A 57,671-nucleotide genomic window follows, 5' to 3' on the forward strand; every position below is an offset into this window, starting at 1 on the left:
CGTCGTGGTCAGTTCTGGGGACAGAAGACGGCTTCGATGAACTCCTCCACCGGTTCGTCCAGCTGGTTGGTGTCGGCGAGGTTCAGCGACATGCTCACCTGGGTGGTGGCCTGGCGCGAGGACCACGCCTGCGTCCGGTAGCCGGGGAACGAGCCGGTGTGCCCGTACCTCAGCCCCGCGCGGGAGGTCTTCCTGCCGGTGACGCCCAGCCCGTAGGGCCGGTCGTCGGTGATCTTCAGCATCTGCGTCAGCTGCTCGGCGGGCAGCAGGCGGCCGGACAGCAGTGCGGCGTACAGGGTGTTGACGTCGGCCGCGGTGGAGATCATCTCTCCGGCCGGTCCGGCCTCGGCCGGGTTCAGCTCTGTGACGTCCTGCGGCTCCCGGTGGCCGGGGAAGGTCGCGTAGTGGTGAGCGTGCGGGCCGGGGATGGCGATGTCCTGTCCCGGCAGGATGGTCTGTTCCAGCCCGGCGGGGACGATCACTTGATGGGTCAGATAGGTGCGCCACGGCCGGCCGGTGACCTTCTCGATGATCAGGCCGAGGATGGCGTAGTTGGTGTTGGAGTAGGCGTGCTCGCTGCCCGGCGCGAACGCCGGCCCCCGGGGTGCGACGCTCGCCACCAGGTCGCGCGGTTCGGGGGCCGTCGCGCGCAGCCGCTGCGGTGTGAAGGGCAGGCCGTCCGCGTAGTCGGCTATGCCGCTGGTGTGATTCAGCAGGTTCCGTACCTTGACCTTGCCGCCGTCCGGCAGGAGTCCAGGCAGGTGGGTCTCCACCGTGTCCTCCAGCGAGAGGCGCCCGTCGGCGGCCAGCTTGAGTATCCCGGTCGCGGTTACGGTCTTCGTGATCGACCAGGCGCGGAACCGCCCGTCCACGGCCGGAGGAGCCGCCCCGCCGCGTTCGGCCTTTCCGCTGGACAGCCGGTAGGTCCGGCCCTCATGGCGGACTTCGGCGAGCACGCCGACCGCTCCGGCTTCGACGATCGCGTCAAGGCGTTCCCGCAGGAGGGACCGGTAGACCTGGGGGGACGCAGGGGACACAGGGGACACAGGGGGCGCGGCGGAGCAGCCCGTGGCCGGCGTGGGCGTGAGTACGGGTGACGGGCGGGTCTTCCTGTAGGCGTCCTTGAGGCAGATCTTCCCGTCGCGGAAGCGCCACAGGTCGATGCCGTACTCGCGGTATGGCGAGCCGTCATCGGCGACAAGGTGGTATGTCCAGGTGCGTACGGCCCATTCGCCGTTCGTGAGCGGCTCGCCCTGGTCGATGACCGCACCGGCATCGTGCTCGAACATGGCGCGGAAGCCATCGGCCAGCTCGGCGTGACCGCGGAAGGTGCGGCCCGGCTCGGGGCCGACGGACGCGGAGTAGACCGCGTCCTCGGTCATCAGCTCCAGCAGTCCGCCGATGTCGCGCCTGGTCCAGGCGTCCGCGAAGCGTTCCAGGCACTCACGGCGGCTCGTCTCAGACATGGTCGTTGTACTCCTGTGCGAGGTAGGTGTCCAGGTCCGGGCCGCCGGGGTTGGCGAGGATGTGCGTGATCCAGGCGCGCCGCTCGAAGTCGGTGACGCTCAGCTCCCACACGCACCCGGCCGCCTCGCCCGGGTGCGGCGCGAAGTGCTCCGGCCGGTCGGCCGGTGCGGACAGGATCCGCTGGTGGACCTCGTTCTTCTCGGCCCACCAGCAGGCCAGCGCGTAGCAGAGCCGGGGCGCGTCATGGGCGATGACGAACCCGACACCGTACCGGCCGGGTGTCACGGCAGGCGCGGGGAGCACCTCACGGGCGGCACGCAGGGCGGCCTCGGCGACTTCCGCGCGGACAGGCCGCCCGTCCGGTGCGATCGTGTACAGCTTGACCACCCAGTCACCCACCTCGGCCCGGCGAAGGAAACGCACGGTGCGCGGCTGGTACGGAAGATCACGCAAGGGCGGTTGCACGCAGCTCCTCCTTAGTTAATAAGGTATTCTCTTCTGTTTCCCTTATATATAGAGCCTATCGGAGGATTTCATGCCTGTGCAGCCCCTGGACGCCGTCAACCGCGTCCTGCTGGCGGAGCTCTCCCGCGACGGACGCAAGACGGTCCGCGCGCTCGCCGCGCTCGTGGAGCTGTCCGAGCCCTCTGTACGCGACCGGCTGGACAAGCTCTCCCGGGACGGAGTGGTCACCGGCTACCGCGCGATCGTCGAGCCGGCGGAGGTCGGCGCGGGCACGGCCGCGTTCGTCGCCCTGCGCTTCAGCTCCGAGCCGGGGGCCAAGGCGGAGGTCAACGCGGCCCTGGAGCGAGAGTCGTGCGTGCTGGAGGTGCACGAGGTGGCAGGCGAGGACTGCTACCTGATCAAGATGAGGGTGGGCACCACCGTCGAGCTGGCCGACGCGCTCGACCGTATCCGCGCGATTCCGACGATCTCACACACCAATTCCACGGTCGTCCTGCGCACCGTCTTCGAACGGCCCGTCGTCATCGAGGCCGGACAGCGGAACTGAACGGGACCCACGCCCTGGTGGTCACAGGGCCGCGGAGGCGGTCAAGGCTCTCCTCGGCCGTCGGTTGCACGGCAAGGCGGTCCTCGACATCGGCCGAGCCCGCCGTTCCGGCCTGCCGGGCCGGGACGGCGGGCTCGGTCCATCCGTTCCGGCGTGCTGGGCCGGGACGGCGGGCTCGGGCCATCGGGCCGGCGTGCTGACGGAACCGGCCGGGGCTCAGCCGGTGGCCGGTGCCCGGCCGATGCCCGCCTCGACGCGCTCGACGGCGACCATCGCGCCGAAGGCGAGCAGGTGCAGCAGGCAGTGGTCGGTGTACCGGTCGGTACGCCAGCGGGCGACGTCGTCCTCGGTGATCTGGTCCGGTGCCAGCGCCGCGAGGATCGCGAGGGTCGCCCCGGCCCGGTCGCCGGGTGTCAGCGTGTCGAGCGCGGTGGCGGGCCACCCGTCGTCGGCGGGGAGATACCCGCCGAGGTGACGGCCGACGGTGTCGCGTACCACCGCGCGAGCCTCCTCGGACAGCAGGAACCCGCCCTTCGCCGCCGAGTCCCGCAGTGCCGCGTACGCGGGGCCGACGGAGCTTTCCCCCGCCCAGGCGGGTGCGGGTCCCGCGTCGCCGTCCTTCAGCAGGAGAAGGCCGTCGCCGGAGGCGCGCGGCTCGACGGCGCGGGCGATCGGCGCGCCCTCGAAGGGGCGCGCGGTGTCCGACTCCCGCATGCCGCCGGGAAGCAGGTGCTCCGCGAGCAGGATCAGGACCATGCGGTTGACGAAGTGCAGCGCCAGCGCGGTCCCGATGTACTCCGGGGCGAGCGCCTCGGGGACGGGCGGCGCCCCCGGGGCCGCGGAGCCCGGCGTGCCGGTGCCCCTCGCCCACCGGACGACGGCCGCGACCTCCTCGTCCGCCGGGTCGTCACCGTGGCGGAGCGCCTGCGCGACGTCGCCGCCTCCGGACAGCTCCAGGAAGATTAGGTGTCCGGCTATGTCGTACTCGGCACGGTTGACCTGGGAGACGGAGACCGCGACGGCCTCCTTGTTCCGGCGGGGAACGGACCCGGCCAGCAGCGACTCGCGCAGCAGGGCCCAGCCGGGGGCGAGCAGTTCTGGTGCGGGGGACATCATCATGACCGCCGGGCCGATGCTGCTGAACTCGGCGTTGACCTGTTCGTAGACGGCGGCCACCTGTCCGGTGGCGGTCTCGGGCGGCACCGGGGTGATGTGGCGGAAGAGCGAGGGCATTGAGCGTCCTTTCGCTGACGGTCGCGCTGCCGGAGGTACGTGCCCGCGCACACCGGCCCAGGACAGGCAGGGGCAGGCAGTGACAGATCGGGATGGTGCCTCGACGGGTCCTCCCGAATGAGCGCGGGCTGTCGATCGTCGCCCCTGTGGCGGCCCGCGGTCATGGTGCCCGGGAAGGCTCTTTCGGTTACGCCACGGAGAGCAGGGGAGGCGGCGGGACTACCGCCCCGGGATTAGCGGGACCGCCGCATTGGGACGCCGCACGGTGACGCCGCACCGGGACGCCGCGTCGAGACCACCGCCCTCGGACCACCGCCCCGGGACCGGTGCCCCGGGACAGGTGCCCCGGGACAGGTGCCCCGGGACCGGCGCCCTGGGGTCGGCGCGACCACCGCGCCGGGACGCCGTCGGGACGCATCGGGACGCGTCGGGACACCGTTGGGACGCCGCCGGGACACCGTGCCGGGATGCGAGGTCGGTCCGGCCCTTCGGGGGTCCTCGCTCCTTTTCTGTCATGGGCCGTCGGTAGCGTGTGGGGACGTCAACCGAAGGGACACGGAGATGGACGGCAGGCATCCCGCACTCGCACGGCTCGACACGCTCGTCGGGCGGTGGGCCGTGCAGCCGAAGGTCGAAGGCGTCGGCTCGGCGTGGGCCGAGTTCGCCTGGCAGGAGGGCGGCGCGTTCCTGCGCCAGTACTCCGACACCGATCCGATCCCGCCCACCACACCGGACCCGTGGCGGGACCACGCGCCGTTCCCGACCACCGCCCTGATCGGCCTCGACGACACGGCCGGGGAGTTCACCATGCTGTACGCCGACGCCCGGGGCGTGTACCGGGTCTACCGGATGACGTTCGCCGACGGCAGGTGGACGATGTGGCGGGACGCGCCCGGGTTCAACCAGCGCTTCACCGGCACGCTGAGCGCCGACGGCGACACCGTGGACGGGCGGTGGGAGATGTCGGAGGACGGCGTGACCTGGAACCTCGACTTCGAGCTGACCTACACCCGCGCGCGCTGAGGGGCCGGACCGCGCCCGCGCGCGCTGAGGGGCGGGACCACGCCCGCTGGAGGGCCGGACCCTGCCCGCGCGTCCGAGGACATCCGGGAGGTATATGCCCGCGTGCGGTGGAGGCCGGTGTCGGCGGTACGGAACATGGCCGAGGCGTGGGACGACCTCGACTGGCAGGGGCCGCGTGGTCGGGCTGCTCGCACCGGACGGCGTGCCGCGCAGCGTGACGCGGGAAACCCTGCGCGGACGCGAGGCCATCGGCGAGCGCCTCGCCGTCCTGGCCGTCCCTGCTGTCCTCGTCGTCCCCGCCGACGGCTTGGAGCGGCTCACCCCGCACGTGCGGGCGCCGGGGTGATCGACGGCCGGGGCGTTCCTGGAGCGCCTCGACGTCTTCGACGTCCGGGGGGCATCACGGCGAGGTCCCGGTCGTCGGCGTGCTGAGCGTGGCGGCCGGGCCGGTCACCGAGTGGCTGGAATACTACGACCGGGCCACTCCGCCGCGCGGGATGGGTCTCGGTACGGCCTTCGCGGCATGACGACCCCCGCCCCGCACGGCTCGGGGCCCCGGCTCCGCGACGCCGGGTGCCGGGGCGCCGGGCTCCGAGGTGTCCGAGGTGTCCGGGCCGGGCGCGTCCGGCCACCGTCCGTCCGGCCACCGTCCGTCCGGGTCCGGCTCGTGGGGGGCCGGACCCGGCGGGCCGCGCCGCCCGTACCTCCGGCGACCTCCTCCCTTCGGCGACCTCCTCGCGTTCGCCGCCCCGGTCGCGCGACATGGGCCCGGTATGGCCCCGGTCGCGCGGCGTGGGCCCGGCGCCCGGAACGGCCCGGCCGCGGGCGGGCGCCCCGGACCGTGGTTGGGAAATCGCACACCGTATCCGCGGTGTGCTTCCCCGCGTAATGTGCGAGGTATTGGACACTTCGTGTCATCGCATACTTACCGAGCGCAGAAATCGCCGATCGCGCGAAATCCAGAGTGCACGTGCGGAAATCAATGACCGTGACCTTTTCGTGGCCAACCGTATCCGTGAACCGTCATCCCCTTCCTGGGAAGTGGATCGTTCCCATTCCGGGGAAAACCCGTATGGAATACGGTGAGAGCCAGGTCGGAGCCGGGAGGAGCAGGGCTGCGGATCTCCCGTACGGCGGATTCCCAGCGTGTCCGGGTGATCGCAGCCTGCTCCCGAAACGTTCCGTGGGTGCGGGAATCCAGAGGGTGTCCGGACGATGTGAAATTAGTTCGGATCTGTTTCGTGAAGAATATTCAGATGAAATCCGTGCCGATAGGTTGATTCCTGACCCATAATCGCCGTCAAGAACATTAAAGATCGTGAAAGGGAGCGCTGCGTTGCACGGCAGAACCTCTCCGTTGTTCATCGGCCGGAAGCGGGAGCTCGACTTCCTCGGCGAGGCGTGGGGGGAGGCCAGACGCCGTGACGCGCGGATCGTGGGTGTCCGGGGGGCGTCGGGAATCGGCAAGACCGAGCTGGTCGAGCGCTTCCTGCGTACCGTGCCCGGCGTGCGGACCGTCCGCGCCTTCGGCGACGAGGACGCGCTCGCCCACCCCTGGGGAGTGCTGGAACAGATCGCCGAGCAGCTGCCGACCCCGGCGCTCGCCAGGACGCTGTCGGGCCAGGCCGAGGCCGCCTTCATCGGGCAGGCCCTCGCGGCGGAGTTCGCCGCCGCCGACGCGCTGATCGTGGTCGTCGACGACGCGCACTGCGGCGACCGGCAGTCGATGGCCGCGCTCCGCCTGGCGGCCCGGCGCCTGCGCAACGCCCAGGTCATGCTCCTGATCGTCCACCAGGCCCCCGGGTACGCGACGGGAGCGGTACCGGACGCCCCCCGCCTGGAGCTCCACGAGGGCTGGGAGCGGATCTTCGACTCGGCGCAGGGCCGCCTGCTCCAGGTCGACGGGCTCCCCGCCGACGATCTCGTGAGACTCGCCGTCGCGACCGGCCACGACGGGCTCACCCCCTCCGGCGCCAGGAGGCTGCACGAGCACACCGACGGCAACGCGCTGCACTCGGTCCTCCTGCTGGACCAGGTGGAGATGCACTCGATCAACTTCGGCAACGGCCCGCTGCCCGCCCCCCGGGGCATGACGCAGGCCGTCGTGGCGCGGCTGGCGTCGTGCGACCGCCGCACCCGCGAGGTCGTCGGCGCGGCAGCGGTGCTCGGCCGCCGCTTCGGCCTGGCCGACCTGCGCGCGCTCTCCGGCGTCGCCGACGTCACGACGCCCCTCGAAGAGGCCGCCGGCGCCGGGCTGGTCAAGGAGATCCCCGGTACGGGAGCGCAGGAGTTCGCGTTCACCACCCTGCTCGTCTGGGACCGCATCTACTACGACTCCGGCGTCGAGCGCCGCCGCGCGCTGCACCGCAGCGCCGCCCTGCTCGGCGGGCCCGGCGCGCTGTGGCACGGGATCGCGGCGTCCGGCGGTGGCACGGACGGCGAGCTCGCCGCGCTCGCCCAGGAGGAGGCCCAGTTCCTGCTGTCGCGCGGCAGGCTCCCCCTGGCGGCGGTGTACGCCCGCCACGCCGCGGACCTGACCCCGCCGGGACCCGACCGGCTGCCCCGGCTGCTGACGGCCGCCGAGACCCTGCTGGTCTCCGGGGACGCCACCGTCGCCCGGCGCTACGAGAGCGAGATCCTCGCGGCGCCGCGCGGCCCCTGGCGCGACTACGTCGCCGGCTACCAGGCCCTGATCTCCGGGCGCGTCGCGGAGGCGAAGCTGCTGCTGGTCCAGGCCCTCGGCGCCGTCGGGCACGACAGGCCGGAGAGCCCGCACGCGCCCGCGGACCTGCGGGCGCGCATCGCGGCCCAGCTCGCGATCATCGGGGTGGTCGAGATCTCCTACCCCGAGATGGTCGAGTACGGCACGGCGGCCGTCGCGGCGGGCAGCCACGAGCCGTGGGTGCGCGCGTTCGCCTGGTTCGCCCAGTCCCTGGGCTGGACGCTCGCCGGACGGGCCGAGGAGGCGCTGGCCTCCCTGGTGGACGCCGACCTGCCGGGTTCGGTGGCCGGGCTGGACGGGCTGGTGGCCCGGGGGATGATCCGGCTGTGGACCGACGACCTCGAGGGCGCGTCCGCCGACCTGCGCGAGAGCGTCGCGCGGGCCACGCGCGGCGAGGCGCTGCGGGTCGGCCAGGCGCTCGGCTTCCTGGGCGAGGTCGAGTACCGGCGGGGCAAACTCGACGACGCCGTCCAGTTCACCCGGCTCGCCGTCGGCGACGCCGAGGAGAACGAGCGGGTCTGGGACTACGCGATCCTGCACTCCCTGGCCTGTTACCCCCGCGCGGCCCGGGGCGAGTGGGACCAGGCGCAGGAGCACGCCCGCCAGGCCGCGGACTGGGCGCCGATCGTCGAGAGCAGGGCGAGTCTCGCCTACGCGGCGGGCGCGCGCGCGGCGATCGCCCAGGCCCAGGGCGACGTCCATCGGCTGCTCAGCGCGGCCGAGGCCATCGAGCTGCACTACGACTCCCTGGAGCCGGGCACCCACCTGTTCGGCCCGATCGGCGCCGACGCGCTCTCCCTGCTCGGCAGGGCCGACGAGGCGGACGTCGCGCTGGGCGTCTTCACCGACAGGGCCGCGTCGAGCGGGCGCCTCTCGACCCTGATGTCCATCGCCAGGGTGCGGGGCCAGATCGCCGCCGCCCGGGGCGACCACGCGGGTGCCGTACGGGAGTGCGAGGAGGCTCTCTCCCTGGCCCGCGAGGTGGGGCTGCCGATCGAGGCCGGCAGGATCGACCTGGTGACGACGCGCTCCCAGCACGCCCGGGGCCGTCACGCCGAGGCGGAGCGGCTGCTGAGGCGGGCGCTCGTCGCCTTCAACCGCACCGGCGCCGCCGCCTACGCCGACCTCGCCCTGAGGACGGCCGCGGAGCTCAGGCTCTCCGTGGACGGCCCCAACGCCGCCTTCAGCAGCCTCACCGGGGCCGAGCGCGAGGTCGTGGCGATGGTGTGCGAGGGCCTGACCACCCCGCAGATCGCGCAGCGGCGCTCGGTGACGACCAGCACCGTGGAGACGCAGCTGAACCGCATCTACGCGAAGCTGAACGTCGGCAACCGGCGCGAGCTCCGCGCCGTCCTGTCCGACCCCGACGAGTGACCGGCGAGTAACCGGCGAGTAACCGGCACCGCGGCATCCGGCTCGCGGGAAACGGCTGCGCGACCGCGCCCTCCTACGGGCCCTCGTACGGGCCCTCGTACGGGAAACACGCATGTCGGGGTACAGGAGTCGGGCATGTCAAGGTTTGTCGTGTCATCCGTAGGGGTGGTACCTGGACGCCTTCCCGGTTCCCGGCGATTACCGTGAGCGCTTGCCAGAGCGCCGGGAGAGCGGCGCCGCCGACAGGAGGCCGGAATGCGGTTGACCATCGACGTCCAGAGGACCGCCACCGGTCACATCGCCGGGACGGTCGAAGCCGATGACTCCGCGCCTCCCGTCCCCTTCCACGGCGTCATCGAGCTGGTCACCCTCCTGGAAACCCACCTGGACGGATGATCGCGCGAGAGGGCGCCGTGTGCCCGCCGGCGCCGGAGGCAGCCGTCCACGGAGTGTCACGCAGGGGGGAGAACATCAGATGGGCACCACGTCCCACCTAGGGAGGGAACACCGCCGCCGACCGGCGACGGGCCGCGCGCGCCGCCGGTCACCGATCATGACGGCCCCGCGTGCCCCACGGGCCGCGCGGGGCACGCGGGGAAAGCAGGACGCGCCGGTCGGGCGGGCCGGAGGGAACGGCCGCGCGGGGTGTGCCGGGGCCGCCGCGTGAACGCCACCATGACGGTCTTCGTACCGCCGACCGAGAGCGGCCACGACCTGCTGGACAACTGGATACGGCCGATGTGCGCGAGGCTGGGGGTCCGCCTGGCGGTCGCCCTTCCCGGCGCGGGCCAGGACACCGCGCTCGCGGCGCAGCGGGCGTCGACCTTCGTCGTGTGGGACTGCTCGGTCGAGGGGCCCGAGGACGTCTACGCGGCCTTCAACATGCGCGCCAAACTCGACCCCGGCAGCATCGTCCTCAGCCGCACCCCGCTGCCCCGCAACGTGCTGACCCGCGCCTGCCACGCCCCCGCCCACGGCGGGACCCTGGGCAACCCGGATCTGGGCGAGTGGCTGGAACGGCGCCTGCGCCGCGTGCTGGGCACGGTCCGGACGCCCGCGCCGCGCCTGCCCGAACCCCGGGAGCACTACTGGATGTTCGACAACCCGGCCGACTACTTCCTCAGCTTCCACGGTGACCACCGGCGGGAGGCGGAGGAGTGGCGCGCGGGCTTCGAGCGGGCGCACTCGGTCACCGTGCGGATGGTGCCGCCCCGCGAGTACTCCTACCCGGCCGAGGTGGTCACCCGGCAGCAGATGTGGGAGGGCGTGGCGCGGCTGATGTACGAGATCATCGCGACGGGGAGGTCCATCGTTCATCCCGCGCCGGACTACTTCTCGTCGTTCTGGACGGTGAGCGAGCTGCTGGCCACGCTGTGGCTGCTGCCGCGCGGCCCCAAACCGCCCATGATCACCTCCGCGTACGCCGCCCGGCCCTCGGGCGGCATCCGGCGGCTGGAGCACCTCACCGCCCGTACCGTCCTGGGCGTCCCCGTGCTGGGCGACGCCCACGCCGACCGCTTCGCCAGGCTCATCAACCACGCCGACCCGATCACCACCGCCCCGGAGATCCGCAGGCCTCCGGCGGGCGGGGGAGAGGCCGTCACCGGGACGGTGAAGCGGGTCGGCCGGCACGACCCCGAGCTGGCGATCTCACGCTTCTGGGACGAGATGCGGGTGCCCTGCCCGGTCTGTACTCCCCGGGGCAGGGCCGCCGCGAAGGTCGACTGGGACCGGCACATGGACCTGTCGTGGGACGAGCGGGGCGTGGACCACTACGGCTACTTCACCGCGCGACGCGAGGAGCTCGGCACGGGAGGGATCCGCTGCCCCGGGTGCCGTACGCACCTGAGGCTCGTCAACGAGCACGGCGTCCGCACGCTCTGGACACCGCTCCCCGAGGGGGAGCGCGACCGGGACCTGCCGGTCATCCAGCGCGACCCCGTCTGGCAGGTGCTGCCGGACGGCCCGCCGGGCGCCGGGCGGCTTTCCGGGAGGAAGGACACCGACGCCCTTCTCGACCTGCGGCGGGACAGGGGGTCAACCGCCGAGACGAGATGGGTCCCGGCGCGCAGCCCCGCCTAGCCGGGTGAGGGGTCCCTCCGGGGGCTCGTCACCTCGCGAATGGGAGCGTTCCAAAACAATGGACTCGGCCTGGCCTGGCCCGGTCCGGCTCGGTCTGGTCCGGCTCGGCCGGGAGGGGCGGGACGGATCCCGTTCACACCGCCCAAGGAAAGTCCCCACCTCAAGGAGAACGGTTGACTTCCTCTCCACGGCCGAAGCCGGGGGATTCCACCCCTCACGGGCCGGGCCTCCCGCCTCGCAGGGCCGCGCCACACGTTCCGCCGCGCGACCGGCCGAGATCGATGGTTGTCCCGCCGGTCCGCCACACCGTCCGCGACTCCTCCCCACGGCCAAAGCCGGAGGTCTCCACGCTGGAGGTATTCGATGAACGCCATCCCTTTCCGGTTCGCGGGCCGGGGCGCCGGGGTGAGGTCCCGGTGAAGGCGGACCGCGAGCGCGACCTGGCCCTGTCGCTGAACCGTCGTTCCAGCGGGCTCGCCGCCGCCGGACGCCACGAGGAGGCGCTCGCCGCGAGCGCGGAGGCGCTGGAGATCACCCGGCGGCTGGCCGGGGACGATCGTGACACCTATCTTCCCGACCTTGCCCTGTGCCTGGCCGGAACGGCGATGCGATACGTCCGGCTGGGCCGCAGGCACGACGCGGTCCGCGCGGGACGCGAGGCGGTGGCCGTCAGGCGCGAGCTGGCGGAGACCCGTCCCGACGAGTACCTGCCCCACCTCGCGGGTTCGCTGAACGGCCTCGCCTGCGACCTGGGCCGGATCGGCCTGCTCGAGGCCGCCCTGGACGCCGCCCGCGAGGCGGTCGGCATCTACGAGGAACTCGCCGCCCGGAACCCGGCGGCCCACGAGCCGAGCCTCGCGATGGCGCTGCACACGCTGGCCCAGCGGACGGCGTCACTGGGGCGGCTGGAGGACGCCGTAGCCCACAGCGGGAGAGCCGTCTCGATCCGGCGGCGGCTCGCCACGGAGAACCCGCCCGCCTACTCGGTCGCCTTCGCCACCGCGCTGCACGGTCTCGGCTGGCAGCTGGCCGCGCTGGGACGCCGCGAGGAGGCCATCGCCGCCTACGCCGAGTCGGTGACGATCCGCCACCGGCTGGCCCGCTCGGCGAACGCCCAGGCCGCCGACCACGACTACCTGGCCGCCGTGGCCGGGGAGTGGGCGGACCTCCTCATGGACGCGGGACGCATCCCGGCCGCGATGGAACCGCTGGAGATCGCCAGAACCGCCTCCCTGCACGCCGGTGACACCGAACGGGCGAACCGCCTGGCCGCCCTGATGGAACGTGCCGGAAGTAGCCGCGTCTGAGCCTCCGCTTCCCGTACAGGACAGGTCGGCTCCAGGCGCGGGCCCCGTACGGAAGGGTGAGGACGAGATCCGCGTCCCGCGCGGGGAGGAGGGGACTCGCGCGGGCTCGGGCCCGCGTGCGGGAGGGGAGACCCGCACGCGGGCCATGAACACGCGTGCCGGGCTCGCGGCCCGGGTTGGTGAGTGGGCCCGTTCCCTGGGTCGGGTGGCCGGGGCGCGCGAGCCCGGTTCGGAGAGTGAGGATCGCGCCTGGTCCGGCGAGTGAGGTTCGTGACCCCGGCCCGGATGACCCCTCCATCACCCCGGCCGGGGTCCTACCCGGCGATGGACCGGGTGCTCTGACGGCCGTGAGCGCCGTGGTGAGCGAGGGCGTTCTCGTGCTCGTGTTCGTGAGTACGGTCGTGGCCGTGAGTACGGCCGTGAGCAGGGGTGTGGTCGCGCTCGCGGGCAGGATCGTGAGCGCGGTCGCGTGCCGGGATCGCCCGTGTCACGCGAAGCATCCGCCCACGCCCTGGCGCGCGCCCCGGTTGAAGGCGCCCAGGCGTTGCGCGGCGGTGCCGTGGTCGCTCACGTCGGTCCAGGGGGTGTCGTCGGCGTGCGCGCGCAGGGCCGCCGCGATCTCCTGGGTGTCGCCGGTCTCGAAGTACAGGGTGCCGTCCTCGCCGGCTCCGAAGAGCGTCGCCCCGGCGAGGCAGTCGGCCTGGAGTTCGAGCTGCCGGGACAGCAGCCTCTCGGGGATGCGGGCCTGGACGGCGTGGGCCCATTCGTGCGCGATGATCAGATAGACCCAGGCGTCCCCCTGCCGATACCCCATTCGCATGAGGTCGACGTCCCAGGCCATGAAGTCGTAGGGCGGCCAGCAGTACAGGGCGTTGTCATCGGGGAGGGGATATCCCTGACATGTCGGCACGTTGCCCCACGCGCCGTCGTACGCGCCGAGAACGCGCGGTGGTGAATAACGGCCGGGAAAGAACTCCGACCAGTGTGTCGCCCAGAACTGGTTGATGATGTATCGGGCGCTGCGAATGTCCTCGTTGATGTCGTCGAGGCTCCTCGCGTCCGAGGCGCTCACCGGGGCGTTTCCGCTCGTCGTGGCGGCGGCGGTGCCCAGGGAGGCCGGGGACCCCGCGATCAGGATGCCGGTGAGCAGAACGACGAGTGCGAGACGAGTGCTTCTCCATCGTGAAGATGCCATGGGCTTCTCCCCTGTCACAGGCGGCCACATACCGGATGCAATGGGTTTGTCGCGGGGTTCCTCGGCAAAGCAGGACAACTATATGGGGAAAGGTAATGCTCGAGAAGTGATATCACGAGATGATATGGAATATCGTGTTAATTCATCTATGGATTCACGGAATTATAGGCGTGTCGTAATTCGGTGTGAAGTGGGAGCGGCCACGGGCCCTCCGGTGCCGGTCGCGCACGACGACCCCAGGAGGGGCGGTCGCCTCCCGATGGGGACGAAGGCCTGGACCCGGGACCGACATGATCCAGATCGGCGAGATCGGCGTGGCCGGCCGTTGGGGAAGCCTGGCAGATCCCAACACCCTTGCATTACGTCGTCTTTCGAATGTCCTGGACTCGCCGAATCGGTCTGGCGTCCATGCCGTCAGCCAGGGGCCGCGTTTTTCACCGCGGCGTGGATGGTGTCCAGTTCGGCCCTGATCCGCTGCAGGCGGGGAGAAAAGCCCTGATGATTGGCGGCGGCCAGAGCCGTGCACAACCTGGCGGCCTCGGTCAGGCATTCGATGGCCTCGGTCGCGTTCCCCGGAGCGAGCTCTCGTCCCTTCCACAGGAGTCGGCCGAGCCCGTGCAGCACGTTTGCCAGCTCCGCGTCGTAGTCTCCCGGCACCTCCTTCGACTGACCGCGCCGGATCTCCACCGCCTCCCTCACGGAATCGATCGCTCCCGCGAGATCTCCCGTATCTTCTCTGGCCCTCGCCAGATTGTGCAGTGCTCCGGCCAGCTCAAGGTTGCCGTTGATCAGGAGGCCTTCCGACCACTCGCGATTCACCTCGACCGCGATTTTGGCCCAGGCCAGACGCTGTGAGGGCATCAATATCCGTCGCGCCGCCAGATTCGCCAGCATCCGGCCCAGGCTCAGTTCCAGCTGCCCCTTGTCGAACACCTCGTCCAACGCCGACCCAGGAATTTTTCTCATCGATGCCGACTCAAGGACCATGCCGAGCCTTTCGGACAGGGTCTCGAGATACGCCGCTATCGAATTCACGACGTCCAGGTCACGGGCACGCATCAGAAGGCAGTGCACGTGTATCCCCTCGATTGTGGATGCGAGGGCCTTGCCATGCCTGCCGGTCAGGTCCAAAGCAATACCAAAACCGACATGGGCCCACGCCAGGTCTTCCGCGTGTCTTGCCTGGGCGCGAAAGTCACCCGATTCGAACGCGTCGCGCAGCAGCCTCTCGTACAGGGCGACGGCCACCTGCTCGAAGCCGAGTGCGTCCTCGTGAAGTGCGGCGGCGTGCAACCACCTTGCGACCCAGCTCAAGTTTTCCGCCCGTTGGGCGTCACCCATTTCGTGGGTTTCCTTCAACGTCATGTAGCGCCGGACGATAGCGGCAATACCTACGGCGCGGTAGACGAGGGCGCCTTCCTGGTGGGTCAGAACCGGGATGATCGCCTTCAGTGTCGCGATATCCAGGGCCGGGATCTGGGTGAGTCGAATCAATGCCGCATTGTCTATGTGAAGTGCGATCCGGGGATCTGCTTGAAGGATCGGGCACAGATGGCGGGCCGCGAGATGCTCCCAGCGGTTGGCGGCCTCGATCAGGACCGTCATCGCCCGGCTCACCAGCACGGGTTTCGCCTGCGCCTCGTCCCCCGTGCTCAGCAATCGCGTCAGGGCGTGCGTCGTCCAGGGGTCGGGGGCATGATCGAACTTGTGGCCGACGGTCGTCAGCGCGACGAAGTCCTCGGCCAGCAGGTCAGGGTAGATCGGCTCCAGCGTGAGATCCCCCTCGGAGGGATAGCAGCGCTGATGGGCGGAGAGCACGTGCTCCACGGATGTGACGTCGGCCCCGTTCAACGCCGCGTGGGCGACCTTGTGGGGCAGAGGACCCGCCAGGATGGCCGTGTAGACCGCACGGCCCAGGATCGTCGGCGTGACGTTCGACGACCAGGCGGGGTTGGCGGCCAGCACGTCCTGCCAGTGTCTGCGCTCGCGCGAGATCAGATACTCGGAGATCCGAACGCGGTCGGCGGGAGCGGCGACTCCCCTTTTCCTCGCGTCGACGAGCGCGAGCGCCGCCATGTGAATTCTCAGCACCAGGCCGTACTCGTCCTCCGCGAGCTGGCCTGGGGCATCGATCGTCGCGGCGTCCGCCGCCGGCAACCCCAGCCGTTGTGCGTACTCGTCCCTGGCCCTTTCGAACAACGTATTGCGGTTGTCCTGATCGTCGTTCGCGCTCAGATGCTCCAGGCTCATTCGATCGGCCGAGATCGACTGGTCGTCCAGCCATGCTTTGACATCGAGCCACCAGTCGCCGGCGGGTCTCGCGACGAGGAGGACACGTGTTCGCCCGCGACGTCTCAGCAAAGGATCGCCGAGCAGGTCATGAAGCGCGCCCTGCGGCCAGCGTTCCGCGTAGTCCGCCAGGAGGAGGGTTCCCGTCTCGTTCGACTCCGGAGCGGAGACGGGACGCTGTTCGGTGAACTCCATGGGATGTGCGGAGGCACGCCAGACGGCCCATTCCCGCTCGGCGGACATTCGAGCGAATTCGGCGGCCAGTCGTGTCTTGCCCTGCCCGCCGGATCCGTGGAGCAGGAGAACGGAGATGCCACCCTCGTCAGGGTCGTCACGCCATTGCGCCAGCCGCGCGAGCTCCTCCACCCGCCCGGTGAACCTGACGACTTCGTGCCTTGCCAGCAGGAGCGCGGAAGGGCGTCTTCTCACCTGCTTCCGTGTCATCTCGGTGGGGGCCGACGTGAACATCTCGATATGGTAGGCCGGTTTCCACTGATACAGATTCAACACGCCGTGCTGGACGGCGTTGACCTGGTTCCCTTCGTTGATCTGGTGGTACGGGCCGGCACTCTCGTCCTGCTCGCCACTCATGGACCGGTCTGATCATCGAGAGATTTCCTCTTGGAGGGCAGCGGCCCGTGAATGTTCAGTGAACCGTGCTGCACCGCGTACACGGTGCCGTTTTCCGGCCGGTTCTCCTGAATGAGAGAGGCAGGGGGTGGGGAAGCCGCGGAGTCGACACGGGCCTTGCGACGATGACGCGACTCGGCGACCAGGAACGCACTCAGTCCGACCGTCGCGCCAATCACGCTCGCCACCATGTCGGCATACCTTAGAGCCGTATCGAAAGGTATCGTCAACAGCGCGTACGCGATGACTCCCGTGAACGCGGCCATGCCGACCGCGATCAACAAACGCCAGATCATTCGATCCCACATGAAACCATTCTGAAGTCACGCGGCGGCATCTCGGCGGGATGAGCGAAGTAATTTTCCGTTGTCACCTACCGGTGAGTCCTTTCCAGCCTGTCGGCGGTCGGCGGTCGGCGCAGGCGTGGAAGGTCAGGTCTTGAGGAGTTTCGGTCTCGATGGAGGCTCGTTCTCCTGACCGGCGCGTCAGCTCGCCGGGGGAGCGGAGCTCTCGCGGACGACGAGGTCGGTGGAGAGTTCGACCCGGCGGGGCTCGGGGGACTCGCCGCGGGAGATGCCCAGGGCCATCCGGGTGGCGAGGAAGGCCATCTCCTCCAGGGGCTGGCGGACCGTGGTGAGCGGTGGCCAGGCGGACCTGGACAGGGGCAGGTCGTCGAAGCCGACGACGCTCAGGTCGTCGGGGACGCGCAGCCCGCGCTGCCTGGCGACCTCGAAGACGCCGAAGGCCTGCAGGTCGCTGCCGGCGAAGATGGCCGTGGGCCGGTCGGGCAGGGAGAGCAGGGTGTGGCCGTGGTCGTGGCCGGAGCCGACGAGGAAGTCGCCGTGCAGGATCAGCGCGGGATCGACCTCGACCCCGGCCGTCTCCAGCGCGGCCCGGTAGCCGTCTATGCGGGCGCGGCTGCACAGCACGTCGGGCGGACCGCCGATCATGCCGATCCTGCGGTGGCCGAGCTCCAGGAGATGCCGGGTGGCGGTCAGGCCGCCCTGCCAGTTGGTCGCGCCCACCGACGCCACGCCCGGGGCCGGCTCGCCCTCGGGGTCGACGACCACGAAGGGGATCGAGCGGGAGTTGAGCCGGTCGTACCGCTGGGCCGAGAGCCGGGAGCCGACGATGATCACACCGTCGGTGCGGCGGGCGGCGAGCCGGTCGAGCCAGTCGCGGCCGGGACCCTCGTGGGTGTGCAGGACGGAGATCACGATGCTCGCCTCGGCCTCCGCGGCCGCCTTCTCCGCCCCGCGGACGAGCTCCATCGCCCACGGGCTCTCCAGCTCGGCGAAGATCAGGTCGATCAGGCCCGCCGGGCCGTCGGAGCCGGTCGCGCGCCGGATGTAACCGTGCTCGCGGAGGAGCCGCTCGACCCGCCTGCGGGTCTCCGGCGACACCTCGGACCTGCCGTTGATCACCTTGGAGACCGTGGGGGCGGAGACGCCCGCCTCCTCGGCGATGCGGGCGATCGTCACCCGGGGCTTACCTGGCATGCCCGGCAGCATATCCGAAACCTTTCGGAGTGTGGCCGGTGGCCTGGGAATACGCCTTCTTCCCCCACTGTGGAGATCTCGGGTGGGTGCGTCGGCCGTGCTTCGATGTTTTCCGCGTGCCCCGGATGGAAAATTTTTGTGATTGACAGAAATGTTCACGGGTTCGCGTCGTGGTTGTGAGCGCCGCGTACCGGGCCTCGCCTCTATGAGCGACCTGTTGGGGCGCCGTTCAGGTCGAGGTCGAGGGCGAGGTGGACGTGTTCGTGATGCGCGACCCGGTTCCGGACGGGCGCCGGGCAGGTTGAGGGTGAGGTGGATGTGTTCACGGTGTGTGATCCCGTTCCGACCGGGTGTCGGTGATCGGCCTGTCAGGACGCCGTTCGGGGTGCGGGTTCCGGTTCCGGTCAGGCGTCGGTGAGCGGCCCGTGACGCGATTTAGGTTGAGGTCACGGATCTCGTCTCTCGAGCCTGTCCATCCTTCGTATCGGGTCCCAGTGCCCCCTCCCGAAAGGACCCGTCACCCATGACCTCCACAGCCGATCCCCCGCCCTTCCCCGCCCACCCGATCCACCACCCCCTGGAGCGGGGAGCCGACGGGACGAATCGGCCGGCGCTGTGGATCGATCCGCGCTATCACGCCATCAGGGAAACCGGCACAGGCGTCGCCGAGGTCATCCTGATGAACGGCGTCCGGGCCAAGCTCGTCACCCGCCACACCGACGTGATGGCCGTGATGCGGGACGAACGGTTCTCCCGGGAGGCGGCTCTCGACGTCGACTACGTGGTCGGGCTGGAAGGCACCCTCCTGGGCGTGGACGGAGGCGATCACCGCGCCCTGGCCAAGCTCGTCAGGGACCGGTTCACCCGGCAGGCGGTGGAGGGCACGCGCGGCCGGGTCGAGGCCCGGGCCGCGGACACCCTGGCCGCGATGCGCGAGCGGGGCGACCCGGTGGACCTGATCGAGGCGTTCTCGTTGCCGTTCGCCCTGGACGTCATCGCGGACGTGCTGGGCCTGCCGGAGGCGGACCGGCGGCGGTTCCAGCGCCTGAGCGAGGCGTTCCTGGCCACCAGCGCCCTCAGCAGGGACGACGCGATCGCCTCCGAGCAGGCGATGGGCGGCTACCTGGCCGGTCTCCTCGAACAACGCCGGCGGGTCCCGGCCGACGACCTGCTGTCGCGGATCGCCGTCGGCGGAGCCGGGCTGCCGTTCGACAGGCTGGTCAAGCTGCCGATCGCGCTGCTGGTCGGTGGCTGGGAGACCACGGCGAGCTCCATCGGCACCCACGTCCAGGTTCTGCTCACCCACCCGTACGGGGAGCACGAAACCGCGTACCGCCATCTCGTCGACCACCCCGAGGCGATACCCGGCGCCGTTTCCGAGCTGGAGCGGATGTGCTCGATCTCCGGCGCCGACGGCATGCCGCGCCGGGTGACGCACGACCTGACCCTGCCCGGCGGGGAGGCCCTCCGGGCCGGCGACGTGGTCGTCCCCTCACAGGACGCCGCCAACTTCGATCCGAGGGTCTTCGCCGACCCGCACCGGATGGACTTCGGCCGGACCCCGAACAGGCACCTGGCCTTCGGCCACGGCATCCACCACTGCATCGGCCGCCACCTGGCCCACGTGGAGATGACGACGGCGATCGCGCTGCTCACCCGCGAGCTGCCGACGTTGCGCCTGGCCGTCCCGGTCGAGGACGTTCCCCGCAAGTCAGGGCACGCCATCAGGGGTCCTCTCACGCTCCCGGTGGCCTGGGACTGACACACCCGGTCGCGCCCGGCCCTCGGCCGGGTTCCGCCTTCACAGAGGTACGCCGTGGGAGGCGCCGCCGGACTCGCGCAGGGCGGTGAGGAGGGCGAGCGGTGTCGCCGCCGCCCACGCCTGGGGGGAGGACGAGTGCGGGTAGGGCACCGGGTCCGGATGCTCGTCGCGCCCGTACCCGGCCATGACCTCCGGCAGCCGCCAGCCGTGCCCGGCCGCCGCCCGTACCAGGCCGCGGGCGACGGTCAAGGCCTGTTCGGCGAGCCCGGAGCGCGCCAGGCCGAGCACGATGACGGCGTTGTCGTGCGGCCAGATGCTGCCCAGGTGGTAGGAGAGCGGGTGGTAGGGGACCTGGCCCGAGGCGAGCGTGCGGATGCCGAAGCCGGAGAAGAAGTCCGGCCGCAGCAGCCGCCGGCCCACCGCCAGCTCCTCCTCCGGGGCGAGGATGCCGGACCACAGCAGGTGCCCGGCGTCCGAGGCGAGCGTGTCGACCCGCCGGTCCTCCCCGTCGAGGGCGAGCGCGGGGAAGGCGTGCTCGGGCATCCAGAAGTCGCGGCGGAAGCGGGCGCGCAGGTCCGCGGCGGCCTCCTCCAGCCGACCGGCCCAGCGCGAGTCCCCCCACACCGTGCGGGCGAGCCGGGCCGTGCGGACCAGGGCGTCGTACGCGTACCCCTGGACCTCGCAGACCGCCAGGGCGCCCTCGGCCCGCGCGCCGTCGGAGAAGCGGACGGCGTCGGCGGAGTCCTTCCAGTTCTGGTTGACCAGGCCGCCGCCCGCGGCGTCCGAGGTGTAGCGGAGGTATCCGTTCCCGCCGAGGCCGCCGTCGCGGAACATCCACTCCACCGCCGCGCGCGCCTGAGGTTCGAGGCGCCCGGCCAGTCCCGGGTCGCCGGTGGCCGCGGCGTGGGCCTCCAGCAGCACCAGGAAGAGCGGGGTGGCGTCGACGCTCCCGTAGTAGCGGCCGTAGGGGACCTGCCGGAAGTGCGCGAGCTCGCCGTGCCGCACCTCGTGCACGATCCTGCCCGGCTGTTCCAGGCGGGCCGGATCGTTCCGCGTCCCCTGGACGGCGGCGAGGGCGAGCAGGGTGTCGGCGGCCAGGGCGGGCCGGTACGGCAACGCGAAGAGCGAGGTGAGCAGGGAGTCGCGGCCGAACAGGCCGAGGAACCAGGGCACCCCGGCCGCGGGCACCCGCAGCGCCTCGCCGCCGGGACCCGAGACGGGGACGCGCAGCCGCGCCAGGTCGGCCAGCCCCTGCTCGCAGGCGCGGGCCAGCTCCTCCCAGGAGGTGAGGTCGCCGGGACGGGGACGCGCGCCGGTGAACTCCCCGGTGTCGGCCTCCAGCCGTTTCCGCACGGTGTCGGGGGAACCGGGCTGGGACGGTTCCCCCGTGCCGTGCGGGACGGCCAGGACGGTGAGCCGCAGGTCGGCCGTGCCGTGGGCGGGCAGCGTGAACCGCCAGGTCAGCACGCGGGCGGTATCGTCACCGCCGTCGCCCTCGGCGGGGCGTGTCCGGTGCGGCGGCGGCGCGGCGGTGACGGTGGTCCGCGAGGACCAGGTCCCACCGCGCCGGTAGTGGAAGGCGACCCCGTCCGGCGTGTCGTGCGCGGTGCGCCGCGCGCCGGGTTTCCCGTACGAGCGGTGGTCGGCGCGCAGCTCGAACTGGTCCGCGAAGTCGGCGTCCACGTGGAGTTCGAGCTCCACGACGGTCGGCTCGCCGCTGTTGCTCACCAGCCGGACGTGTTCGGTGAGGGCGCCCTCGGCCACCGCCTGCCGCCGGAAGACGGTGTAGGCGGGAGGGCGGTCGCGGGTGCCCGCCGGGGTGAGCACGCAGCCGTCGCCGGAGGAGGTCAGCAGGGTCAGCGGGACCGGCGCCGCGCCGCCCGCGGTCAGCAGCCACCGGCTCAGGTGCCGGGCGTCCCTGACGAACAGCCCGTCCGTCGCGGGGCCCCGGGTGCCGTGGACGTCCCCGTGCGCGGTCACGGCGGCGAAGGTGCCGCTGTTGACGAGCAGGCGGCCTGCGCTCATCGCGCGGAGCCCTCCTCCTCGCCGGATCCGCCCCCGGGCGCGCCCTCACGGACGCTCTCGGGGACGTCCTCGGAGACGCTTTCACGAACGTTTTCACGAGCGTCTTCACGAACGTTTTCACGGACGCCCTCGGGGACGCTGCGGGAAGCGCCGCCGGACAGGTCGTCCTCGGACGAGCCGTTCTCGGGTGCGCGGAACAGGTCCTCCTCGGACGGGCCGTTCTCGGGCGCACCGCCGAACAGCTTCTCCTCGGACGTGGCGCCGGGCGCGTCGTTCCCGTACGTGTCCTGCGATGTGCCCCCGGACCCGCCGTTCCCGTACGTGTCCTCGGACCTGTCGTCGCCGGGGGCGTCGAGCAGGTCCAGGGCGAGGGCGGCGGTCCAGCTGAAGCGCCGGATGCCGCGGCCCTCCCCGGTGTACGGCTCCACGTACTCGGCGAACCCCGTGCGGTGGGCCGCGTCCAGGACCTGCGCGCGCAGCCGGCCGGCCGCCCCGGTCTCGCCGTGCCGCACGAGGCCGCGGTGGACCAGCCAGGCCGTGTTGAACCAGCTGGGACCGCGCCAGTAGCGGTTGCCGTCGAACTCCGCCGCCGTGAGGTCGTAGCTGGGCACGAGCTGGACCTCGCCCAGGCGGAAACGCGGCCCGCGGGCCGTCCGCACCAGGGCCGCCGCGACCTCCTCCGGCAGGCCGGGGACGATCAGCGGGGCGAGCCCCGACACGCCGTACCCCGGGACGCGCTCGTCCGTCACGAGGTCGCGGGGGAGGAAGATCCCGGCGGCCGGGTCCCACAGCCGGTCGAGCAGGGCGCCGGTCGCGGCCTCGGCCCGCCGCCGGTGCGTCTCCTCGTCCGCGCCGACCCCCCGGGCGATCGCGGCGAGCGCGTGCTCGGAGGCGATGAGCAGGGCGTTGAAGCAGGGGTCCTCGACGGCGAAGGCGTGCGGGGTGCGCGCGTCGTCGTAGCCGTGGTCGCGGTAGGTCGCGGCCAGGCGCACGTACCGCGCGTAGTCCAGGTCGGTGGGCCGGTCGGCGGGGGAGCCGTGGTCGAGGTCGGCCCGCCGGAAGGAGTCACGTGGCGCGGGCTCGACCCTGGCCAGGGCCGCGTCCCAGCTCGGGCTGTTGTCCAGCCCCGGCTCCCACGGGTGCACCACCGCGGCCAGCCCGCCGCCGCCCAGGTCCCTGGAGGTGGCCAGGTAGCGGTGCCAGGCGGCGAGCCGGGGGTAGACGCGCGGCAGGAAGCCCCGGCGCCGCGATTCGGCGGGGTCGGCGAGGTGCACCAGCCAGGCGGCCAGCGCCTGGACGGGCGGCTGGACGATTCCCGAGGTCTCGACGGTGGAGGGCGCGCCCCTCTCCCGGTCCGTGCCGGAGGAGCGCCAGAAGTCGGGGCTGGGGAAGTAGGCCCCGAGCGGTACGGACGGGTTGAAGATGATGTGCGGGATCCGGCCGTCGCCCCACTGCGCGCCCAGCAGCGTCTCCAGCTCGCGCTGGGCCCGGCGCGGGGCGAGATGACGCAGCCCGATGGCGACGAAGGCCGAGTCCCAGCTCCACTGGTGCGGGTACAGGGCGCGGGAGGGAACCGTCGATGCGCCGGTCCAGTTGCCGAGCAGGACGTGCGCGGCGGCCCGGCGCAGGCGGGTCCGGCGGCCGGTGCCGGGGGCGGTGGCCGCTTCGAGGACGGCGGTCATCCGGCCGGCCGGTGCGGGAAGGACGGCCGGTGCGAGGACGACGGCTGGTGTGAGGGCGATGGCCGATGCGAGGACGGTGGCTGGTGCGTAGGCGACGGCTGGTGTGAGGACGACGGTTGCCGCGAAGGCGATGGTTGCCGCGAAGGCGAAGGCGAGGACGAAGGCAATGGCGAGGACGAAAGCGAGGACGAGGGCGAGGGCGACGGCCGGTGCGGGAAGGAGGCGCGTCGCAGGAAGGACGGGATCGAGCGCACGGCCTGGACCGGGTCCCCGGTGAGCCTGCACTCGACCGCCAGGTAGCCGTCGTAGCCGATGGCGTCCAGGGCGCCCAGCCAGGCGGGCCAGTCGAGGTGGCCCGCGCCGGGCTGCATGCGGTTGGAGTCGCTGACCTGCGCGTGGCCGACCAGGGACGCGGCGGCGAGGACGGCGGCCGCCGGGTCGGTCTCCTCGATGTTCATGTGGTAGCTGTCGACGCCGATGCGGACCGAGTCGAGGCCGACGGCGCGGATCAGGCTCGCGGCCTGCTCCAGCCGGTTGACCATGTGGTCCTCGTAGCGGTTGAGCGGTTCGAGGAAGAGCGTGACGCCCTCGGAGCGGGCGTGCTCGCCCAGCTCGACGAGCCCCTCCAGCAGTACCTCGCGGTCCCGCTCCTCACTTCGCGGCGGCTCGAACGGGGGCAGCCTCCGCGAGAACATGCCGTACGAGGCGGGGGTCTGGGCGCCGAGCCCGCCGAGCTCGCCGATGACCGACAGCTGCGACTTCAGCTGCTCGATGGCGTCGCGGCGCAGGTCGTCGTCGAAGGCGCCGAAGAAGTGGAGCATGTCCACGCACACGGTCGGCATGACGACGCCGTCGGCCCGCGCCTCGCGCAGCTCGGGCAGCCGGTCGCGGAAGTGGAAGGCACCCCTGGCGCGTAGCTCGACGGCGTCGTAACCGGCGTCCTGCGCGAACTCCCACTTCTCCTGGAGCGTCTCGCCGGGGAGCAGCTGCTCCTGGCAGGCGATCTTGAGCATCGTTCGTCAGCCTCTCAGAACTCCAGGACGACCTGGAGGGCGTCGGCGGGACGCTCATCCAGGAGGACGTATGCCTCGGCCGCGTCGGCGACCGGTATGACGTGGCTCACCAGGGACTTCACGTCGACGTGGCCGTCGGCGACGAGCCGCAGGAAGGTCCGCTGGAGGCGTTCCACGCTCCAGCGCCCGGCGAGCTGCGGCGGGAGCCCGCCGATCTGGGAGGAGACGAGCTGCACGCGGTTGTGGTGGAACTCGTCGCCGAGCCGCAGCCCCACGCCGTCGCCCTGGTAGAAGCCGGAGGCGACGACGCGCCCGCCCACGGTGACCGAGCGGATGGCCTCGTGCAGGGCCGGGTGGGCGCCGCTGATCTCGATGGCGACGTCGGCGCCGAGCCCGCCGGTGGCCTCGCGGATCCGTTCCGCGACGGCGTCGGCGCGCGCGTTCAGGGTGCGGGCGGCGCCGTACTCCACCGCCTTGGCGAGCCGGGAGTCGAGCGCGTCGACGGCGGTGACGCGGGCGCCGCTCAGCTCCGCCAGGCGGGTGGTGAGCAGGCCGATCACCCCCTGGCCGAACACGGCGACGTCCTCGCCGAGGTGGATGTCGGCGGCGAGGACGGCGTTGTACGCGATGGCCCCGACCCTGGCGAAGGCGCCCGCGAGCGGGGCGAGCCCCTCGGGGAGCGCGTGGCCGATCATCCGCTCGGCGGGGACGAGGCCCTCGCCGCGGTGTCCCCAGATGCCCCACACCAGCTCGCCGGGCCGGGGCAGCCCGGGGGTGCCCGCGAGTTCGGGGGAGACCTCGACGATCTCACCGACCTCGGAGTATCCCCAGCCCGCCACGGGGTAGGAGATGCCGGGCCCGGCGTCGCGGAAGATCCTGGCCTCGGGGTCCCAGGTGCGGGTCAGATAGGGGTTGGTCCCCCGGTAGGCGGTGAGCTCGGTGCCCGCGGAGATGCCGGAGTACAGGGTTCGGACGCGCAGGTGGCCGGGTGGCAGGGGGAGTGACTCGCCGGTGGCGATCTCCACCTGGCGGGGGCCGGTGAACTGGACGACACGTTCCACAGGAGCTCCGGAAGATCTTTTTTGTGTAGCGGTTGGGCAAATAGCGTTGGCTTGTGTCGAAGATAGCCCAAACTTAGGTCTTGTCAATAAGCAAAAGTGGTGCTCTGATGCAACACGTACGAAACACGGCGGCAGTGAGGAAGATCTATGCGCAGGCGGTCTCGAAGGTCGAGGACACTGGCGGCCGCTGTGGCCGTCGCGCTGGGAGTCGGGCTGACGTCCGGTTGCGGCACGCGGGGTGGGAGCGCTCCGGACAACAGGATCACGGTCTGGAGCCTGGAGAACCTCACCCCCCGGATGGAGGCGACCAAGCAGGTCGTCGCGGCCTTCGAGAAGGAGAGCGGCGTCCAGGTGGACCTGGTCGGGATCGACGAGGGCCAGCTGCCGCAGCTGATCATGTCCGCGGCCGCCGCGGGCACCCTCCCCGACGTCCTCGGCGCCGTACCGCTCGCCCCCGTCTGGCAGATGTACACCAACGGCCTGCTCGACACCGCCGCCGCGGGCAGGATCGTCGAGGCGCTCGGCGCGGGCACCTTCAACCGCAACGCGCTCACGCTGACCGGTGACAAGACGACCCGCCTCAGCGTGCCCAGCGACGCCTGGATGCAGATCCTCGTCTACCGCAAGGACCTGTTCGCCAAGGCGGGGCTCGCCGCCCCCGACTCCTACGACGCCATGCTGCGGGCCGCGCAGACCCTGAACGGCGGCGGCGTCAGCGGCATGTCACTCGCCACCGACCCGAGCGACGTCTTCACCCAGCAGAGCTTCGAGGACCTCGCGCTCGCCAACGGCTGCAACCTCGTCGGCCCCGGCGGCGACGTCGGCCTCGACAGCCCCCAGTGCAGGCAGGCGTTCGCCACCTACCACCGGCTCGCCGCCGACTACGGCGCCCCGGGCACGCAGAGCGTGGACTCCACCCGCGCCACCTACTTCGCCGGCCGCTCCGCGATGATCGTCTGGTCCACCTTCCTGCTGGACGAGCTGGCCGGGCTGCGCGCCGACGCGCTGCCCAGCTGCGAGCAGTGCGCCCAGAACCCCGCCTTCCTCTCGGACAACAGCGGGATCGTCACGGCGCTGAAGGGGCCCGGCGCCGCCGAGCCCGCCCAGTTCGGCGAGATCTCCTCCTGGGTGGTCACCCGCACCGCCGAGACCGCGGCCTCGGAGAAGTTCGTCCAGTACATGATGGGCACCGGGTACGAGGGCTGGTTCGGGATGGCCCCCGAGGGCAAGATCCCGGTTCGCGAGGGCACGGCGGAGGACCCCGGCGGATACCTTGACGCCTGGCGCGCCAGCGACGTCGGCGTCGACACCAAGAAGCCGATGAAGTCCGTCTTCTCCGCCGAGTTCCTCGACCGGCTCGCCTCCGGCGTGAGCGACATGCGGCGCTGGGGCCTCACCGAGGGGCAGGGCGCGCTGGTCGGCGCGACGCTCGGCGAGCTTCCCATCCCGAAGGCGGTCGGCGCCATGACCTCCGGCCAGATATCCCCGGAAGAGGCCGCCATGGAGGCCGACGAGGAAGTCACGGCCCTGCAGAAGTCCCTCCAGTGAGCCCCCGCGGCCCCGTCCCCCCGAGGAACCCACGATGAGCACCACGATGAGCGGCACCACGACGAGCGCCACGACGCGCACCACGACGAGCGGCACATGAGCACCACACAGGGCGCCGAGCGGCGCCGTCCCCCCGAGACGAGCCCGGACCCCGAGGTCCGGCGGGACGGGACCCCCACCCTGGCCCAGCGCGAGAACAGGACCGGGCTGGCCTTCGTGTCGCCCACCGTGCTCGTGGTCCTGGTCGTCGTCGTCCTGCCCATCGCCTGGACCGTGCTGCTCGCCTTCCAGAGGGCGCGGCTGATCGACATCCAGGGCATGGGCCTGCTGTCCAACTGGACCTGGGAGAACTTCGGCGAGGTCTTCACCTCGCCCGGCTTCTGGAGCTCGCTGTGGACCACCCTGGTCTACACCGCGGGCAGCACCGCCGGGTCGATCGCCCTGGGGCTGGTCGCCGCCCTCGCCCTGCGCCGCCCCTTCCGCGGCCGGGCCCTGCTGCGCGGGTCGATGCTGCTGCCCTACGTCGCGCCCGTGGTGGCCGTCACGTTCGTCTGGGAGATCGCCCTCAGCCCGCAGTTCGGCATCGTGAACGAGCTGGGCACCCGGCTGCTCGGCTGGGACAAGCCGATCGCCTTCCTCGCGACCCGCTCCCACGAGATCTCCCTGTTCGGCTGGCAGGTGGAGCTGCCGCTCGCCCTGCTCACCGTCATCGCCTTCGAGATCTGGCGCTACTTCCCGTTCGCCTTCCTGTTCCTGCTCGCCCGGCTGCAGGCCGTGCCCGCCGGGATCGAGGAGGCCGCCACGGTGGACGGCGCCACGCTCACCCAGCGCTTCCGCCACATCCTGCTGCCCCAGCTGATGCCGGTGATCGCACTGCTGTCGGTGCTGCGCTTCATCATGACGTTCAACAAGTTCGACGACGTCTATCTGCTCACCGGGGGCGGCTCGGGCACCGACGTCGTCGCCGTGCGGGTCTACGACTTCCTCACCGCCCGCTACGACGTCGGGGCGGCGGCCGCGCAGGCCCTGGTCCTGGCGGCCGTCCTCGCCGTGCTGCTCGGCGTCTACTTCAAGTTCTTCGCCAAGAGGGTCCAGGAGGAGGCGTCATGAGCCGCGCACAGGCCGAGGAGAGGACCTTCGCCGTCGTGCGGTGGGTCGTGATCGCCTTCCTCGCGGTCATCACGCTCTTCCCCTTCTACTACATGCTGCTGCTGTCGGTGAAGCCCATCGACCAGCTGCTGCTCGACCCCGGCCGGCTGTGGGTGACGCTCTCGGAGCTCACGTTCGACACGTACCGCGACGTCCTGCGGTCGGTCGACGACGGCGGCCAGGGCTTCCTGAGGATGCTCGGCAACTCCGCGCTCGTCGCCCTCGCCACCGTGGCGCTCACCCTGCTCGCCTCGGTGCCCGGCGCCTACGCGGTGAGCCGCCTCAGGTTCATGGGCGGGCGCCAGGTCAGCGCGGTGTTCCTCGCCGTCTACCTCTTCCCGTCCACCCTGCTGGCGGTCCCGCTGTTCGTGATGTTCGCCAAGATCGGACTGCAGGGCAGCCTGACCGGCCTCGTCGTCGTCTACATCGCGCAGACCGTGCCCGTCTCCATCTACATGCTGAAGAACTACTTCGTCACCATCCCCAAGAGCGTCGAGGAGGCCGCGGCGCTCGACGGCTGCTCGCGGGCGCAGATCCTGCGCCGGATCGTGCTGCCCCTGGCCGCGCCCTCCCTCATGGCGACCGGCCTGTACGTCTTCATGATCGCCTGGAACGAGTTCCTCTTCGCGCTGCTCTTCCTCGCCGCCGCCCCCGACCAGTGGACGGTCTCGCTGGGCCTGCAGCAACTCGCCAACGGCATCGAGGTCCCCAAGACGGTTCTCATGGCGGGGTCGGTGGTCCTCACGATTCCCGTGGTAGTTCTTTTCTACGCCGCCGAGAGACTCCTCACCGAGGGCCTCACCAGCGGCGCGGACAAGAGCTAGGACCGAGGAGAGACACACCGGATGGCAACGCCCTGGAGCACCGCAGGCCACCTCCTGGAACTGATCCGCACCGGGCAGGCGCGCACCCGGGGCGAGCTCCAGCGCGTCACCGGCCTGTCACGCTCCACCGTCGGCCAGCGGCTCGACCAGCTCTTCGACGCCGGGTGGCTGCGCGCCGTCCCCGGCGGGCAGTCGACCGGGGGGCGTCCCTCCAACCTGCTGGAGTTCGACACCCGGCACGCCGTCGTCCTCGCCGCCGACCTGGACGTCACCCACGCCCGCGCCGCGGTGATGGACCTGGCGGGCGGCGTCCTCGCCGAGCACACCGGCGCCCTGCCGATCGAGGACGGCCCCGAGCTCGTCCTCGACCGGCTCGCCCTGTGGTTCGCCGACCTGCTGGCCGCGGCCGGGACCGCTCCAGAGGCGGTCTGCGGGGTGGGCCTGTCGCTCCCGGGCCCCGTCGACTCCTCCCTGGGACGGGTCGTACGGCCGCCGATCATGCCGGGCTGGGACGGCTACCCGGTTCCGGAGCGGACGCAGGGCTCGCTCGCCCGGCACGCGGGGGTGGACGCCGCCGTCCCGGTCCTCGTCGACAACGACGCCAACCTGATGGGGCTGGGCGAGCAGCGCCACGCGTTCGCCGACTGCTCCGCGTTCGTCCTGGTCAAGGTCTCCACCGGCATCGGCGCGGGCGTCGTCGTCGACGGCAAGGTCTTCCGCGGCATCGACGGCGGCGCAGGCGACCTCGGCCACATCCGCCTGCACGACCAGGCGGAGGCCCGCTGCATGTGCGGCTCGTACGGCTGCCTGGCCGCCGTCGCCAGCGGGCGCGCCCTGGCCGGGCAGCTCGCCGCCCTCGGCGTGCCCGCCCAGTCGGGCGCGGACGTCCGCGCCCACCTCGACGCGGGCTCCCCCGACGCGGGGCGCCTGGCCCGCGAGGCCGGACGCCGCTGCGGGGAGGTGCTCGTCACCGTCGTCACCCTGCTCAACCCCGGCGTGCTGATGATCGCCGGAGACCTGGCGGAGACCCACTTCGTCACCGGGGTACGCGAGCTGCTCTACCAGCGCGCCCTGCCCCGGGCCACGCGCAACCTGCAGGTCGTCACCTCCCGGCTCGGCGACCGCGCCGCGCTCGCCGGGGCCACCGCGATGGTGGTGGAGCACCTGTACGCCCCCGACCAGGCCGACGCCCGTCTCGCGGCACCGGCCCGCCCGCACCACCGCTCACCCGCCGGAGCCGACTCGTGAACACCACCGCCCCCGTCGAGGTCGGCCTGATCGGCGCGGGACCGTGGGCCCGCGCCATGCACGCCCGGATGCTGGCCGCGGGCCCGGAGACCCGCCTCACCGCCGTCTGGGCCCGCCGCGCCCCCGCCGCCCAGGAGATCGCCGAGCCGTACGGCGCGGTCGTCGCCGGCACGCCGGAGGAGCTGTTCGACCGGTGCGAGGCCGTCGCGTTCGCCGTACCCCCCGCCGTGCAGGCGGAGCTCGCCGTGCGCGCGGCCGGGGCGGGGAAGGCGGTGCTGCTGGAGAAGCCGCTGGGGCCCGACCTCGCGTCGGCGCGCGCGGTGGCGGAGGCCGTCGCCGAGGCCGGCGTCGTCTCGCAGATGGTGCTGACCAAGCGCTACCACCCCGCCACCCGCGACTTCCTGCGCCGCGCGGCGCTGCTGGAGACGACCGGCGCCCGCTCGTGCTACCTGCACGGCGCCTTCCTCGGCGGGGAGTTCGCCACCGGCTGGCGCCTCGAACAGGGGGCCCTGCTCGACCTCGGCCCGCACCTGCTGGACCTGCTGGACGCCGCGATCGGTCCCATCACCGCCGTCAGGGCGACGGGCGACCCGCGCCGCTGGGTGGAGCTGACCTGCGAGCACGAGAACGGCGCCGTCAGCCAGGCGTCCCTGTCGGGCAGCGTCCGGCTGCCCCGGGCGCGCACCCGGATCGAGCTGCTCGGACCGGAGGGGGAGCTCGTCTTCGACACCTCCGGGATCGACCACGAGGAGTGCTGGCCCGTCCTGCGCGCCGAGTTCGCCGCCGCCGTACGGTCGGGCCACCCGGGCGAGCTGGACGCGGCCCGTGGCCTGCGCCTGCAGGAGCTGATCGACGCGGCACTGACGCCTCCGGTCAGCTGACCGCCTCCGCTCGCCGCCTCCGCCTGTCGTTTCCGCTTACCCTTTTGTGTGTCGTTTCCGCATGTCGTCTCCGCTTGCTCTTCTGCTCGTCGTTTTCGCGAGCCGCCTCCGCGCACCCTTTCGCCTGTCGTTTCCGCGCCGGCCTCGCCGCGCGCCCGCCGTCGCCCCCTGACCACGGCCGTCGCGGTCCCGCGCCGGGCACGGCCACCAGAACGATGATCGGCGGTGGTCCGGCCGGTTTCCTTCGCCCAGCCGGTTCTTTACCGACCACAAGGATGAGAGGATTCTATTTATATAGTTTCATACAGGCTCGGAAGGGAGATCCGGCATGGCTGGGGATGAGGTCACGCGGCTGCGTGCCCTGCGGGTGGACGTGTCCGGCACCCGTCGCGAGGCCGGGTGGCGCCAGGCTCTCACCCAGGCGATCCTGCGCCGGTGCACGGACGAGGACATCCCGGGCACCACACACCGGGAGGATCTCGACGAGGCGGCCGAACACGCGGGCTGGCTCCTCGCCCACGACTGCGACCAGTGGTCCTTCGCCCTGGTGGGACGGGTGCACGAGATCCGGTGGGAGGACCTCGGCGACCCCGCCGACCGCGACGTCGCCATCACCATGCTCTCCGAGGCGGACGACCTCCGCGAGGAGACCGCCTGGTTCAGCGCCGCCGACCACGAGGCACTCGCCGAGCTGCTGCTGAGCCGCCACGCCGACCGTGGCGTGCCGTACGACCTGGACCTGGCGGTCGACAGGCTGAAGGCGGCCCTGCGCGAGTGCGACGACGGGGCGTCGGCCCTCTACCTCCGCTACCGGCTGGGCACGGCGCTGGCCATGCGCGTCACCGGTCCGGGCGCGGAGCCCGCGGACCTCGGCGAGGCCGTCGCCCTGCTCGAGAGCGTGCTGCCCCACATGCCGGAGGGCGACCCGGCCACCTACCAGGCGACGTTCGCCCTGGGCGGGCTCCTGCGGAGCAGGGGGCTCGCCAACGGCAGCGCCGCCGACCTGGAGCGGGCGGCGGGACACTTCGGCCTGTTCCTGGAGGCCACCCCCGACGACGACCCGCTCCGGCCGAAGGCGGCGCGCGACCTGGCCAGCACGCTCACCCACCTCGGCGGGAGGCCGGGCGCCTCCTGAGACGACGCGCCCGGGACCGTTCCAAGGGATTCGGGAGGCGCCTCCGGGACGGCTCGGGAGCGGACAGTTCGGGCGAGGGGATCCGGTGGTGGGGGATCAGGCCAGGTCGCGGGGTGCGACCCGTCGCGGCGAGGGCGGCCGGTCGTAGTCAGGGGGCCGGTCGTGGTCAGAACGGTTCGTCGTGGTCAGGGCGGTCCGTGGTGACTAGAGCCTGTGCGGACCAGGGCGGTTCGTCGTGGTCAGGGCGGTCCGTGGTGACTAGAGCCTGTGCGGACCAGGGCGGTTCGTCGTGGTCAGGGCGGTCAGGTGTGGGCGAGGGAGGTCAGTCGTCCTCCCAGAGGCGGTCCTCCGGGGTGCTCGACGGCGGCTCGCCCACCCGGGTGGCCACGGACCGCGCCGCGGCCAGCAGCGGGTGCCCGTCGCTCAGCGGGGGGCGGCCGTGGGCCAGCGGGCGGCGGTCGAGCAGTGGCGCGAGCAGCGGCGCCACCTCCTCCACCGCGCCCGAGCCCATCCGGCACAGCGCGAGGTCCAGCCGCCCGGCGAGGACGAGCGGGTGCGAGGCGTCCAGGGAGTCCTCGCCCATGGCGAGGAGCGCCGCGCTCGCGGCCTCCGCCTCCTCCTCCCGCCCGAGGGCGTACGCGGCGCGGGCGGTCAGCAGCAGCCGCTCCGCCTGGCCGGGGAAGTCGTCGTCCATGCCGCGCTCGTCCTTCGCGAGGGAGGCGAGCACCCGCGCCGCGCCCGCCGCGTCGCCGAGGGCCAGCAGCGCGCCGGCCTGGGCACGCAGCACCGGCCGCTCGGGAGGCAGTTCCCGCAGGGCGTCGAGCGCCTGGGCGGGCTCGCCGGACGCGGTGAGCGCCATGGCGCGGACCAGCGCCGCCTCGGCGCCCAGCCGGGGCGACACCTGCCGCGCGAACCACTCCGTGGTGACGGTGACCCCGGTGAGCAGCCGCACCGCCTGCGCGGGGAACCCCGAGGCAAGCTCGGTCTCCGCCAGGCGCACCGCGTCGTACTGGGGCCAGTAGCCCTCCGGCGGCAGGTGCTGCGTCCGCAGCCGGAGCGCCTCGGTCAGGTGGTGGCGCGCCTGCGCGGGCTGGCCCGCCGCGAGCAGCGCCTCGGCGAGGGTGACCCTGGCCGAGGCGGTGTTGACGTTGTCGGGACCGAGGCGCTGCTCGCGGTCGGCCACCGTCGCCTCGGCCACGGTCACGCCGGTGACGATCCGGCCCGCCCGGGAGGCGGCCCTGGCCATCGCCTGCCGGGTGAGCGTGAACCGCCGCCACGCCGGGGCGACCCCGGTGGCGGGGACGTCCTTGGCCCGCTGCTCGCTCACCTTCCGCAGCTCGCGCAGGCCCTCGGCGGGACGACCGGCCTCAACCAGCACCTCGGCGAGGTTGTGCCGCGCCCGGGTGGCGGGCGACGACGTCACGTCCCCGGACCCGGAGAACTCGCCCGCGGCCCGCAGCGACCGTTCGAAACAGGACCTCGCGCCCGCCAGGTCGCCCAGGCGCAACAGGGCGAGGCCCTGCCTGCTGGTCACGTCGCACAGGGCCCGCGGGTCGTGAGGCTCGGCCGCCAGCAGGTCCGCCAGCTCCCCGCCGACCTCCGCCGCCCGCGCCAGCAGCGGGCTGCTGTCGAGCAGGACCTGCAGGACCACCTCCAGGGCGCGGATCCTGGCCTGGCCGCCGGAGCCCGGCCGCCCGGTGAACTCGGCGGTCCGTTCGGCGGCGTGCAGCCGCTCGGCCCACTCCCCGGCCAGCGGGAAGAGGTCACGGGCGAGCCAGTGCGCGCACAGCGCGGCGGCCTGGCGGTCCGCCGGTCCCTCGGGGTCGTCGGCCATCGACCGGAAGGCCAGCTCCGACAGGCGCCCGGCGCTCGCGGCGGCCCACCCCGCGGGCGGGACCCCGGCGGTCAGCGCGGCGAGCTCCAGCCTGGGCTCCAGATATGGCGCGTACGCGGTGACGCGGCCCTCCCAGCCCGTGGCGGCCGTGGCGCCGTAGACCTCCGTCACCTCCCACACCGGCTGGACCTGCCCGGCCGACGGGCGCTTCTCCGAGGTGGAGATGTCGCCGATGCCCAGGCGCACCTGGGCGAGCATGAAACGCTCCACCTGATGGAAGCGCGCTACCCTGCGCAGCGCGGCCGTGACCAGGCGCTGCGCGTCGAGCAGGGAGCGCGGCGGCTCCGGCGCGCCGTCGCCGGAGGTGAACTCGTCGAAGGCGTGCTTGACGGCGAGGGCCACCAGCACGCGGCGGCTCCTGACCTCGTTGTACAGCCAGACGGCGCTGCGGCCCCTGCCGCTCTCGGCGCCCCGGGGCAGCCGCACCCGCTCCGCGACGTCCTCGGCCCGCACCTGGTGGTAGTCACCGCGACGGAACGCGTCGGCCGACGCCGCCGCGATGGCCGCGAGCCTGCGCTCCTGTGCCGACACCCTTCCACCCCCTCGGGTCACCGCACATGAATATATCTCACTATGGTTCTGGGAACTTCGGGTTGATGAGTTGACTATCGCGACGAATGGGTCCTGGGTCGCGCTGTCACTTCTCGCTCGCTTTGTCGCTGGCCGGACCGTGGCCTGACGGCAGGCCGGAGCGCGGCGGGGTGCGTCCCCGCACGCCCTGCGGCGTTCCTACCGCTTTCCGCTGTTTCCGCCGCTTCCGCCCTTTCCCGGCCGGTTGGGGCGCCGGGTCCGGGGACGGCGCTTGCGCAGGGACTCCACGACCGTTCTGGCGACCGCGATGGTCGCCGCGCCCGCCGCTCCGACCAGGGGTTCCCGTTCCTCCTCGGCCGTGGGGCCCGGGTCGGGGTGGGCGGGCCCGGCCCGGCCCGCGCGGACGGCCTCCAGCTGCGCGGCGAACGCCAGCCCCAGGAAGAGGGCGACCGAGCTGAGGAACGACCACAGCAGCAGCGCCATGACGGCCGTGAGCGGGCCGTACGTCGCGCCGAAGGTGCCGCTGCTCTCGGTGTAGAAGGCCAGCAGGAGGGTGAAGATCGTCCACAGGGCGAGCGAGACCAGGGCGCCGAACGCCAGCCACGTGTGACCGGGCTGCCTCCTGCGCGGCGCGGCGCGGAACAGAACCGAGGTCGACAGCAGCGCGAGGAGGAAACCGAGCGGCCAGCGCACCAGGTTGAACGCCTCCGTGGCCCCGTCGTTCCAGTCGTAGACCTGCGCGAGGGCCCTGCTGATGGCGCCGCCGCCGACCATCACCACGAAACCGGCGGTCATGAAGGCCCCGGCCGTCAGGGCCATCAGCAGGGCCCTGGCGTACTTGCGGTGGAACGGCCGGTCCCGCTCGACGCCGTAGATGCGGTTCGCCCCCCGCTCCACCTGGGCCATGGCGCTGGTCAGCGAGAACAGGGCGGTGGCGAGGCCGAGCCAGAGCGCGAGGGCGCCCCCGGTGCGGCCCGCCTGCCGGTGGCTGTCGGCGAGCACGGACTTGACCGCGTCCACCCCCGCCCCCGGCGCGAGCCGGCTCAGGATCAGCTCCAGCACCTCGCCGAGATGCTCCTGGTTGATCACCGAGCTCAGCCCGACCAGCGCGATGGCGCCGGGGATGATCGACAGGCAGATCTGGAAGGCCAGGGCCCTGGCGTTGGTCAGGCCCTCGCCGTACCTGAACCTGGCGACGGAGTCGCGGACCAGGTGCCAGCGGCCGTATTTGCGCAGGGTCGTCCACGCGTGGTCGGCGGAGAGCTCTTCGCCGTTCATGGTCCGCGTCTGCGGGACCTTCGTCGCTGTTCCCATCTCGGACGGCCCGCTACCCCGGAAGCGGGGCCACGAACAAAAGGCCTCTGACTGTGGCCGATGACACTGGATAAGAGGCTGATTCTGGGTAGTGCAGGTCCATGGCTGAATTCCTCACAGATATCAAGGAGCTTCGGGCGCGGGCGCGCCAGGAGATCGACAAGGGTCCCATCACGTCGGCCTACGGCGCGGACCTGCCCCGGGTGATCCAGGTGTGCAACGAGGCCCTGGCGACCGAGCTGGTCTGCGTGCTCCGTTACAAGCGGCACTATTACACAGCTTCGGGCATCCACGCCGGGGTGGTGGCCGCGGAGTTCCTGGAGCACGCCGCCGAGGAGCAGGAGCACGCCGACCGTCTCGCCCAGCGCATCGTCCAGCTCGGGGGCGAGCCGGACTTCAATCCCGAGACGCTGGCCGCGCGCTCGCACGCCGAGTACGACGACAGCCTCGACCTGATCGAGATGGTCAAGGAGGACCTGGTCGCCGAGCGGATCGCGATCGCCTCCTACACCGAGATCGTCAACTGGCTGGGCAACGACGACGTGACCACCAGGCGCGTCTTCGAGGACCTGCTCGCCCAGGAGGAGGAGCACGCCGACGATCTCAAGAGCCTGCTGGAGAGGCTTCCCGGCGCCCTCGCCGGAGGGGAGTCCGGGGAGCGGGGCTGAGCGGCGGCCACGGGCCGTCCGGCGCCGGGTGAGCCGGGCCCCTCAGGTCGAGGGGCCCGGACCCGGCGGACGAGAACCGGACGGCGGGGGGACGGTCGCCTCGGCGGCGTCAACCGCACGGCGCGGCCGACCCGGCTCCGGTACAGGCGGGGCCGGACCGGCGCCGGTACGCGCTCCGGCTGTCCCCGATATGAGCCGTCCCCGATATGAGCCGTCTCCGGTACTGAGGCAGGGCCCGGCCGGTCAGCCGGTCGTGCAGGAGACCTCGGGAACCGGGGAGCCCGTACCCGAGGCGATGAAGCCGAAGGTCGCGGTCGCGCCGGGGGCGAGGGAGCCGTTCCAGGCGGCGTTCCGCGCCGAGACGGCGGCTCCCGACTGGGTCACCGTCGCGTTCCACGCCTGGCTGATCTGCCGCCCGGTGAAGGTCCAGTTCGCCGTCCAGCCGGTGACGGCCACCGGGCCGTTGTTCCTGACGGTCACCTCGCCCTGGAAGCCGCCCTGCCACTGGTTGGCCGCACGGTAGGCCGCCGTGCAGCCGACGCCGGGCGTGGGGGTGGGAGTAGGTGTGGGGGTCGGGGTCGGCGTGGGGGTCGGCCCGGCGCCGAGGAGCGCGGCCAGGGCGGGGAACCACCGGTCGGAGATCTTCTGGTCGCCCGCCGCGTTGGGGTGCACCCCGTCGTAGGTGTCGTACGAGGTGCTGAAGCCCGTCCACTGGTCGACCACGACCACCGGTGACCGCGCGGTGGTCTTGCCCGCGGCCCAGCCGGGGATCGCCGCGTTGAGCGCGGAGACCCGCTGCGCGCACTCACCGCACGTGCTCGGGTTCATGGGGATGATCTGGGCGACGAGGACCTTCGTGTCGGGGTTGCTCGCCCGCATCTGGTCCACCAGCTTGCCGTACGCGGCCAGGATGGTGGCGGTCGGGCGGTTGCTCCAGGCGTCGTTGGTGCCGAAGTGCATCAGCACGATGTCGGGCCTGGCGACCGCGAGCCAGCCGGGGAGCTGGTTCTGGTCGGCGACGTTGGTGACCAGCGCGCCGCCGTGTCCCTCGTTGTCCCCGTCGTGCGCGACGCCGCAGCCCTGCGGCGGCAGGGTGCCGACGAAGTCGATCCCGGTGTGACCGGCGTTCACGAGGCGGTTCCAGAGCAGCGCCCGCCAGCATCCGGGGGAGCCGGTGATGGAGTCGCCGAGCGCCATGATCCTGGTGGCCGCCGCCTGGGCGGGGGCCGCGGTGCCCACCAGGAGTCCCAGGGTCACCACCACGGCCGTCGAGGCCGCCAGAACAGTCAGAATCGCGCCGCTTACGCGTGCCGTCCTTCGCATCTTCCGCTCCCGCCTCGGTGGGGGCCGATGCTAGGCGTCCCGGATGGGGGCGGGAAGCCGCCCGCCCGCCCGGGAGGGCCTGACCTGCGCGACCGTCACCGGCGGGGGTGTAACTTTCACCCCTTCCTCGGTCTCGCGGTCCTCGCCGCCTTCCGCTTCCGCCCTGACCCGGGGCCGCGCCGCGTCTTCCCTTCGAGGCGGCCTTGGCGTCGTCACCGTCCGGGCAGCCGTGGCCCGGGGCGTACGGTCCGGCGGGCCGGGTACGCGAACAGCGGGTACACGTTCACGTCACGCGAGCACCGGGTACGCGCTCATGTCACGCGAGCGCCGGGTGCGCGCTCATGTCACGCGAGCACCGCCCTGATCAGGCCCGTGAGCAGTGCCGTGCGGCCGGGCATCTCGGCCACGACGACGTGCTCGTCGTCGGCGTGGGCGCCGCCGCCCACCGCGCCGAGCCCGTCGAGGGTGGGACAGCCCGCCCCGGCGGTGAAGTTGCCGTCGGAGGCCCCGCCCACGCCGACCCCGGTGAGGGGGGCGAGGCCCAGCTCGGCGGCGACCTCCCGGGCGAGGGCGAACAGCCCGGCCGACGAGGCGTGCTCCAGGGGAGGGCGGTTCGGGCCTCCGACGATCTCGAGGCGGGTCCCGGCGATCCGGGGGGAGAGCGCCCGCATCAGCTCGTCCACCCGTCGCTGCGCGGCGAGGGTGGGCACGCGGGCGTCCACCGACAGGCGGGCCAGCGCGGGCACGGTGTTGCCCGTGGTCCCGGCCGACAGCACGGTGGGTGTGACGGTGGCCGGGCCGAGGGACTCCGGCGTCACCGGGCCGCCGTCCGCCCGATGCCCGTGAACCCGATCGCCGTGGGCTTGGCCGCTGTTCACCCGGTCGCCGTCTGTCCGGGGTTCGTTGCCCCCGTCGCCGGGGGCTCGGCCGTCGTGAATCCGGCCGCCGCCCGTCTGGTCGCCGCTCGCCTGGCCGCCGGCCTGGTGGCCGTGGGGCTGGTCGCTGTCCGCTCGGCCGTCACTCGTCCGGTCGCCGGGGGCCCGGTCGTTGTTCACCCGGTCGGCGATGCCGGTGACGGCGAGGATCTGGTGGGCCAGCTCGACCCCGGCGTTCGCGCCCCGGCCGGGGTCGAGCCCCGCGTGCGCACCACGGCCGTGCACCACGACCTCGTACATCGACGTGCCCTTGCGCGCGATCTTGAGCGCGCCGCCCTCGGCGCTCGCCTCCAGGACGAACGAGGCCGCGAGGCCGCGCGCCGACTCCTCGACCAGCGCTCGCGAGGTCGGGGACCCGACCTCCTCGTCCCCGGTGATCAGCACGCACACCCCGTCCGGTGACGGCAGCGCGGCCAGCGCGTGGAACATCTGGACCAGCCCGGCCTTCATGTCGAACACCCCGGGTCCCCGGGCGATCCCGTCGGCGACCGACCAGGGATGGGTCAGGAGGGAGCCGATCGGCCAGACGGTGTCGTGGTGGCCGAGCAGCAGCACCCTGGGCGTGCCGAAGGTCCACCGCAGGTGGGTGACCCCGCCGATCACGATCGTCTCGGCCCTGACGCCGAGCACGCGGTGCCCCTGGTCGGCGACCACCCGCGCGCTGCGGGCCACCGCCCGGTGGTCGGCGGAGAACGACTCGCACACGACGAGCTCCCGCAGGTCCTCGATCATGACATCCAGGTTCACCGTGGTCGCCTCTCCGCCGATGCGTTCCAGCCGCGTCACCGCGTCACCGCTCACCGCTCACCGCTCACCGCGACCGTACGACAGGTCGGGGGGCGGCGGCTCGTTCCCGCCGTCCTGACGGGATTCTCCCGGGCTGGGATTCCCGGTCCGCGCGCCCAGCGGAGATCGTCCGCCCCGCCGTCCTGCCGGATTCTCCGTCCGTGCGCCAAGCGGAGATCGTCCATTCCGCCGTTCGGTCGGATTTTTCCCACCCGTGCGTCCGACAGAGATCGTCCGGCCCGGATCGCCCGTTCCGCGCGGGGACGGCCATGATCGGCGCGGGGTGGCGCCGGGGCGGTCGGTCGGTGAAGGAAAACTACAGGGAGTATCACGGGAGTGGAGATAATTGACGCGGATGGTGGGTCGAACGTATTGTCCGGACAACGCCGACGCCTCGGTATTGGTGCCTTGACCTCGAAGAACACCCAACGGAGCGGTTCATGAAGCGACTAGCAGCGGCAGCGGTCACCCTCTGCCTTGCCGCCGGTACCGCGGCGTGTGGCAGCGGCGGCGACAGCTCCGCCGGTGGCGTCTTCACCACGATCGACGCGCTCAAGCCGGGCATCGACGCGAACGCGCCGATCAACCCGTACAACCCCAAGGGCAACGCCTTCCGGGGCTACAACGCCGAGTGGCTCGGGTGGACCAAGAACCATCTGACCGATCCGAACCAATTTTATCCGGGGGTCGCGCGGAGCTGGCAGATCGCCCCCGACCAGTCCTCGATCACCCTCAGGCTCCAGCCGGGCGGGAAGTGGTCCGACGGGGTGCCGATCACCGCAAAAGACGTGAAGTTCTCCATCGGCCTCGCCTACACCCAGGGCGGCACCGCCTACGCCCTCGACCCCTCCGCGGCCGGTACGGCCTCCGACATCAAGATCGTGGACGACCGGACGATCAAGATCACCCAGGCGGCGAAGAACCCGAGCTCCTCCTTCGTCCGCAGCGTCATGGAGACCGTCATCGTCCCCGAGCACGTCTGGCGCGGCGTGCTGCCCGCCGACTTCTGGCAGAGGCTGAAGCTCGCGCAGAGCACCGCCCCCGGCGCCGAGGCGGCACGGGCCGGGATCACCAGCCTCGCGGACAAGGTCATCTCCTTCGCCCCGGCCAAGGACGTCTCCGCCGGGCCGTTCGTCCTGAAGCGCGTCAACCCGGGCGAGGCGCTGCTGGTCAAGAACAGGAACTTCCACAACGCGGCCAACGTCGCCGCCGACCAGGTGCGGATCCTCAACTACACCGGCAACGAGCAGGTCTGGAACTACCTGGTCGCCGGAAGGCTGGACAGCGCCCCCTTCACCGCGGTCCCCGCCGGGGTGATGCGGCGGATCACCCAGACCTCGGGCAACGCCGTCGTCAGGGGATACTCGCCCGTCAGCGAGGGGCTGGCGTTCAACCAGTCCAGGAAGCCCTACGACAACGTGCACGTCCGCCGGGCGCTGGCCTACCTGATCGACCGTAAGCAGGTCACCAAGGTCGCCTCCCCCGAGGGCGGCACCGCCTCGCTCACCACCTCGGGCCTGCACCAGCAGGCCGCGAAGGCGTGGCTGGGCGACGGCCTCGCCACCCTGGACCCGTACCGGCACGACCCCGTCAAAGCCGCGAGCGAGCTGCGGGCCGCGGGCATGCGGAAGGCCGACGGGAAGTGGACGATGCCCGACGGCAGCCCCTGGAAGATGACCATCAACGTGCCCGCGTCCTTCTCCGACTGGCTGGCCGGAGCCAAGGCCGTCACCAGCCAGCTCAACGACGCCGGGATCGACGCGCAGGTCGTAACCACCGCCGACTACCCGCTCTACCTGGAGGAGATGGCCGCCGGGAAGTACGACCTCGGCTTCTGGCTGGTGGCGCTCGGCCCCGCGCCGTACAACATCTTCCAGCGCCTGTACGGGGCCCAGAACGGCTGGCAGCTCTTCGGCGGCAGGCTCAAGCACGTCGCCCCCGGCACGGAGGGCAACTGGATGGGCGGCGCCGAGACCATCGACGTCAAGGGGGCGGGCAGGGTCAACCCCGGCGAGCTCGCGGTCAGGCTGAACTCCGTCCCCGAGGCCGAGCAGCGGAGGATCGTCTCGACCCTCGCCAGGACCGCCAACCAGGACCTCCCGGTGATCCAGCTGTGGGACTACGTCAACACCCAGGTCGTCAACACCACCCGGTTCACCGGATTCCCGGGTGACGACAGCGACGCGCTGCGCCTCACCTCCGGGGTCTGGCTCCAACTCGGCATGGTCAAGAGGAAGGACCGCGCATGACGGTCATCGCACGCCGTCTCGCGGGCCACCTCGCCCGCGGGCTCGCCATGGTCCTGGTGGTCACCACGATCAGCTTCGTGATCATCAGGAACATCCCGGGCGACCCCATGAAGGCCCGCTACGAGAAGCTGGTCGAGCAGGGCATGTCGCCCGACCAGGCCGAGCGCGCCGTCGCGGTGCTGTACGGGTTCATGCCGAAGGGCACGATGTGGGAGCAGTACCTCGACTACATGAGGGGCCTGCTCCACCTCGACCTCGGCCAGTCGCTGAGCGTCCCCGGAGCGGAGGTGACCACCCTGCTCGGCGCGGCGGCCACCTGGACGATCCTGCCGGTCCTCGTCGGCACCCTCCTCAGCTTCGCGGTCGGCATCATCCTGGGCGTCTACGCGGCGATCAAGCGGTCGAGCAAGCTGGGTGACGTCCTCGCCGTCTCCGGCTCGCTCCTGCACGGCCTGCCGCAGTACGTCCTCGCGCTGCTGCTCAGCGCGGTCTTCACGACCCTGCTGCCGATCTTCCCCTCCAGCGGCACCGCCGACGTCACGCTCGAACCCGGGCTCAACGCCGCCTACCTCGGCTCGCTGGTCCAGTACGCCACGCTGCCGGTCCTGACCTACGCGCTGGCCGGGTACGGGGGCTGGATCCTGGCGATGAAGTCGAGCGTGGTCACCGTGCTGGGCGACGACTTCATCCTCGCCGCCGAGCTGCGCGGCATGAAGCGCGGGATCGTCTTCCGCTACGTGGCGCGCAACGCGATCCTGCCGCTGTTCACCATCCTGGCGCTCTCGCTGGGCCTGCTGTTCGGCGGCGCGATCTTCATCGAGCGGATCTTCACCTACCCGGGGCTGGGACTGCTGCTGCTCAACAGCATCACCGACCGCGACTACGCGCTGATGGGCGGGGCCTTCCTGCTGATCACCGTGGCGATCGTCATCGCCAACATCGTGGCCGACATGCTCTACACCGCCATCGACCCACGGGTCCGTTCCGGACAGGAGGCGTCATGACCGGAGTGACCGGAGTGACCGGACGAATCGGGAAAGCCGTGGGAAGCGGCTCCATGATCACGTACCGGCCGGAGGTGGTCGCGTGACGGCGCCGGTCATCACCACTCCCGGTGTTCCGGGCGCCCCGGGGGCCCCGGCCGCCCCCGGCGTCTCCGGCACCCGCGCGACGCTGCGGCGCAACTTCCGGCGCGGTGTCTGGCGGGTGCTGCGGCGCAAGCCCAGCCGGATCGTGGGCGTGGCCATCCTGGCCGTGTTCGCGTTCATGGGGATCTTCGGGGCGCTGCTCTACCCCGCCCGGCTGCCGCGCGACGACAACGCGCTCTACGCCGCGCCGAGCCTGGCGCACCCCTTCGGCACCGACTTCGAGGGCACCGACGTGCTCGCCCTGGTGATCACCGGGGCCCGGTACGTCCTGCTGACCGCCCTGGTCACCGCCGTCATCACGGTCGCCCTCGGCACCGCCGTCGGGCTGTTCGCGGGGTTCCGGCGCGGGCGCTGGGACAGCGTGCTCATGCGGATCACCGACATGAAGCTCACCATCCCCGCCCTCCCGCTGCTGCTGGTCCTGTCGACCGTCTGGAAGTTCACCAGCGCGCTCGAGATGGGCCTGGTGCTCGGCCTCCTCGGCTGGGGCGGGGTGGCGCGCGCCGTACGGGCGCAGACTCTCTCGCTGCGCGAGCGCGGTTTCATCGAGGCGGCCAGGGGGCTCGGCCTGTCCGGCCGGCACATCGTCTGCAGGGAGCTGCTGCCCAGCATGGCCCCCTTCATCGCGATGAACATGCTCATCGCGGTGACCGGCGCGGTGTACGCGCAGGTGGGCCTGTTCTTCCTGGGCGTGCTGCCGTTCGACGCCAACAACTGGGGCGTCATGCTCAACCTCGCCGTGTTCGGCGGCGGCGCGCTGACGACGACCACCGCGTTGCCGTACATGCTGGCGCCGCTGCTGGCGATCCTGCTGCTCACCCTGGGCATCGTCCTCGTCGTCGACGCGATGGACGAGATCTTCAACCCCCGGCTGCGGGAGGACTGAACAGATGTTCACACGTTCGGATTCGGAGAAGGCGTCCGCTTCGGAGAATGCGTCCGCGACACCGGGCGAGCGGCTGTCCGCGGCCATGCGGAGGACCTGGGGCAGCCGAGGCACCCGCAAGACGGAGAGCGCCGCGACCCCCCGCGACGCGGGGAGGGGCGGGCCGCCGGGAGTACGCGTCGGCGACCTGTCCGTCGTCTACCGGACGTCGGCGGGCGAACTGCCCGCGGTGTCGGGCATCGATCTCGTACTGGTGCCCGGGACGATCACCGGGGTCGTCGGCGAGTCCGGGTCCGGCAAGTCCACCCTGGCGCTGTCGCTGCTCAACGCGGTCCAGCCCCCCGGCAGGATCCGCTCGGGCAGCGTAGAGATCGACGGGCTCGGCGACGTCGTCGGGTTGCGCGGCGACGACCTGCGCCGGGCGCGGGGACGGCACATCGGATACGTCTTCCAGGCCGCTCAGAACTCCCTCAACCCGCTCAAGACGGTCGGCAAGCAGCTCCTCGACCTGGGCCGCTCGCACGACATCCAGGACCTGCGGGGGCTGGTCGGGGACGCGAAGGACCTGCTCGGCAGGATGGGCATGGACGGCGCCCGCGTGCTCGACTCCCACCAGCACGAGCTGTCCGGCGGGATGCGCCAGCGGGTCGGCATCATGCTCGCCCTGGTGCTCAACGCCCACCTCGTCATCCTGGACGAGCCCACGACCGCCCTCGACATGATCACCCAGGCCACGATCCTGCGGATCGTCAGGGAGGTCCACGAGGAGCGCGGGCTCACCACGCTCGTCATCACCCACGACCTCGGCGTGGTGGCCGAGGTCGCCGACCGGCTCGCCGTCATGTACGGCGGGCGCGTGGTGGAGCAGGGGCCGACCACCGAGGTGCTCGGCGCTCCCCGCCACCCCTACACCCAGGGCCTGATCCGGGCCATCCCGCGCCTGATCGGCGACATCGGGGAGGCGAGGGCGCTGCCCGGCCGCCCGCCGACGCTTGGGACCGTTCCGTCGCGGGGATGCGTCTTCAGGGAGCGTTGCGAGCTGCGCATGGACGTCTGCGAGACCGAGGAGCCGCCCGCCGTCGCGCGCGGCGAGTGGATCGTCGCCTGCCACGCCGTCGCCGCCCGCCACGCGGACGAGGACGCGGCCACCGCGCGCACCGGGAACGTCGCGCGTGGCGTGAACGGAGACGGGGCCACGAACGGGACCGGGACCGGAGTTGGGAACGCCGTGCATGCCGCGAACGGGACCACGAACGGGAACGGAGACGGCACCGCGGACGGAGAGGGAGAAGGGACCGCGCACGAGGACCGGGACGCGGTCCTGCGGGGAGCCGGACGGGGCACCCGGGCACACGGACCGAGGGAGAAAACGTGATCACTGGTCAGGGAGTCACGAAGACCTTCAAACAGCGGGGCGGCTTCCTCCCCGGACGTGAGGTGAAGGCGCTGCGCGGCGTCGACTTCGCCATCCCGAAGGGCGGGGCGGCGTCGTTCATCGGGGAGTCGGGCTGCGGCAAGACGACGCTCGGCCGGATCATCGCCGGGCTGGAGAGGCACGACTCCGGGGAGATCACCATCGACGGCACGCCCATGTCGTCGCTGCGCCCGAAGCAGCGCGAGCCCTACTTCCGCCGCATCCAGCTCATCCACCAGGACCCGTACTCGGCGCTCAACCCGACCCGCACCGTGCACCAGACGCTGGACGCGCCGCTGTCGCTGCGGGCCGCGCGGACCGGCCGCTCGCGGGCGTGGGTGGACGGGCGCGCCCAGGAGCTGCTGGAACTGGTCGGCCTCGACCCCGGCTACGTGCTGTCGCGCTACCCCCACCAGCTCTCCGGCGGCATGCGCCAGCGGGTCGTCATCGCCCGCGCCCTCACCGTCGACCCCGAGATGCTCGTCGCCGACGAGGCCGTCTCCATGATCGACGTATCGCTGCGGCTCGGCATCCTCGCCCTGCTCAAGGACCTTCGCGAGCGCCTCGGGGTGAGCGTGCTGTTCATCACCCACGACGTGGCGACCGCGCGCTACATCGGTGACGACGGCGAGCTGTACGTCATCTACCGGGGAGAGGTCGTCGAGCGCGGTCACGTCGAGACGATCATCTCCGGCCCCGTGCACCCGTACACCCAGTCACTGCTGTCGGCCATCCCCGTGCTGCACGGCCTGGAGCGGCCCGGCGAGGAGCCGGTGACGCCGACCGGGGCGCTCGACGAGAGCCGCCTCGACGCGGGCTGCCTGTTCGCCCGGCGCTGCCCGTTCCGTACCGATCGCTGTGAGTCGGAGCATCCGCTGCTCGGCCACGGCGGAGGTACGCCCCAGGAGCACGCCTGTTTCCACCCCGCTCCGCGCAACGTCGTCGCCATGCCGGTCGGCCACTCGTGAACCCGCTCGGAAACGGTCCCTGGACGGTGCCGTGGAGCGCGGGCGAGGCGCCCGGGGCGTCCGGTGGCCGCGAGGCGTCGAGGGCTTCCGAGGCGCCGGGGGCTTCCGGAACGCCGAGGACCTCGGCGGCGCCGGGAGCCTCCGTGACGCCGGGAATCCGCGAGGCGCCCGGGACACGTGCGGCGTCCGGGATCCGCGAGGCCGTCGCCGCCGACGCGGTGGCGCTCGCGGGAATCGCCGGGGCCGCGCTCACCCATGACGCGGGGGAGGCCGCGAGCCTGGTCGCCAGGCTCGCCACGCCGCCCGCGCACCGGTCCTGGACGGCGCTGGTGACCCGCGACCTCGACGGGGTGGCGTTCGTCTCCATGTCGGAACGCGACCCGCACGCGGGCCACATCGACCTGCTCGCGGTGCGTCCGGAGGCCCGGGGGACGGGCCTGGGCCGGGCACTGGCCGTCGCGGCCGAGGACTGGTTGCGCGGACAGGGGGCGGCCGAGGCCCGCTTCGCCGGCAACCCGCCCTGCTACGCCTGGCCCGGCATCGACGTGCGCTACACCGAGGCCGCCTGCCTGGCCGAGAGCCTCGGCTACGAGCGCTACCGGGTCGCCTGGAACATGACCGCCGACCTCACCCGGGACCTCTCCGTCGACGCCGACCTCGCCCTGCTGGCGGCCTCCGGGGTCACCGTGCGCGCCGCCGCCCCCGGGGAGCGCGCCGCCGTGTCGGCCTTCGTCGAGGAGCACTGGAACGCCCGCTGGGCCTGGGAGGCGGAGCAGGCCACCGGCTGCCACTACGCCGTCAGGGAGGGCGAGATCCTCGGCTTCGCCGCGTGGGGTTCGCGGCCCTCCTGGTTCGGCCCGATGGGCACCGCGCCGGCCGCGCGGGGCCTGGGGGTCGGCCGCGTGCTCGTACGCCGCTGTCTCGCCGAGCAGCGGGCCGCGGGCATGTCGAGCACCCAGATCGGCTGGGTGGGGCCGCTGCGCTTCTACGCCAGGGCGGTCGGCGCGCGCGCCGAACGGGTCTTCTGGCTCTACCGCCGTGGCCTGCCGTGACCGCCCCCGCCCACCGGGGTGGGCCGATGGACGGGCTCCTATCGGGTATGTGCCTGTAACGCCCTCACCGTCCGAAGATCGGCTACTCAGCGGTAGCGAGATCAGGAAAACTAACGACATGGGACGTCATGAGTGATCAACTAGCCACACTGTCCACGCTGTCCACCGAGCAGAGCGATCCGCGCTACAGCCGGATCGACCGGCTTCCCACCGACCAGGTGGCCCGGCTGATGAACGCGGCGGACACCGCGGTGCCCGCGGCGGTGGCCGAGGTGATCCCGGAGATCTCGGCCGCGGTGGACGCGGTCGTGGCCCGGATGAAGGCCGGGGGCCGCCTGTTCTACGTGGGCGCGGGGACGTCTGGCCGGCTGGCCGTACTGGACGCCTCGGAATGCCCGCCGACCTTCGGCACCGATCCCGAGCTCGTCCAGGGCGTCATCGCGGGCGGCACTCCCGCCCTGACCCGTTCGGTCGAGGGCGCTGAGGACGACCACGCCGGGGGAGCGGCCGCCCTCGGGGAACGGGGGGTGGGCGCGCTCGACGCGGTGGTGGGCGTCTCCGCCAGCGGCCGCGCGCCCTTCGTGCTCGGCGCGCTCGCCGAGGCGAGCCGCAGGGGCGCCCTCACCGTGGGACTGTCGTGCAACGCCGCGACCCCGCTGTCGGCGGCCGCGCTGCACCCCATCGAGGTGATCGTCGGCCCGGAGGTGGTGACCGGCTCCACCAGGCTCAAGGCGGGGACCGCGCAGAAGCTGGTCCTCAACATGATCTCCACGATCGCGATGGTCAAGCTGGGCCGTACCTACGGCAACACCATGATCGAGGTGTCGGCGATGAACTCCAAGCTGGCCGACCGGGCCGCGAGGATGGTCAGCGACATCACCGGGGCGGCCCTCTCCGCCGCCCGTTCCGCGCTGGAGGCCGCGGGATGGCACGTGAAGGTCGCGGTACTGATGATCGAGCACGGTCTCGACGCCGGTGGCGCCCGGCTCCTGCTGGAGCGGCACGGCGACCGCCTCGAGGCGGCGCTGGAGGCGGCGAAGCAGGCCAGGGGCGCCTGAACCCCTGGCGCGACCTTCATTGCGACGGGAACCGGTGCCGGGCATGAAACCGGTTCCTCGCCTGGCACAGAGTCCGGGACCGGATCGATATCCGGGGGCAGATTCGGAGCTGAGGGCGGCACCGGGACCGATAGCGGGAATGGCTTTGGAACCGAACACCGGGACCTGAGAAGGTGGGCTCGGAGCCGAAGGCGACACCTGGGCCGGTGCCGGGAGCGAGCTCGGAGCCGAGGGCGGGAGCGGGAGCGGTGACCGATCGTTCTGATTGTTCCGATGGTGAGGAGGGTGCCCGGCTCGCCGGGATCCTCGGGGCGGCGGTGCCGCGCGTCTGCTCGGCGGCGGTGGCCGCGATCGCCGTGGACGGGGTCACGGTGGCCGTCGCGGCGGCGGGGGAGGCCGTGCGCTACGCGTCGGCCTCCGAGGACCTCGCCGGAGAGCGGCCACCCGCCCTCCGTGACTCGATCTTCGACCTCGCCTCGATCACCAAGCTCTTCACCACGGCCGTCATCCTGTCCCTGGCGGAGGACGGCCTCCTCGGCCTGGACGAGCCCGTCGCGGCCTGGCTGTCCGGCGCCGGTCGCGGTGGCCACGGTGGCCAAGGCGGCCACGACAGCTACGACAGCCACGACAGCCATGACAGCCCCGACGGCCATGACAGCCACGGCGGCCCCGGCGGCTACGGCGGCGCCCCCGAGGTCACCCTGCGGCACCTGCTCACCCACACCGCGGGCCTGCCGCCGGGACGCAGGGCCCACGAGGAGATCCCCGGCGACGGCCCGGAGGTCCGCGCCGCGCGCATGGAGCGGATCCTCTCGACACCGCCGATCGGTCCCGCGGGCGAGCGCTACCTCTACTCCGACGTCGGGCTGATCACGGCGGGCCGGGTGGCGGAGATCGCCGGTGGGGCCTCCCTGGACGAGCTCGCCCGCGCCCGGGTCGTCGATCCGCTGGGCCTGCCCGACACCGGTTACCGGCCCGCCGCGTCCCTGCTGCCCCGGATCGTCGCCACCGAGCACAAGCCCGAGCGCCCCGGCCCCGGATGCGTGCGCGGAGAGGTTCACGACGAGACCGCGCACGGCCTGGGCGGGGTCGCCGGGCACGCCGGGATCTTCTCCACCGCCGGCGACCTCGTACGCTTCGCCGAGGCGCTGCGCACCGGGGGAGCGCCGGTGCTGGGGCCCGGCGCGGTCGCCGAGATCACCCGCGACCACGGCGTGCGGGGCGCGGACTTCCGCCACGGCCTGGGCGTGCGCATCGGCGACCCGGCGATCGTCGGCCCGCTGGCCGACGCCTACGGCCACTCCGGCTTCACCGGCACCTCGCTCGTCGTCGATCCCGGGCGTGCCCTCACCGTCGTCCTGCTGACCAACAACGTGCATCCCCTGCGCGGCCGGGCGGGCATCCGCGACCTGCGCCACGCGGTCGCCGCCGAGGCCCTGCGCCTGTCCTGAGCCCACTCGGAGCCGTTCCGAGCCCGTTTCGAGCCCGTTCCGAGCCCGCGCACGCGTCTGTGGCCCGGCTCGCCGAATCAGCGAAGAGCCCCGCCGGGATCGGTCCCCGAGTCCGCCGGGATCGGTCGGCTGTTCCGGGGGTGGAGCTCGTGTTTCCGGTTCATGCGACGTCCTGTGACAGGTCACCGGGACAGCCGGTGTTCGTGGCCCGACGTCGGATGACCACGGGTGCGCCGATTCGCTTCACTTCGGTCCGGCGCCGGCCTATCCGGCCGGTGTCCGGTGGTGGATCATCTTCTGGAAGCGGGAGGTTCGATGTCGTTCAAGAAGACCGGCTCCACCAGGAAGAAGCCGACGGCCAAGAAGTCGACCGGCGACGAAGACGAGTCGATGAGCGTTGAGGAGAACGACGGCGCCGACCAGGAGGACTCCTCGGACCTCTCGTCCTCCGAGAAGCAGGAGGAGCAGAAGGACCAGCCGTCGCCGGTCCCGCTGGTCGTCGGCCCCCAGACAGACCTGCACAAGAACAAGCGATCGGATTTCGAGAACTCCCAGAACTCCCAGAACTCCCCGGCTTCCGGCGGCAACGGCGGGTGGCCCGCCCAGGACAGCGCGGCCGCGGAGCGGGCGCTCATCACCCTGTTGGGTGAGCAGACCATGGCTGTGTCGCTGATCCAGTCCATGACGTACGAGGAGTTCGTGGCTCTTCGGGCCGTCAGCCGGCGGACCAGGGCCGTGGTGGACTCGTATCTGCCCGCGGAGAGCGAGGGCCTGTCCACGCGTGCGAGGATCGCGCACCTCTTCATCCGGTTCCAGGGCATCGGGAAGTACGCGTCGCCGTTCCACGTCCTGTATCTGGCCCGGCAGTTCCCCATCCCGCTCCACTCCGAACTGTGGCAGGCCTTCGGGATCGCGGTGGGCATGCCGGGCGCCGGTCCCGGCGAGATCCTGGCGCAGCTGGCGGCCCGGCAGGGCTGGCTCAGCGACGCCGATCTCCGGGCGGGGATCGCCGGTCTCACCGAGGACGGGGAGCGGCAGGCGATCCTGCTGAACGACTTCGACCTGGCGGCGACCGAGGTGAACCCGCTGTTCAACCTGGACACGGATATGCTCTCGTTCGCCATGCCGGACGAGAGCACGAGGGGGCTTTCCGCCGCCAAGGCGGAACAGATCAAGAGCAACGTGCACGAGCGGCTCGCGGCCAAGATGAGCACGATCAGGGAAGAGATCATCCATGACGTCGGCGGCAAGAAGGGATGGAGCGCGAAGTACCGCAGACGCATCGCCGTGAACGAGAACATGGCGGTGCAGCGGGCCCTGGACCGGCTGGCATGGGTGCTCGCCCATCTGAACGACGCCCGCGAATGCGTCGCGGTGGCCCACACCGAGGGCGAGCTGCACACCTGGGCGAACAATCCCGACGACCGGATGGGAAAGGACCTGGAGCTGCTCGTCAAGGCCGGCAAGGTCGATGACGAGGCCGGCATGGACGACCTCAACGAGACGTTCGACGAGCTGTGGGCCCTCCTGAAGAGCTCCAGTCTCGACGAGAGGACGGGAGAGGGCGGCGACCTGCACATGGCGGAGCGGCGCCTGCTCAAGGCGATACGCTTCCTGGCCGACCTGCAGCAGAAGTGGACCGAGCTGAAGATCCGCGCGCACGAGGAGACCTACAACCTCGGCAATGAGGACCGCAAGGTGCACACCGAGATGCAGGCCGCCACCCAGCTTCTCCAGAACCGCGACCGGGCTCGCGCGGAGGCGGATCGGAAGACGCTGCACCTGCTGGAAACGATCGTGATCGCCATCGGCATCTCCAAGCTGTGCTGTCTCAAGTGCTACCTGGGGATCCTGGCCATGCGCGGGGAGGGCATCCGGTTCGGCATCACCGGGACCCACCTCACCACCTACGCCTGGCCGGTCTCCCCGGCCCTCGTCGCACCGGCGCTGCTCAGGGCGATCCTCGGCGTCCCCGACGAGCCGACGGACAAGCAGGACGTCGCCCTCGCAGCCGCCATCGACAACGACCTCCAGCGGAGGGCCGTCATCAAGGCGATCGAGAGCTTCGACCACTCCGGCGGCATGGGCGAGACCGGGTACGTGTCGAGCGAGGACGAGGAGGGGCTGGAGTTCAGGTACGCCCCCAGGTCCGAGTCCGGTTCCGGTTCCGGCTCCGGTTCCGGCTCCGACTCGGAGTCCAGTGAGGCCCCTCGCGGGGACAAGCAGAAACGGACTCTCGACGAAGCCGGGGAGGGGGAGTACAGCGAGGAGGACGGCCCGCCCGCGCAGAAGAGGTCCCGGACCTCGGCCTGGCAGGAATGGCAGGACGTGCAGAACGAGCAGGAGGAGTCCGACGAGGAGTCGAGCGACGACTACAACCCCCAGGAAGACTGAGGATCGCGCCGGCCCCCGGTCGGAGAGCCGGGGAACCGGAGAGCCGGAGAGCCGGAGAGGTCGCATGCCGCCGGTCGTACGCCATGGTCGTACGACCGGCGAACACGTCGGGAACCCCCGGCGGCGGGTGTACGGCTAGGAGGGCCTGTTCCGGCGGCGGTAGTCGGTCCTGAAGCCGTCGATGGCGTCCCGGGTGGCCCGCAGCGCCGCGTCCGAGGTCTCGAAGGTGCGCTGGGCGATGCCGACGAAGATGCAGTCGACGATCAGGAGCTGGCTGATCCGGCTGGCCAGCGCCCCCGGGCGGAAGGCGGTCTCCCGGCCCGCCGAGACCAGGACGTGGTCGGCGAGCTCGGCCAGGGAGGAACGCGGGTTGTTGGTGATGGCCACCGTGGTCGCGCCCGCCCGCCGCGCGACGCGCGTCGGCGCCAGCACGTCGGGGGTCTCGCCGGTGCAGCTCACCGCCACCACGACGTCGTCCTCGCGCACCAGCGCCGCGCTGGTCAGCGCGAGGTGCGCGTCGGTGTAGGCGTGGCCGGGCAGGCCGATCCGCATCAGCTTCTGCGCCATGTCGGCCGCCACCAGCCCGGAGGCGCCGACCCCGTAGACGGCGACCTTGCGCGCCCCGGCCACCGCCTCCACCACCAGGCCCAGCCGGTCGGGGTTGAGCTGCGCCGCGGTGTCGGCGAGCGCCTCCGACTCGGCCCTGGCCACCTTCGCGATCACGTCGGTGAGCGGGTCGTCGGGGCCGAGGTCACCGGGGACCAGCCGTTCGGGCTCGTCCCTGGCCACCGCGGCGGCCAGGGCGAAGCGCAGCTGGGAGTACCCGGCGAAGCCCAGGGCCCTGGCGGTCCGCACGATCGTGGCCTCGCTGGTGCCGGAGGCCGCGCTGAACTCGGTGATGGTGCTGCGGGCCACCACCCCGGGGTCGTCGAGGATGAGACGGGCGATGGACTGAGCCGCGGGGGTGAGGGAGGGGAGGACGGCCCTCACCGTGGCCACCAGGTTCACGGGGGTGGGGCCGTCGAGGACGTTCATTAAGCGCCTTTCATGTCATAAATCAGCGTATTGGTCACCGGTCAGCCAGCGAGCCACGGCGCGGGCCGAAGCCCGGGAGATGCCGTTCGTGGTCACGTACACGGCTCCCGAGGGTTCGCCCGGCATCCCGGTCTCGACCACCACGGTGTCGGGGCGCAGCGCGACGGCCCGCGCCAGCAGCTCGCCGACCCAGGGGTGGCGCCTGGCGTCGTGCACCACCATCACCAGCGGGCGGCTCCGGTCGCTCAGGTCGGGCAGCTCGGGCGCCTCCACGGTGACGACGTGGCCGACGGTGCCCGGCAGCAGCTCGGTGAAGGCGCCGATGAGGCCGGTGAGCATGCCCGGCTCGACCGCCTCGCTCAGCCGGGGAGCGATGTCGACGACCAGCGGCGGCCCGGGGAGCACGGTCGGGGCGGCCGTGGCGGTCACGCGGATGGCCGCGCGGGCGGTGCGCAGGCCGAGCTCCTCGCCCTCGTCCCCCGGGCCCCGGGCGGCGATCCCCGCCGCCCGCGCCTCCGCGGTCGCGCTCGCGGCGTACCAGCTTGACAGGGCGAGCACCCGGGAGGCGGCCTCGGCCAGCCGGTCCTCGCCCAGCCTGCCCTCCCGTACGGCGTCCACGATGGCGTCGCGCAGCTCGTTGACGTTCTCGCCCCCGGGGGCGGAGATGCCCGCGCAGATCGCGTCGGCCCCGGCCGCCAGGGCGCGGACCGCGATCTCCCCCGGGGGGTGCAGGGCCGCGACGGCGCGCATCTCGATGGCGTCGGTGACGATCATCCCGGTGAAGCCCATCTGCTCGCGGAGCAACCCGGTCGTGATCCGCCGGCTCAGCGTCGCGGGGTTCTCCGGGTCGAGGGCCGGGATCAGCAGGTGCCCGCACATGACGGCCCGCACCCCGGCGGCCACCGCCGTGCGGAAGGGCGGCAGGTCGCGCTCGGCGAGGAGCCGGGGGGAGGCGTGCAGGGTCGGCAGGGCGTGGTGGGAGTCGGTGTGGGTGTCGCCGTGGCCGGGGAAGTGCTTGGCGCAGGCGGCCACCCCGGCCCCCTGGAGCCCGGAGATCCAGGCGGCGGTGTGCCGGGAGACCAGCTCGGGATCGGCGCCGAAGGAGCGGACGCCGATCACCGGGTTGACCGGGTTGGCGTTGACGTCGGCCACCGGGGCGTAGTCGAGGGTGATGTCGGCCGAGGCGAGGAGGCGGCCGATCTCCTGGGCGACCAGCCGGGTCCCCTCGGCGTCGTCCCCCACGCCCAGCGCCCGGTTGCCCGGCCACGAGCTGCCCCGCGCGGCCTGCAGGCGGGTGACGGAGCCGCCCTCCTCGTCCACCGCGATCACCGCCGCGGGGTTCTCCGCGCGCAGCCGAGCGACCAGATCGGCGGTGTGGCCGAGATCGGTGAGGTTGCGGGCGAACAGCACGGTCCCGCCGAGGCCCTCGTCGCCGAGCGCGCGAAGCAGCCACCCGGGCGGCTCGGTGCCGTCGAAACCCGGCTGGAGGACGGTCATGGCCAGCCGGGCCAGATCGGGGCTGCGATGGGGCATTCGGTCACCTTCTCGGTCGAGGCAGGCGTCTTCTGACAGGTCGGCGGAGGGAGGTGTCTCAAGGCAGATTACCCATCAATGACAATTTTCTTCATTATCATTGCCTTCGAAGTAGCTTTCTGTCATTCTCGCGATCGAGAACCCGTGACCTTGTGATCTTGTGATCTTGTGACTTCGTGATCCCGTGCCGGTCCCGCGATCTTCTTCGCGCCCGCCCTCACATCCGCACCTCCACCGTCGTGCCGCCTCGCGCCCGTCCTCGCGCCCGCCCCGGTGCCCGCCTTCCGCCTCGGCCCCGTCGTGTCCGGGCCGTGGCCGAACACCCCTGGAGTCCGCATGAGCTCATCCAGCCGGCGAACCGTCCTGCGCGGCCTCGCCCTCGCCGTCGCGGCGACCGCCGTGCCCCTGTCCGGCCGGGCCGCGGCCGCCACCGGGATCTCGTACGAGACCGGGACCGGGACCTGGACCGGGCGAGTGCCGCCGCTGCGTCAGATGCGCGGCATGTGGATCGCCTCGGTCGCCAACATCAACTGGCCGTCGAGGACCGGGCTGAGCGCCGAGCGGCAGCGGGCCGAGTATCTCGGCTGGCTCGACCTGGCGCGGGCCCGCGGGCTCAACGCGGTGTTCGTGCAGATCCGGCCGACCGCCGACGCCTTCTGGCCCTCCCGGTACGAACCCTGGTCGCAGTATCTGACCGGCACGCAGGGAGGCGACCCCGGCTACGACCCGCTGGCCTTCCTGGTGGCCGAGACACACCGCAGGGGCCTCGCCTTCCACGCGTGGTTCAACCCCTACCGGGTGTCGATGCAGGCCGACCCGGCCCTGCTGCACCCCGACCACCCCGGCCGCAGGCACCCCGACTGGATCGTTCCCTACGGCGGCAAGCTCTACTACAACCCCGGCATGCCCGAGGTCCGCGCGTTCGTGCAGGACGCGATGATGGACGCGGTCACCAGGTACGACATCGACGGCCTGCACTTCGACGACTACTTCTACCCGGTCAACACCACCGACTTCGACGACAGCGAGGCCTACGCCCGGCACGGCGCGGGCTTCCCCGACCTCGCGGCCTGGCGGCGCGCGAACGTCGACCTCCTCGTACGGGAGATGCAGCGGCGGGTGCGGCGGGCCAAGCCCGAGATCGCCTGGGGCATCAGCCCCTCGGGCATCTGGCGCAACCGGGCCACCGACCCGCTGGGCTCCGAGACCAGCGGTGGCCAGTCCTACGACAACCTGCACGCCGACACGCGCGGCTGGGTCAGGAAGGGGTGGCTCGACTACATCGCGCCGCAGCTCTACTGGTACATCGGCCAGTCCAACGCCGACTACGCCAAGCTGGTCCCCTGGTGGTCCGGCGTGGCGGCGGGCACGGACACCCAGCTGTGGATCGGCCAGGCGGCCTACAAGGCCGGGGCGGCGGGCCAGCCCGCCGAGTGGTCCCGGCCCGGCGAGCTCAGCGATCACCTCACCCTCAACGAGGGCCACCCCGAGGTCGGCGGCGACATCTGGTACAACTCCGGCGACGTCCGCGACGACCGGATCGGCTCGATCAGCGCCGTGGTGACCGGCCACTACAGCCGTCCCGCGCTCTCCCCGCTGCTGCCCAGGCTCGCCTCCGGCCGGGCCCCCGGCCGCCCGCTCGTCCCCCTGGCGCGCCGGGTGCGCGGCGGCGTCGAGCTGAGGATCCTGGCCACCGGCCGCAGGACCCCGTTCCAGTACGCGATCTTCCGGCTCGACCGGCGGGCCGGGCCCGGGGACCTCGCCGACGCCCGGCACCTGGTCGCGGTCGTCCCAGCGGCCCGCGACCTGCGCTGGACGGACCCGGCGGGCGCCGCGAGCGCGTACTACCACGTGGTGGCCGTCGACCGGGCCGGCCGCCTGAGCGCGCCCAGCGTCGGCCGCCGCGCCCGCGGTGACGGCCCGGCGGGATCCGGTGACCGCGAAGGGGCCTGAGGGGAGTGAAGGAGTCCGGGGATCGTGAAGGGGCGTGAGGGGGAGTGAAATGCGCGTGCTGGGGTTGATGTCGGGGACGTCCCACGACGGGATCGACAGCGCGGTCGTGGACTGGTCCCCGGACGGCGACGTGCTCACCGGCGCCGTCGAGCGCACCGGCACGCGGCCGTACGAGGGGTGGCTCCGCGAGCGCATCGCCGCCGCGCTGCCGCCCGGCCCGGCCGGCATGGCCGAGGTGTGCCGGCTCGACACGCTGGTCGGGCAGGCGTTCGCCGACGCCGCCGAGGCGTGCGGGCCGGTGGACCTCGTCTGCTCGCACGGGCAGACGATGTTCCACTGGGTGGAGGACGGCCGGGTGCGCGGCACGCTGCAGCTGGGCCAGCCCGCCTGGATCGCCGAGCGGACCGGCGTGCCGGTGGTCTCCGACCTCCGGGCCAGGGACGTGGCCGCCGGAGGGCAGGGCGCGCCGCTCGTCTCCTACCTCGACCTGCTGCTCCTGGACGGGCTGCCGGGGCGGAGCGGCGCGCTCAACCTCGGCGGGATCGCGAACCTGACCGTGCGGGACGCCGGGACGGCGTACGACACCGGCCCGGCGTCGGCGCTGATGGACGCGGCGGTGTCGGCCGCCACGGGCGCGCCCTACGACGAGGACGGCCGCCTCGCCGCCTCGGGGGAGGTGCACGAGGGGTTGCTGGCGGACCTGCTGGCCGAGCCGTACTACCGGGCGCCGCCGCCGAAGAGCACCGGCAAGGAGCTGTTCCACCCCGGCTACCTGGAGAGCAGGACGTCACCGTACCGGCCCGCCCTGCCCGACCTGCTGGCGACGCTGGCCGCGCTCACCGCCGAGACCGTCGCGGCGGAGATCCGGCGCCACCGCCTGGAGACGGTGGTCGTGTCCGGGGGAGGGGTGCGCAACCC

Annotated in this window: 43 protein-coding genes (1 of these 43 cut by a window edge); 26 read left to right on the forward strand and 17 right to left on the reverse strand. The window is 72.2% G+C overall.

From position 1 onward, the window contains the following. Nucleotides 1-8: 8 nt before the first annotated feature. Nucleotides 9-1,466, reverse strand: coding sequence for a serine hydrolase (locus ABT053_RS24710; RefSeq protein WP_350971705.1), 1,458 nt, complete (start codon nt 1,464-1,466; stop codon nt 9-11). After that, nucleotides 1,459-1,932, reverse strand: coding sequence for a hypothetical protein (locus tag ABT053_RS24715; RefSeq protein ID WP_350971707.1), 474 nt, complete (start codon nt 1,930-1,932; stop codon nt 1,459-1,461). The genes ABT053_RS24710 and ABT053_RS24715 overlap by 8 nt, the downstream gene beginning before the upstream one ends. 70 nt (nt 1,933-2,002) lie before the next feature. Here ABT053_RS24715 and ABT053_RS24720 point away from each other — a divergent pair, with 70 nt between their 5' ends. Next, nucleotides 2,003-2,479, forward strand: a complete 477-nt coding sequence (locus ABT053_RS24720) for an Lrp/AsnC family transcriptional regulator (protein ID WP_350971708.1) — start codon at nt 2,003-2,005, stop codon at nt 2,477-2,479. A 216-nt stretch (nt 2,480-2,695) separates the two neighbouring features. On the opposite strand, the gene ABT053_RS24725 is transcribed toward ABT053_RS24720, so the two are convergent. Next, entirely contained in the window at nt 2,696-3,712 is a 1,017-nt protein-coding gene (locus tag ABT053_RS24725; protein WP_350971709.1) for a carboxymuconolactone decarboxylase family protein, read from the reverse strand. Between the two features lie 561 nt (nt 3,713-4,273). Here ABT053_RS24725 and ABT053_RS24730 point away from each other — a divergent pair. The 6 genes from ABT053_RS24730 (at nt 4,274) to ABT053_RS24755 (ending at nt 12,220) form a co-directional block, all read left to right on the forward strand. Then, a complete protein-coding gene (locus ABT053_RS24730) occupies nt 4,274-4,735 on the forward strand; it encodes a hypothetical protein (protein WP_350971710.1) in 462 nt (153 codons plus the stop codon). 175 nt (nt 4,736-4,910) lie between these two features. Continuing rightward, nucleotides 4,911-5,081 (forward strand): hypothetical protein, encoded by a 171-nt coding sequence (locus ABT053_RS24735; protein ID WP_350971712.1) that lies wholly within the window; start codon nt 4,911-4,913, stop codon nt 5,079-5,081. 990 nt (nt 5,082-6,071) lie between these two features. Then, nucleotides 6,072-8,831 (forward strand): AAA family ATPase, encoded by a 2,760-nt coding sequence (locus tag ABT053_RS24740; RefSeq protein WP_350971713.1) that lies wholly within the window; start codon nt 6,072-6,074, stop codon nt 8,829-8,831. Nucleotides 8,832-9,086: 255 nt separating this feature from the next. Beyond that, the gene (locus tag ABT053_RS24745; RefSeq protein WP_350971714.1) at nt 9,087-9,227 is read left to right on the forward strand and encodes a hypothetical protein; all 141 of its coding nucleotides are present in this window, start codon (nt 9,087-9,089) and stop codon (nt 9,225-9,227) included. A 267-nt stretch (nt 9,228-9,494) separates the two neighbouring features. Beyond that, on the forward strand, nt 9,495-10,913 hold the full coding sequence (locus ABT053_RS24750; RefSeq protein ID WP_350971715.1) for a hypothetical protein: 1,419 nt from the start codon (nt 9,495-9,497) through the stop codon (nt 10,911-10,913). 416 nt (nt 10,914-11,329) lie between these two features. Next, nucleotides 11,330-12,220 (forward strand): tetratricopeptide repeat protein, encoded by an 891-nt coding sequence (locus ABT053_RS24755; protein ID WP_350971716.1) that lies wholly within the window; start codon nt 11,330-11,332, stop codon nt 12,218-12,220. Between the two features lie 487 nt (nt 12,221-12,707). Here the strand turns inward: ABT053_RS24755 and ABT053_RS24760 are convergent, their stop codons facing one another. The 4 genes from ABT053_RS24760 to ABT053_RS24775 form a co-directional block, all read right to left on the reverse strand. Beyond that, complete coding sequence (locus tag ABT053_RS24760; protein WP_350971717.1) at nt 12,708-13,415, reverse strand: neutral zinc metallopeptidase; 708 nt, start codon at nt 13,413-13,415, stop codon at nt 12,708-12,710. A gap of 414 nt (nt 13,416-13,829) precedes the next feature. Further along, nucleotides 13,830-16,295, reverse strand: coding sequence for an ATP-binding protein (locus ABT053_RS24765; protein ID WP_350971718.1), 2,466 nt, complete (start codon nt 16,293-16,295; stop codon nt 13,830-13,832). Further along, nucleotides 16,292-16,618 (reverse strand): hypothetical protein, encoded by a 327-nt coding sequence (locus ABT053_RS24770; RefSeq protein WP_350971719.1) that lies wholly within the window; start codon nt 16,616-16,618, stop codon nt 16,292-16,294. Before ABT053_RS24770 ends, ABT053_RS24765 begins: the two co-directional genes overlap by 4 nt. Nucleotides 16,619-16,819: 201 nt before the next feature. Continuing rightward, nucleotides 16,820-17,833: a LacI family DNA-binding transcriptional regulator gene (locus ABT053_RS24775; RefSeq protein WP_350971721.1), complete on the reverse strand. Its 1,014-nt coding sequence runs from the start codon at nt 17,831-17,833 to the stop codon at nt 16,820-16,822. A gap of 523 nt (nt 17,834-18,356) precedes the next feature. Between ABT053_RS24775 and ABT053_RS24780 the strand changes: the two genes are divergently transcribed. Further along, the gene (locus ABT053_RS24780; protein ID WP_350971723.1) at nt 18,357-19,595 is read left to right on the forward strand and encodes a cytochrome P450; all 1,239 of its coding nucleotides are present in this window, start codon (nt 18,357-18,359) and stop codon (nt 19,593-19,595) included. A gap of 39 nt (nt 19,596-19,634) precedes the next feature. Here ABT053_RS24780 and ABT053_RS24785 read toward each other — a convergent pair whose 3' ends face one another. The 4 genes from ABT053_RS24785 to ABT053_RS24800 are packed head-to-tail and all read right to left on the reverse strand — an operon-like array spanning nt 19,635 to nt 25,376. Then, nucleotides 19,635-21,620, reverse strand: coding sequence for an amylo-alpha-1,6-glucosidase (locus tag ABT053_RS24785; RefSeq protein WP_350971724.1), 1,986 nt, complete (start codon nt 21,618-21,620; stop codon nt 19,635-19,637). Next, the gene (locus ABT053_RS24790) at nt 21,617-23,302 is read right to left on the reverse strand and encodes an MGH1-like glycoside hydrolase domain-containing protein (RefSeq protein WP_350971725.1); all 1,686 of its coding nucleotides are present in this window, start codon (nt 23,300-23,302) and stop codon (nt 21,617-21,619) included. The genes ABT053_RS24785 and ABT053_RS24790 overlap by 4 nt, the downstream gene beginning before the upstream one ends. Then, entirely contained in the window at nt 23,299-24,315 is a 1,017-nt protein-coding gene (locus ABT053_RS24795; protein ID WP_350971726.1) for a TIM barrel protein, read from the reverse strand. Before ABT053_RS24795 ends, ABT053_RS24790 begins: the two co-directional genes overlap by 4 nt. A 14-nt stretch (nt 24,316-24,329) precedes the next feature. After that, a complete protein-coding gene (locus ABT053_RS24800; RefSeq protein WP_350971728.1) occupies nt 24,330-25,376 on the reverse strand; it encodes a zinc-dependent alcohol dehydrogenase in 1,047 nt (348 codons plus the stop codon). A 147-nt stretch (nt 25,377-25,523) separates the two neighbouring features. On the opposite strand from ABT053_RS24800, the gene ABT053_RS24805 reads away from it, so the two are divergent. The 6 genes from ABT053_RS24805 to ABT053_RS24830 all read left to right on the forward strand — a co-directional run bounded on the left by ABT053_RS24805 (nt 25,524) and on the right by ABT053_RS24830 (nt 32,161). Then, nucleotides 25,524-26,924 carry an ABC transporter substrate-binding protein gene (locus ABT053_RS24805; RefSeq protein ID WP_350971730.1) on the forward strand — a complete coding sequence of 467 codons (1,401 nt, stop codon included), beginning with the start codon at nt 25,524-25,526 and terminating at the stop codon, nt 26,922-26,924. Nucleotides 26,925-27,020: 96 nt separating this feature from the next. After that, on the forward strand, nt 27,021-28,034 hold the full coding sequence (locus ABT053_RS24810; protein ID WP_350971732.1) for a carbohydrate ABC transporter permease: 1,014 nt from the start codon (nt 27,021-27,023) through the stop codon (nt 28,032-28,034). Next, nucleotides 28,031-28,897: a carbohydrate ABC transporter permease gene (locus tag ABT053_RS24815; protein ID WP_350971734.1), complete on the forward strand. Its 867-nt coding sequence runs from the start codon at nt 28,031-28,033 to the stop codon at nt 28,895-28,897. The genes ABT053_RS24810 and ABT053_RS24815 overlap by 4 nt, the downstream gene beginning before the upstream one ends. A gap of 21 nt (nt 28,898-28,918) precedes the next feature. Next, entirely contained in the window at nt 28,919-30,145 is a 1,227-nt protein-coding gene (locus ABT053_RS24820; RefSeq protein ID WP_350971736.1) for an ROK family transcriptional regulator, read from the forward strand. After that, nucleotides 30,142-31,026 (forward strand): Gfo/Idh/MocA family protein, encoded by an 885-nt coding sequence (locus ABT053_RS24825; RefSeq protein WP_350971738.1) that lies wholly within the window; start codon nt 30,142-30,144, stop codon nt 31,024-31,026. Before ABT053_RS24820 ends, ABT053_RS24825 begins: the two co-directional genes overlap by 4 nt. A gap of 328 nt (nt 31,027-31,354) precedes the next feature. Further along, the gene (locus ABT053_RS24830; RefSeq protein WP_350971740.1) at nt 31,355-32,161 is read left to right on the forward strand and encodes a hypothetical protein; all 807 of its coding nucleotides are present in this window, start codon (nt 31,355-31,357) and stop codon (nt 32,159-32,161) included. Nucleotides 32,162-32,483: 322 nt separating this feature from the next. Here ABT053_RS24830 and ABT053_RS24835 read toward each other — a convergent pair whose 3' ends face one another. Together ABT053_RS24835 and ABT053_RS24840 are read right to left on the reverse strand one after the other, a co-directional pair. Beyond that, the gene (locus tag ABT053_RS24835) at nt 32,484-34,586 is read right to left on the reverse strand and encodes a tetratricopeptide repeat protein (RefSeq protein ID WP_350971741.1); all 2,103 of its coding nucleotides are present in this window, start codon (nt 34,584-34,586) and stop codon (nt 32,484-32,486) included. Between the two features lie 198 nt (nt 34,587-34,784). Further along, entirely contained in the window at nt 34,785-35,864 is a 1,080-nt protein-coding gene (locus ABT053_RS24840; protein WP_350971742.1) for a YihY/virulence factor BrkB family protein, read from the reverse strand. A gap of 137 nt (nt 35,865-36,001) precedes the next feature. Between ABT053_RS24840 and ABT053_RS24845 the strand changes: the two genes are divergently transcribed. Beyond that, nucleotides 36,002-36,568: a ferritin-like domain-containing protein gene (locus ABT053_RS24845; protein WP_350971743.1), complete on the forward strand. Its 567-nt coding sequence runs from the start codon at nt 36,002-36,004 to the stop codon at nt 36,566-36,568. A gap of 243 nt (nt 36,569-36,811) precedes the next feature. Here ABT053_RS24845 and ABT053_RS24850 read toward each other — a convergent pair whose 3' ends face one another. Both ABT053_RS24850 and ABT053_RS24855 read right to left on the reverse strand, forming a co-directional pair. Then, complete coding sequence (locus ABT053_RS24850) at nt 36,812-37,891, reverse strand: cellulose binding domain-containing protein (RefSeq protein ID WP_350971744.1); 1,080 nt, start codon at nt 37,889-37,891, stop codon at nt 36,812-36,814. A gap of 344 nt (nt 37,892-38,235) precedes the next feature. After that, nucleotides 38,236-39,627: a M20/M25/M40 family metallo-hydrolase gene (locus ABT053_RS24855; protein WP_502991848.1), complete on the reverse strand. Its 1,392-nt coding sequence runs from the start codon at nt 39,625-39,627 to the stop codon at nt 38,236-38,238. A gap of 425 nt (nt 39,628-40,052) precedes the next feature. On the opposite strand from ABT053_RS24855, the gene ABT053_RS24860 reads away from it, so the two are divergent. From ABT053_RS24860 to ABT053_RS24900, 9 genes are all read left to right on the forward strand, one after another. Further along, nucleotides 40,053-41,861, forward strand: coding sequence for an ABC transporter substrate-binding protein (locus ABT053_RS24860; RefSeq protein ID WP_350971745.1), 1,809 nt, complete (start codon nt 40,053-40,055; stop codon nt 41,859-41,861). After that, the gene (locus tag ABT053_RS24865; RefSeq protein ID WP_350971748.1) at nt 41,858-42,865 is read left to right on the forward strand and encodes an ABC transporter permease; all 1,008 of its coding nucleotides are present in this window, start codon (nt 41,858-41,860) and stop codon (nt 42,863-42,865) included. Before ABT053_RS24860 ends, ABT053_RS24865 begins: the two co-directional genes overlap by 4 nt. 82 nt (nt 42,866-42,947) lie before the next feature. Beyond that, complete coding sequence (locus tag ABT053_RS24870) at nt 42,948-43,895, forward strand: ABC transporter permease (protein WP_350971750.1); 948 nt, start codon at nt 42,948-42,950, stop codon at nt 43,893-43,895. A 4-nt stretch (nt 43,896-43,899) separates the two neighbouring features. Next, nucleotides 43,900-45,270: an ABC transporter ATP-binding protein gene (locus ABT053_RS24875; protein WP_350971752.1), complete on the forward strand. Its 1,371-nt coding sequence runs from the start codon at nt 43,900-43,902 to the stop codon at nt 45,268-45,270. After that, nucleotides 45,267-46,277 carry an ABC transporter ATP-binding protein gene (locus tag ABT053_RS24880; RefSeq protein ID WP_350971753.1) on the forward strand — a complete coding sequence of 337 codons (1,011 nt, stop codon included), beginning with the start codon at nt 45,267-45,269 and terminating at the stop codon, nt 46,275-46,277. The genes ABT053_RS24875 and ABT053_RS24880 overlap by 4 nt, the downstream gene beginning before the upstream one ends. Nucleotides 46,278-46,420: 143 nt before the next feature. Beyond that, on the forward strand, nt 46,421-47,329 hold the full coding sequence (locus ABT053_RS24885) for a GNAT family N-acetyltransferase (RefSeq protein ID WP_350971756.1): 909 nt from the start codon (nt 46,421-46,423) through the stop codon (nt 47,327-47,329). Between the two features lie 128 nt (nt 47,330-47,457). Further along, complete coding sequence (gene murQ, locus ABT053_RS24890; protein WP_350971758.1) at nt 47,458-48,387, forward strand: N-acetylmuramic acid 6-phosphate etherase; 930 nt, start codon at nt 47,458-47,460, stop codon at nt 48,385-48,387. Between the two features lie 248 nt (nt 48,388-48,635). Beyond that, a complete protein-coding gene (locus ABT053_RS24895) occupies nt 48,636-49,838 on the forward strand; it encodes a serine hydrolase domain-containing protein (protein ID WP_350971760.1) in 1,203 nt (400 codons plus the stop codon). A 315-nt stretch (nt 49,839-50,153) separates the two neighbouring features. Then, nucleotides 50,154-52,232, forward strand: a complete 2,079-nt coding sequence (locus ABT053_RS24900) for a hypothetical protein (protein WP_350971762.1) — start codon at nt 50,154-50,156, stop codon at nt 52,230-52,232. 135 nt (nt 52,233-52,367) lie between these two features. On the opposite strand, the gene ABT053_RS24905 is transcribed toward ABT053_RS24900, so the two are convergent. Both ABT053_RS24905 and ABT053_RS24910 read right to left on the reverse strand, forming a co-directional pair. Next, nucleotides 52,368-53,267: a MurR/RpiR family transcriptional regulator gene (locus ABT053_RS24905; protein ID WP_350971764.1), complete on the reverse strand. Its 900-nt coding sequence runs from the start codon at nt 53,265-53,267 to the stop codon at nt 52,368-52,370. 15 nt (nt 53,268-53,282) lie between these two features. Next, nucleotides 53,283-54,800 carry a glycoside hydrolase family 3 protein gene (locus tag ABT053_RS24910; RefSeq protein ID WP_350971765.1) on the reverse strand — a complete coding sequence of 506 codons (1,518 nt, stop codon included), beginning with the start codon at nt 54,798-54,800 and terminating at the stop codon, nt 53,283-53,285. 336 nt (nt 54,801-55,136) lie between these two features. Here ABT053_RS24910 and ABT053_RS24915 point away from each other — a divergent pair, with 336 nt between their 5' ends. Together ABT053_RS24915 and ABT053_RS24920 are read left to right on the forward strand one after the other, a co-directional pair. Next, nucleotides 55,137-56,753: a glycoside hydrolase family 10-like protein gene (locus ABT053_RS24915; RefSeq protein ID WP_350971767.1), complete on the forward strand. Its 1,617-nt coding sequence runs from the start codon at nt 55,137-55,139 to the stop codon at nt 56,751-56,753. Between the two features lie 49 nt (nt 56,754-56,802). Continuing rightward, nucleotides 56,803-57,671: the 5' portion of an anhydro-N-acetylmuramic acid kinase gene (locus ABT053_RS24920; protein ID WP_350971778.1), read on the forward strand. 286 nt of this gene lie beyond the right edge of the window; the window shows 869 of its 1,155 coding nt (coding positions 1-869); it begins with the start codon at nt 56,803-56,805; the stop codon falls past the right edge of the window.

The organism is Streptosporangium sp. NPDC002524 (assembly GCF_040295985.1).
GTDB lineage: Bacteria > Actinomycetota > Actinomycetes > Streptosporangiales > Streptosporangiaceae > Streptosporangium.

Bases quoted from the DNA above. Each gene is read 5' to 3' on its own strand.
- ABT053_RS24710 (WP_350971705.1), bottom strand. From the start codon at position 1,466: ATGTCTGAGACGAGCCGCCGTGAGTGCCTGGAACGCTTCGCGGACGCC.
- ABT053_RS24745 (WP_350971714.1), top strand. From the start codon at position 9,087: ATGCGGTTGACCATCGACGTCCAGAGGACCGCCACCGGTCACATCGCC.
- ABT053_RS24725 (WP_350971709.1), bottom strand. From the start codon at position 3,712: ATGCCCTCGCTCTTCCGCCACATCACCCCGGTGCCGCCCGAGACCGCC.
- ABT053_RS24730 (WP_350971710.1), top strand. From the start codon at position 4,274: ATGGACGGCAGGCATCCCGCACTCGCACGGCTCGACACGCTCGTCGGG.
- ABT053_RS24865 (WP_350971748.1), top strand. From the start codon at position 41,858: ATGACGGTCATCGCACGCCGTCTCGCGGGCCACCTCGCCCGCGGGCTC.
- ABT053_RS24815 (WP_350971734.1), top strand. From the start codon at position 28,031: ATGAGCCGCGCACAGGCCGAGGAGAGGACCTTCGCCGTCGTGCGGTGG.
- ABT053_RS24760 (WP_350971717.1), bottom strand. From the start codon at position 13,415: ATGGCATCTTCACGATGGAGAAGCACTCGTCTCGCACTCGTCGTTCTG.
- ABT053_RS24860 (WP_350971745.1), top strand. From the start codon at position 40,053: ATGAAGCGACTAGCAGCGGCAGCGGTCACCCTCTGCCTTGCCGCCGGT.
- ABT053_RS24840 (WP_350971742.1), bottom strand. From the start codon at position 35,864: ATGAACGGCGAAGAGCTCTCCGCCGACCACGCGTGGACGACCCTGCGC.
- ABT053_RS24875 (WP_350971752.1), top strand. From the start codon at position 43,900: ATGTTCACACGTTCGGATTCGGAGAAGGCGTCCGCTTCGGAGAATGCG.
- ABT053_RS24905 (WP_350971764.1), bottom strand. From the start codon at position 53,267: ATGAACGTCCTCGACGGCCCCACCCCCGTGAACCTGGTGGCCACGGTG.
- ABT053_RS24810 (WP_350971732.1), top strand. From the start codon at position 27,021: ATGAGCACCACACAGGGCGCCGAGCGGCGCCGTCCCCCCGAGACGAGC.
- ABT053_RS24910 (WP_350971765.1), bottom strand. From the start codon at position 54,800: ATGCCCCATCGCAGCCCCGATCTGGCCCGGCTGGCCATGACCGTCCTC.
- ABT053_RS24805 (WP_350971730.1), top strand. From the start codon at position 25,524: ATGCGCAGGCGGTCTCGAAGGTCGAGGACACTGGCGGCCGCTGTGGCC.
- ABT053_RS24850 (WP_350971744.1), bottom strand. From the start codon at position 37,891: ATGCGAAGGACGGCACGCGTAAGCGGCGCGATTCTGACTGTTCTGGCG.
- ABT053_RS24915 (WP_350971767.1), top strand. From the start codon at position 55,137: ATGAGCTCATCCAGCCGGCGAACCGTCCTGCGCGGCCTCGCCCTCGCC.
- ABT053_RS24845 (WP_350971743.1), top strand. From the start codon at position 36,002: ATGGCTGAATTCCTCACAGATATCAAGGAGCTTCGGGCGCGGGCGCGC.
- ABT053_RS24820 (WP_350971736.1), top strand. From the start codon at position 28,919: ATGGCAACGCCCTGGAGCACCGCAGGCCACCTCCTGGAACTGATCCGC.
- ABT053_RS24765 (WP_350971718.1), bottom strand. From the start codon at position 16,295: ATGAGTGGCGAGCAGGACGAGAGTGCCGGCCCGTACCACCAGATCAAC.
- ABT053_RS24790 (WP_350971725.1), bottom strand. From the start codon at position 23,302: ATGACCGCCGTCCTCGAAGCGGCCACCGCCCCCGGCACCGGCCGCCGG.
- ABT053_RS24780 (WP_350971723.1), top strand. From the start codon at position 18,357: ATGACCTCCACAGCCGATCCCCCGCCCTTCCCCGCCCACCCGATCCAC.
- murQ (WP_350971758.1), top strand. From the start codon at position 47,458: ATGAGTGATCAACTAGCCACACTGTCCACGCTGTCCACCGAGCAGAGC.
- ABT053_RS24775 (WP_350971721.1), bottom strand. From the start codon at position 17,833: ATGCCAGGTAAGCCCCGGGTGACGATCGCCCGCATCGCCGAGGAGGCG.
- ABT053_RS24785 (WP_350971724.1), bottom strand. From the start codon at position 21,620: ATGAGCGCAGGCCGCCTGCTCGTCAACAGCGGCACCTTCGCCGCCGTG.
- ABT053_RS24830 (WP_350971740.1), top strand. From the start codon at position 31,355: ATGGCTGGGGATGAGGTCACGCGGCTGCGTGCCCTGCGGGTGGACGTG.
- ABT053_RS24900 (WP_350971762.1), top strand. From the start codon at position 50,154: ATGTCGTTCAAGAAGACCGGCTCCACCAGGAAGAAGCCGACGGCCAAG.
- ABT053_RS24720 (WP_350971708.1), top strand. From the start codon at position 2,003: ATGCCTGTGCAGCCCCTGGACGCCGTCAACCGCGTCCTGCTGGCGGAG.
- ABT053_RS24795 (WP_350971726.1), bottom strand. From the start codon at position 24,315: ATGCTCAAGATCGCCTGCCAGGAGCAGCTGCTCCCCGGCGAGACGCTC.